We start from the raw sequence: 53,064 nt of genomic DNA on the forward strand, positions 1-53,064 counted from the left end.
TCAAGATGAGATTTCCCATTGCGCAAGCAAGTAAGATCCCTCAAAGACGATGAGGTAGATAGGTTCGAGGTGGAAGCGTGGCGACACGTGCAGCTGACGAATACTAATCGATCGAGGACTTAACCAAATTTGTACGGAATCCTTGCATGTTCCGGTGTCGTGTATCCAGTTTTGAGCGAACAAGCTCAAAAAAACAGTCCAGTGATGATGGCAAAGAGGCCACACCCGTTCCCATCCCGAACACGGCAGTTAAGCTCTTTTGCGCCGATGGTAGTTGGGGGTCTCCCCCTGTGAGAGTAGGACGTCGCTGGTCTGTTTTTTATTTTTTATATCTTAATAATCTTATTGATTCAACAAGTAATCAACCAAATAGTCCAGTGATGATGGCAAAGAGGCCACACCCGTTCCCATCCCGAACACGGCAGTTAAGCTCTTTTGCGCTGATGGTAGTTGGGGGTTTCCCCCTGTGAGAGTAAGACGTCGCTGGGCAGTTGAAAGAAGTCGTTACCGATTCCGGTAGCGGCTTTTTTGTTTGGGAAAAATCTGCAGCATGGCAACACAGGATTTTTTCAGCTTTCAAGTTCGTTTCCGCCTCGCTCTGCTGAACTTGTTATAATGAAGTTAATCAATCAATGTGAGGATGGAAATTTATGACGCAACGACGTCCGATTGTGGATGCATTAATACAATTTCAAAACAGACAGCCCATCTCTTTTCATGTACCTGGGCATAAGCATGGTATTTTGTCAGGATTGCCGAAAGAAATCCAATCGGCACTCCATTATGATTTGACGGAACTGACAGGTCTGGACGATCTTCATTATCCGGAAGAAGCGATTAAAGATGCACAGCTTTTATTGGCGGAGGCTTACGGTGCGAAAGAAAGTTTTCTATTGGTCAATGGTTCGACTGTAGGGAATCTGGCGATGGTTCATGCCGCTTGCAGAGAAGGGGAGACGGTCATTGTTCAGCGGAATTCCCATAAATCGATTTTCCATGCGCTGGAACTTGCACATGTGCGCCCTGTTTACGTTTCACCGCAATGGGATGAGGAATCCATGACAGCCGCGGCTGTATCTCTCAAGGCAATAGAAGAGGCAATAGAGGCATATCCTGAAGCTAAAGCAGTGATACTGACTCATCCCAATTATTATGGCATGGCTTCCCGGGAACTTGCTGACATCATTTCTTTGTGCCATGACAATGAGATGGCGGTTTTGGTGGATGAAGCGCATGGAGCTCATTTCCAGGTAGGGTCTCCGTTTCCTGTGTCGTCTTTGGCTTTGGGTGCGGATGTCGTGGTGCAGTCAGCGCATAAGACCTTGCCAGCGATGACGATGGGATCGTTTCTCCATATCGGCAGTAGTCGCGTGAACGTGGCAAAAATCCGGAAATACTTGCAGATGTTCCAATCGAGCAGTCCGTCTTATCTGATACTTGCTTCTTTGGATGATGCGCGGTCGTATCTTCAAAACTATTCACAGCCTGATGTTCGGATGTTCATGGAAAAGCGGGAACGTTTTCTCAGCAGCCTGCGGATGATTCCTCGTTTGGTTGTGGTGGAATCCGATGATCCGCTGAAAATCATGTTGAGGGTCGACCATCATAGTGGGTATCAGCTTAAGGAGAAGCTGGAGCAAGTAGGGGTTGAAGTTGAATTGGCTGATCTTTTTCAAGTGCTGCTGATCTTGCCTCTATTGAAGCAATGGCATGCGTACCCGTTTGCCGAAATCCGCAGCCGCTTGAAAGAAGCGGTAGCGATGCTTGAAGGGGAAACAAGAAAAGACATGAAGATTCAAATAAAAAAAACGTCAGAGGTGACGGTACCTGAATTGTCTTTTGAAGAAATCGATCTGTCGGATCACGAATGGATTTCTTATACCCAGGTTATTGGACGGATTGCGGCTGGGATGGTGATTCCGTATCCGCCCGGCATTCCGCTTGTGGTGGCTGGTGAGAAGTGGACAATGGCCAAAGTGGAAGAGTTGATGAATTACATTGCCTCAGATGCGCAGATACAAGGGGATCACCGGCTGGAGTCCAAGCAGTTGCCGGTACTTCAGCAGGTGAACAACATAGAATAAGTAATGCGTAATGAGGGTATACTGTAACATCATTAAATGGAACAGAATGTGGGGGATTTTCATGGATCAGGAAAAATACGCAATCATTGATATCGGTTCGAATACCATCCGGCTGGTCATCTATACACGGGATAAAAGCGGGCGTTTTACTGAAAGTGAAAACGTCAAGGCCGTAGCCCGTCTCCGGAATTACTTGAATGAAGATAATGTGCTGGAGCAGGACGGCATCGATATACTCGTCAAGACGTTGAAGAGTTTCCAGGAAGTCACCCGGCACCATCAATTGAAGGATATTCAATGCGTCGCCACAGCTGCTGTACGCCAAGCAGTAAATCAGGATGATATTATGGCAGCGGTAGAGAAAGAGACGGACTTTACCATCCGGATCCTTACCGAATTTGAAGAAGCGAATTATGGATACTTGGCGGTCGTCAATTCGACTCCATTCGCCAGCGGCATCACAGTCGATATCGGTGGGGGTAGTACAGAGCTTACGTATTTCAACGATCGTCAGCTGATTTTCTTCTATAGTTTCCCGTTCGGTGCTTTATCTTTAAAACAGCAGTTTATCGAGGGAGATATACCGACCAAAGGAGAATTGCGTGAGCTGCGGTCATTTTTGAAAGAGCAGTTCAATCAGCTGGAATGGCTGGCCGATAAACGTCTGCCGTTGATCGGCATCGGGGGAAGTGCGCGGAACATGGCCCAGGTTCATCAGGAGCATATCGAATATCCGTTGTCGGGAATCCATCAATACATGATGAGCAGAAATGATGTAGAAGAAATCAATGATTTGTTGAAATCCCTGGATTTTTCGGAGCTTCAACGGCTTGAAGGCTTGTCGAAGGACCGGGCGGATATCATCATTCCTGCTGTGGAAGTGTTTCACTATTTGATGGAATTGATTGATACGAAGGAATTTGCACTCAGCCGAAAAGGCTTGAGAGATGGCTTTTTTTATGAAGAGACGACCAAGGATTTTGATTTAGCGGTATTTCCTAATGTCGTGGAAGAGAGTTTCCATGAACTGGCCATCGACTATGACATCAATTTGACCCACGCGTTTCATGTCACTAACAGCGCAATGCTGATTTCAAAAAAACTAGAAGAGATCGGATTACTGTCCTTGGAAGAGCTGGATACTAAACGCCTGAAACTGAGCAGCGCCCTATATAACTTAGGGAGCTATATCGATTCGGAATCGAGCCACCAGCATACCTTCTATCTATTAGGCAATCGGACGATTGATGGCCTATTGCATAAAGAGCGGATTATTGTCGCGTTGATGGCTTCATTTAAAAACAAGGAAGTGTTCAAACGGAACGTCAATCTTTATGAAGATTGGTTCACTAAAGATGAGCTGTCAAAATTCAGCCTGCTGGGAGCCGTTATTAAGCTGTCGTATAGTTTAAATGCTACGAAGCGTGACATTGTCGAGAATATCGAATTGGAAGAGAAGGATGATAAACTTGTGTTTTCTGTCCAATGCCGTGAAGACTGGGAGCCGGAACAATACCAGGTGGAAAAGCAGAAGAAGCATTTGGAGAAACAGCTGAAGAAAACGATTGATTTTAAGTTTTACAAATAATTTACATTGCGAAGGCTATCTCCTGCTTTTTAAAAAGATGGAGAATGGTACGATAAAGAGAATGGATTATAAGTAAAAGGTGGAGTCGAAATTGGAGACAGTGAAAAAGAAGAACATAGAACTCAGGGATCCCGCATATTACAATAACCGTGAATTGAGTTGGCTTGCTTTTAATGAACGTGTTCTTCAGGAAGCACTTGATAAACGAAATCCTCTGTTGGAGCGGTTTAAGTTTTTGGCGATTTTTAGCTCCAATTTGGACGAATTTTTTATGGTCCGTGTAGCAGGGTTGCAAGATCAAGTGAAAGTCGGGTTTACCAAACCCGAAAACAAAGCTGGGATGACCCCGAAGCAGCAGTTGAATGAAATTGCCATGAAGACCCATCGATTGGTGGATCTGCAGTATGAGACGCTGCAGAAGAATTTGTTGCCGAAGCTCCAAAAGGAAAATGTGGAGTTTGTAAAGATGGCAGACTTGAGTGCGGATCAATTGGATGTTATGGAGCAGCATTTTGAAGACCATATTTTTCCGGTACTGACGCCGATGGCTATCGATGCGTATCGGCCTTTTCCGATGCTGCTGAATAAAAGCATCAATTTAGCAGTGGTGCTGGAAGACCAAGAGGATCAAGTGGAAGAAGGGCAGAAAATTGCGATTGTCCAGGTTCCGTCTGTGCTTGATCGCTTTGTCCGTCTGGAATCGAAAAAAGGCAGCCACAAGCTGATTTTACTGGAAGACGTCATCAGCTTCTTCATTCGCAAGCTTTTCCATGGCTTCAAGGTGATTTCAACATCGGTTTTCCGGATTACCCGCAATGCCGACATGACGATCCATGAAGAAGGCGCGCGTGATTTGCTGAAGGAAATCGAAGAAGAGCTCCGCAAGCGGAAGTGGGGAGCGGCTGTGCGCTTGGAAATCCAGCAGCCCGGGTTTGATCCGACTATTTTGGATTACTTGACTGAAGAGCTGGAGGTTCACAAGAAAGATGTCTATGCGATCGAAGGGTTTTTGGATCTGACGGTCTTTTTCAACTTTTATAAAAAGATGGCGCCGGTTTGGGAGCATTTGGTCTTTGAAGGGAAAGTATCGCAATTGCCGGTCGGTATGGAGACGGGCAAGCAGATTTTTCAGAAAGTCAGCGAACAGGACGTCTTCCTTCATCATCCCTACGAGTCATTTGAGCCGGTTGTCCAGTTCATTTCAGAAGCAGCGGATGATCCTGATGTGCTTGCCATCAAGCAGACCCTCTATCGGGTCAGTGGCGATTCTCCGGTGATTAAAGCATTGAAAAGAGCCGCTGAAAACGGCAAACAAGTAACGGTGCTGGTTGAACTGAAGGCCCGATTCGATGAAGAAAACAATGTCCAATGGGCAAAAGAGCTGGAGAAGGCTGGATGCCATGTTATTTATGGGATGACCCATCTGAAGACGCACAGCAAAATCACTTTGGTGGTGCGGAAAAAAGAGGATAAGATCGAACGTTTTGTGCATTTGGGAACGGGCAATTACAATGACCAGACAGCTAAAATCTATACGGATATGAGCTTATTCACTTCGAAAAGGCAGTTTGGCATTGATGCGACCAACTTTTTCAATTACTTGAGCGGCTATACTGAAAAGCCGAAGTTCCATTACCTGTCGGTGGCACCTTTTACCATCCGTACTGATATCATTGACCTGATTGATACCGAAATCCGTTTTCAGAAAAAGCATGGCAATGGCCGAATCGTTGCAAAGATGAACTCGTTGACGGATAAAATCATTATCATGAAATTATATGAGGCATCGAATGCAGGAGTGAAAGTGGACTTGATTGTCAGAGGCATCTGTTGTCTGCGGCCAGGAATTTCAGAGGTGAGTGAAAACATCCGGGTACGGAGCATCGTTGGCAGTCTGCTGGAGCATAGCCGGGTTTACTTCTTCAACCATAACGGAAAAGGAAAGACTTTCCTGTCATCAGCGGATATGATGACCCGGAATTTGAATAACCGCATTGAAATCCTATTTCCGATTGTTGACGAAGCTATCAAAGAACAGGTTAAGAGCATATTGGAGCTGGGTCTTGCCGATAATGTGAAAGCCAGAGAGCAGGATGCAGATGGCGTTTACCACTACGTGCCACGGAAAAATGACGAGCTGGCAATAGATAGCCAAATGGAATTGTTTCGGCGGGCTTATCAAGTAGCAGAAGACGAGGAATAAGCAGGAGCCGTTCATTTTCACAGGGGGAGGAACGGTTTTTTTACAGGTCACTGTAAAATATGAGCCATTTCGTGTATAGTATAAAGAGTTTGAAACAGTAGAATATGATTAATTTCATGGAATAAGGTGAGCAGTAAAATGAGTTATTTGATCAATCTGGAAGGCGGAGAAGGATCGGGCAAGTCGACGGTTCTGAAGATGCTGGCAGATGCGTTAGAGGAAAAAGGATTTGCTGTTGTCTGCACGAGAGAGCCAGGCGGTATCGATATCGCGGAACAAATCCGCGGCGTGATCTTGAACCGGGAAAACACAGCAATGGATGCCCGAACAGAAGCGTTGTTGTATGCTGCAGCAAGAAGACAGCATTTGGTTGAAAAGATCATTCCGGCACTCGAAGCTGGAAGCATCGTCTTATGCGATCGTTACATCGACTCCAGCTTGGCTTATCAAGGATACGCGCGCGGGCTGGGGATGGAAGAGATTTTCGCCATCAATAAATTCGCCATCGACGATTATATGCCGGACCTGACCCTTTATTTTGATGTTAATCCGAAAGTGGGATTGGCACGGATTGAAAAGGATGCAGATCGGGAAATCAATCGGTTGGATGTGGAATCAATGAAGTTCCACTATAAAGTAAGAGAAGGGTATCTCTTGCTGCTGAGCCAAAACCCAGAACGAATTCGCCTGATCAATGCAGAGAATGAGCTGGATACTGTTTTCGCAGACGCGTTGGAAACAGCCGCACGATTCATAGAAGAACGGCAAGCAGCAGTTGATCCTTCCTAAGGTCAGCTGTTTTTTTTTTAGCCGTTGCTTTTTTGGCATTGAGCTGGAAAGATATGCAGCGTATATCTTTCTTCATGTTATACTTATATAGAAGAAAGATAAAAAGGAGTGAGTGCTGATGAAACTCGTAGTAGCAGTTGTACAGGACCAAGACAGTAACCGATTATCCAACGCGTTAACGAAAAATGATTTCCGGGCTACAAAGCTTGCCAGTACAGGAGGGTTTTTGCGCTCAGGGAACACGACCTTTTTAATCGGTGTAGAAGATGAACTTGTACCGAAGTTATTGGACCTGATTCGTGAAAATTGCCGATCTCGTGAACAGATGGTGGCACCTGTATCACCGATGGGTGGCAATGCTGACTCGTATATTCCCTATCCTGTTGAAGTTGAAGTGGGCGGAGCGACTATTTTTGTCCTGCCGATTGAACAGTTCCATCATTTCTAAACAATAGGAGAGCCCAATGGATTTCCCACGATAAATTATACGGCCGCATATCGGCCAGTACCATAAATAATACCCGTGCTCCAATCGGAACACGGGATTTTTTACAAAGTCTGAAGGTGAAACTTATGCAAAAAACGACGGATGAATTTTTGGAAATGCAGCCAGTGGTGATGAAGCGGCTGCAGGGTGCCTATGCGAAAGACCGGTTGGCACATGCTTACCTGTTTGAAGGCCCTGCAGGCTCGGGGAAAAAGGAAATCACTCATTTCTTCGTCAAGCTGCTGCTATGTGAATCACCCCTAGAAAATGTTCCATGTGAAACATGTCGAAGCTGTCAGCTTTATAATTCCGGCAATCATACAAATGTTTTGTTCATCGAACCGGATGGCCAAAACATTAAAATTGATCAAATCCGTGAATTGATTTTCAAGTTGAATAAAACCGGGCTGAATACAGGCCGTAAAATATACGTGATTGAGCAGGCGGACCGCATGAATAATTCTTCTGCCAATGCTTTGCTGAAGTTTTTGGAAGAGCCGGAGTTTAACGTGACAGCCATCCTGTTGACTGAGCGGCTTAATGCACTGATGAGCACAATCCGTTCCCGCTGCCAATTGGTGTCGTTCCGACCTTTATCACGACCGAAGCTGATGGAGAAGTTGACAGCTGATGGAATGACAGAATCGATGGCTGCAACCGTCAGTATGCTGACACAAAGCGAAGAAGAAGCAATTGCTTTGAGTCAGGATGAACAATTTGCCCAAGCCAGAAAAACAGTGCTGAAACTGGTGGAAGTGGCTGACAGCAATGTTCACGAGGCGCTTTTGATGCTCCAGGCGGAATGGCTGCCATTATTTAAAGAAAAAGAAGATGCCGAAAGAGGTCTGGACATGTTATTATTTGCATATCGGGACATTGCTTCGGTAAAAGCAGGTCTTGAAACTGCACGAACATATCCAGACATGGAAGAAACTTGGAAGCAGATGGCTCTCCGGCGTTCCTTTACGGTATTGTCCAAGCAGTTGCAGGCCGTTTTACAGGCCAAACAACAATTGCCGCGCAATATGAACCGGACGCTGTTGATGGAGCAGTTAATGCTGAATCTGCAGGAGGGGTAGCAATTGTATAATGTGATAGGTGTCCGCTTCAAGAAAGCGGGTAAAATATATTATTTTGATCCAGGTGAATTAGGGATTGAAAAAGACGATTATGTCATTGTGGAAACGGCACGAGGCATAGAATACGGAAAAGTGGTCGTACCGACGAAAACCGTTGGAGAAAACGACGTGGTCTTGCCTTTAAAACAGGTGGTAAGAGTAGCTTCTGACCGCGATCGTCACCAGGTGGAAGAAAACCGTCTGGAAGCAAGCCGTGCTTTTGAACTGGGCACCGGCAAAATTGAAGAGCATCGATTGGACATGAAACTGGTTGATGTTGAATACACTTTCGACCGCAATAAAGTCATTTTTTACTTTACAGCGGAAGGCCGTGTGGATTTCCGGAACTTGGTCAAAGACTTGGCTTCCATTTTCCGTACACGCATTGAACTTCGCCAAATAGGTGTTCGTGATGAAGCTAAAATGCTCGGTGGTATCGGTCCTTGTGGCCGGATGCTCTGTTGTTCGACATTTTTGGGTGATTTTGAGCCGGTTTCGATCAAAATGGCAAAAGATCAAAACCTATCGTTGAATCCTTCGAAAATTTCAGGTTTATGCGGCCGGTTGATGTGCTGCTTAAAATATGAGAATGACGAATACGAAACAGCGAAAAAGGAAATGCCGGATATTGGAACACGCGTAACGACGCCGGACGGTGACGGCCGCGTAGTAGGCATGAATATTTTAGAGCGGGTGTTGAAAGTTCGCTTATCTGAGCAGGAACAGACACTTGAATATACATTAGATGAGATAATGGGCCAAGGAACGAGAGCGTGAGGTGGTTTAGGTGAAGGAAAAGAATTTTTTGGACACGGTCATGGAGTTTGAACAGCAACTCCAATCCATGCAGGAACAATTCAGCGAACTAAAAGCTGTAGTGGCCCGGACAATGGAAGAACACCATGCGCTGCAACTGGAGAATCATCATTTGCGTTCGCGCTTGGATGAATTCCATCAAGCAGTGCCGGAAGTGGCAGCTGTGGATCCGGTGAAATTGAAAAAAGCTGTGATGGATATCGGCGAAGGCTACGATAATTTAGCCCGTCTGTATCATGAAGGCTATCATGTGTGCAATGTACATTTCGGCAGTTCCCGAAAAGGTGACGATTGCCTGTTCTGTTTGTCATTCCTGAATAAGCAGAATTGAAAAGCGGAAGCGGCCGCACTGCTCCGACCGGCGTAAGACGATTTGGCGAAGCGGCGTTTTTGCAGCCGCATAGCCAGAGTGGCTTACGACCCGAGGAGCAGGCCGCTGGAGCTGGACAAGAAAAGCGTAAGCGGCGGCAGTGCTGCCCGCTGGTAAAATGATAAAGAGAAAGGCTTCCGACACTCCGTGTGGCGGCAGCCTTTTGTTATGCTGGGAGTTGAACAGATGTTAGTGGATGACGAAAGACTTGATTATTTATTGGCGGAAGACCTGCGGATCATTCAAAGTCCATCGGTGTTTTCCTTTTCATTGGATGCGGTGCTGTTGGCCCGCTTTGCCTATGTTCCGCTGAAGCGGGGAACAATTGTAGACCTATGCACAGGCAACGGAGCGATTCCGCTGTTTTTAAGTGCCCGTACGGAGTCGCAGATCATTGGGGTAGAGCTGCAGGAACGTCTTGCACATATGGCACGGCGCAGCGTGGAATACAACGGCCTTGAGCAGCAGATCGACATCATCGAAGGCGATGTCAAAAACATGCCGGCACAGCTGGGGTTTGAAAAATACGATGTGGTGACCTGCAACCCACCTTATTTTCCGGCGCATGAGATGAGCGACAAAAACATCAGTGAACACATGGCTATCGCGCGGCACGAGCTGCATCTGACATTGGATGAGGCGGTCTTATCGGCTAGCCAACTATTGAAGCAAGGTGGAAAGGCAGCGTTTGTCCATCGTTCCGGCCGCTTGATCGATTTGATTGCAGCGATGCGCGCCAACCGTCTGGAACCGAAACGGATTCGCCTGGTTTATCCGAAAGCTGGAAAAGAAGCGAATACCTTATTGGTTGAGGGCATCAAAGACGGGAAACCGGATTTGAAGATCCTGCCGCCATTGATTGTCTATGGAGAAGATGGGGAATATACCGAAGAAGTGCGGGAGTTATTATATGGCAGCCAGTGACCATTATTTTTATGTTTTGGAATGCGCTGACGAGTCATATTATGCGGGTTATACCAACGATCTTGAAAAGCGGCTGGCTGCACATAACGCCGGAAAAGGCGCAAAATACACACGCGCTAAAGGGCCGTCCAAGCTCATTCATCATGAATGCTATGATACGAAACCGGCAGCGATGAAAGCGGAATATGCCTTCAAGCAATTAACGAAGGCTCAAAAAATCCGTTATATTGCTGAAGGAAAGGAGAACGGCAAATGAAATCCCAAAAAAGTTTCCAGCATAAGCAAGCCACCTTGTACCTGGTGGCCACGCCCATCGGCAACCTAGAAGATATGACGATTCGCGCGTTGCGTATTTTAAAAGAAGTGGATATTATTGCCGCAGAAGATACACGCAACACGAAAAACCTCTGCAATTATTTTGATATCCAGACCAAATTGGTCAGTTACCATGAACACAATCAGGAAAGTGGGGGCTTTAAGATTTTGTCCTACCTGGAGGAGGGCAAGTCTGTCGCTCTGGTCAGCGACGCCGGCATGCCATGTATTTCCGATCCCGGTGAAGACATCGTTAAACGGGCAGTTGCGGAAAACTTTCCGGTTGTCCCGATTCCTGGGGCTAATGCGGCACTCAGTGCGCTGATCGCTTCTGGAATTTCACCACAGCCGTTCCTATTTTACGGATTCCTGTCCCGCAATAAAAAAGATCGCCTGGCAGAGCTCGAAATTTTGGGGCAGAAAGAAGAAACGCTTATCTTTTACGAAGCGCCCCACCGGCTGAAAGAAAGCTTGAAGAGCATTCAAAAAGCGGTCGGAGATGAGCGGGAAATCACCTTGGCACGGGAAGTGACAAAGAAATTCGAAGAGTTTCTGAGAGGGACGGTTGAAGAAGCTGTGGTCTGGGCCGAAGAAAATGAAATCCGTGGAGAATTTTGTCTGGTGCTGGAAGGCAATGCCAATCCGGAACCCGTCGGAAATGTAAAGTGGTGGGAACAGCTGTCCATCGAAGAACATGTAGATCAGCTCATGGAAACCAAAAACCTGACATCCAAAGAAGCCATCAAAGAAGCCGCAATCGAACGCCAGTTGTCCAAGAGAGAAGTCTATCAGGCTTATCATACTTAGGAAAAGCGGAAGCAGCCGTTAAGCCTCGACAAGCGCTGGAAGCCTTGCCGGTAATGGCGTACTTTGCCATTGCAGGTAAGGCTGAAGCGACTCGAGAGGCTGGCTGCTGAAGCTGGACAATAAGAAAAGCGGAAGCGCCCATGTAGCTCTGCCGGGCATAAGACAGATCGGCGAAGCGGCATGTTTTCAGCCGCACAGCTGAGTTGGCTTATGACCCAAAGAGCTGAGCGCTGAAGCTAGACAATGAAAAAAAGTGGAGACGTCCCAAACGAAAAACTATATCAGTAGACATTAAAAAACCAGGAAGCCTCGGCATCCTGGTTTTTCTACATTACTTCTTTAAGTTGTTTTGGATTTCTTTTACCAGCATTTCTGCGCCTTCAGAGCTCAAGATCAATTTGCCGCCAACCAATTGCATGTTGTCGTCTGATACTTCGCCTGTAACTGCACATGTCATATTCGGTAAATATTTTTTCAAAATAATTTTATCGTCATCCACGTAAATTTCCAATGCGTCTTTTTCTGCGATTCCCAAAGTCCGTCGCAATTCAATTGGAATTACCACACGTCCTAATTCATCCACTTTCCGAACAATACCTGTCGATTTCATAATGATAGTCCTCCTTTTATTTTATCGGGTGTATTCGCCAAAATTCGACATTTACCACTTCCTGTCATAAATCATACCAACTACTGGCAATTTGGTCAATAAAAAACTATCGAAATCATAATGAAATTTTATAACTAGTGATAATTTTCTTTGATTTTGAATAAAGAATGCCATTGGATTGACAAATTTTAAATAAAAGTAAAAAAAATCCATTTTAAATATGCTTAAATAATGTCGAATCGTTATTTTAAATGTCATTGTCGAATTGAAAGATTGTACAAAATAGGGGACTTCGTTAAAATAAGAACTATACAAAAAAACTGGAGGAATTTTTCGTGACTGCTAAAAAAGAAACGTTTTATTTAACCACACCGATTTACTATCCAAGCGGAAAATTCCATATTGGAACGGCTTATACAACAGTTGCTTCTGATGCGATGGTCCGCTATAAGCGTTTGCGTGGATTTGATGTCCGGTTTTTGACTGGAATGGATGAACATGGCCAAAAAATTGAAGAAAAAGCGAAAGAAGCTGGAAAAGCACCACAGGAATTTGTGGATGAGATGGCTTTAGCAGCTAAACAAGTATGGTCAACAATGGATATTACTTACGATGACTTCATTCGCACCACAGAAAAGCGTCATAAAGAAGGTGTGGAACGGATTTTCAAAACCTTCCTCGACAATGGCGATATCTATAAAGGCGAATATGAAGGCTGGTATTGCACGCCTTGTGAATCATTCTTTACGGAAAACCAATTGGATGACGGCAATTGCCCGGATTGCGGACGTCCAGTCCATAAAGTGAAAGAAGAATCGTATTTCTTCAATATGAAAAAATACGCAGGCCGCCTGTTGGAGTATTACGAAAATAATGTAGAGTTTATTGAGCCTGAGTCGCGTAAAAACGAAATGATCAATAATTTCATCAAACCCGGATTAGAGGACCTGTCGGTTTCACGGACTTCTTTTGACTGGGGAATTCCGGTTCCTGGAGATCCGAAGCATGTCATCTATGTATGGGTCGATGCTTTGTCGAATTACATTACTTCACTTGGCTACGGTTCAAATGATGACAGCTTGTTCAATAAATACTGGCCGGCGGATGTCCATGTGGTCGGCAAAGACATTGTCCGTTTCCACACGATCTACTGGCCGATTTTCCTGATGGCTTTGGATCTGCCATTGCCGAAGAAAGTTTTTGCCCACGGCTTCATCATGATGAAAGATGGCAAAATGTCGAAATCAAAAGGCAATGTTGTTTATCCGGAAATGCTGGTTGAGCGATACGGATTGGATGCAACCCGTTATTTCCTGTTACGTGAATTGCCATTTGGATCTGACGGCGTCTTTTCACCAGAATCATTTGTCGAACGCACCAATTTTGATTTGGCCAATGATCTCGGAAACTTATTGAATCGTACAGTCTCAATGATCAATAAATACTTCGACGGCGCAGTTCCGCAAATCAATGGATTGCTGACTGCATTCGACGGTCCGCTTCAGCGGGTAGCTGCCCAAACAGTGGAAGTCTATGAGCAGCATATGGAGAGAATGCAATTCAGCATTGTCTTAAGCGAAGTATGGGCATTGATTTCAAGAACCAATAAATATATCGACGAAACACAGCCATGGGTACTGGCGAAAGATGAAGCTGAGAAAGAGCAATTGGCTTCTGTCATGGCCCATTTGGCGGAAAGTCTTCGTATGACTGCGGTTATGCTGCAACCATTCCTGCCGAACGCTCCAAAACAGATTGTTGAACAACTGGGTCTCTCAGAAGACTTTCTTGCTTGGGATACGTTGCAAGGCTTCGGTAAAATTCCGGCAGGCACTCAAGTAGTGTCCAAAGGGACGCCGATCTTCCCGCGCCTCGAAGTAGAACCGGAAGTAGCATATATCCGTGATCAAATGCGTGGCACTGCAGCTCCGGCTGTAGAAGAGCCTACGGTCGTAGAAGTTCCGGATGTGCCGGAAATTGCGATTGAAGACTTTTCGAAAGTGGATTTGCGTGTAGCGACAGTAACAGAATGTGAAGCAGTGCCGAAAACCTCAAAACTGTTGAAACTGCAGTTGGATATGGGCTACGAAAAGCGCCAGGTGGTATCTGGAATTGCGGAACATTACAAACCGGCGGAACTGGTCGGCAAAAAAGTGGTCGTAGTAGCAAACCTGAAACCCGTGAAATTGCGGGGCGAGCTTTCTCAGGGAATGATTCTGGCCGGCGAAAAAGACGGTTACCTAACATTGGCATCAGTCGCCGAAAAGCTTCCAAACGGCTCAAAAATAAAATAAGACTACTGGAAAAGACCTGTTTTGACCCACTTTAATTAGTGGGTCTTTTTTTATTTCGGTAGGTTTTATGGCCCAATATTACAGAGGAATGAATGGTTTTGACGCCGAATCAACATGTTTTGTTACCCAATTGTAATGTTGCTGTGAAGAATGATACAGGTAGAACCATTAGAATAAAGCTTAATGTGAGGAGAATGATTGATGTTTATCGATACCCATGTACATTTAAATGCAGACCAATATGATGAGGACCTGTCACAAGTCATTGAGCGCGCACGAGAAAACCATGTGGAGAAAATGGTAGTCATCGGCTTCGACCAAAAAACGATCGAACGGGCCATCGAATTGGCTGAAACCTATGAATTCATCTTCGCAGTAGTTGGTTGGCATCCCGTTGATGCCATCGATTGTACTGAAGAAGACTTGAAGTGGATTGAAGAGCTCGCAGCTCATCCGAAGGTAGTTGGAATCGGGGAAACCGGATTGGATTACTACTGGGACAAATCACCAAAAGAGGTACAGCAGGAAGTTTTCCGCAAGCAGATCCGATTGGCTAAAAAAGTAAAGCTGCCAATCATCATCCATAACCGGGAAGCTACAGAAGACGTACTGAAAATCCTCAAGGAAGAAAACGCGAAAGAAATAGGCGGTGTCATGCATTGCTTCAGTGGCAGTGTAGAGACAGCCCGTGAAAGTATAGAAATGAACTTCATGATTTCTCTTGGAGGACCGGTAACATTCAAAAATGCCAAAAAGCCGAAAGAAGTTGCTGAGTTGATTTCGCTTGATCACCTGATGATCGAAACGGATGCCCCATACTTAGCCCCACATCCTTATCGTGGGAAACGAAATGAACCATCCTATGTTCCATTGGTTGCGGAAGAGATTGCGCGGCTGAAAGGAATTTCGGTGGAAGAAGTAGCAGAAGCGACCACGCGAAACGCTGAAAAGTTTTACAAGCTTTCTCAAATAAAGGGAAATTAAGAAATTCGTATTGATTGACAGTTCAAACATGAGACCATATAATCACTCAGGTGAAGAAGGAGGAGATATTTTTGTCAAATGAAGCAAATAATACCAAATCATCAAAATTATTCAAAGGTAAATCATTGGCGGTCACAATCGCAACCGTATTGTTGTTCGCGGCGGTTTTAACTTTTGCTATATATGAAGGTACAAAAAACACAGTATCTGTAACAGCTAATGGGGAGCAGGAAGAAGTAAGAACGCATGCAGAAACGGTCGGGGCGTTTTTGGAGGAACAGGAAATCGAAGCAGGGGAGCATGATTTTCTGAGCCATTCCAAAGAAACGGTGATCGATAAAGACCTGGCTCTTGAATGGGATGCAGCAGAACAATATAACGTAACAGTTGACGGAGAAGCAACTTCTGCCTGGACAACTGAAAATACAGTAGCAGAGATTTTAGCTAAAGCGAATATCGAGCTTACAAAATATGATAAAGTATCACCTGCGCTAGAGGAACAAGTGGACGAAGAGACAACGATTTCAGTTGAGAAAGCCTACGAAGTTACGATCCAGGATGGTCTTAAAGAAAAGAAAGTATGGTCTACTTCAACTACGGTCGCTGACTTTTTAAAACAGCACAAAGTTTCTGTGGGCAAACTTGACAGAGTGGAAAGCGAAATGGACGAATTGGTCCTTCCAAATTCAAAAGTTAAAGTGGTCCGCGTTGAAAAGGTCACCGATGTAGTTGAGGATTCTGTGAAATACGCAGTAGAGACAAAAAAAGACAATTCCTTGCTTAAAGGCAATGAAAAAGTCGTTCAAAAAGGTGCAAATGGCGTAGTCAAGAAAACCTACGAAGTCATCAAAGAAAATGGCAAAGAAGTAAAACGAGATCTTAAAAATGAAAAAGTCGTAAAAGAACCAACAAAACAAGTAACGGCAGTCGGCACGAAAACAGTTGTAGCAAGTGTTTCACGTGGAGCTCAAGCGAAAGCTGCACCCGTAGCTGCTCAGGAAGAAAAGAAGGCAGCACCGCAAAAGGAAAAAGCGGTAGTCAAAACAGCTTCAGCTGAAACAGCGGCAACACCAGCTAAAGCCAAAGCGGCACCTGCAAAAGCAGCGCCAGCAGAAGCAGAACCGACTGGCGGCAAAGAATTCTATGTGTCAGCAACAGCTTATACAGCAAGCTGCACAGGCTGTTCAGGAATTACTGCGACAGGCATCAATTTGCATGCCAATCCAGGCCTTAAAGTAATTGCGGTAGACCCTAGTGTTATTCCGTTAGGTTCTAAAGTATGGGTTGAAGGATACGGTAATGCGATTGCTGGCGATACTGGCGGAGCAATCAAAGGAAACAAAATTGATTTGTTTATGGCCAATAAATCCGATGCTTTGTCATTCGGACGCAAACAAGTAAAAGTTAGAATCCTTAACTAGTTCTAGCGTAAGTTCTATTGAAGGCTTTCCCGGGATATTTCCTGGGAAAGCTTTTTACATGTGTACCCATAAGCGTGTAGAATAAACAAGAAGCTTGAAAAGAGGAACCGATATATGAAGATAAATGAAATTATCGTGGTTGAAGGAAAAGACGATACAGTAGCGATTAAACGTGCAGTCAACGCGGATACGATAGAAACGAACGGTTCAGCCATTACAGCAGAGACGCTTCAGCGGATCGCTCATGCACAACAGAAGCGGGGCATCATTGTTTTTACGGATCCCGATTATCCTGGGCGGCGTATCCGTGCTATTATTGAAGAACATGTGCCTCAGGCTAAACATGCATTTTTACCCAAAGAAAAAACCATTGCAAAAAACGGCAAAGGGTTAGGCATTGAACATGCCCGTGACGAAGATATCCGTGAAGCCTTGCAGGCGGTCTACACGCCGCTGCAGGAAGAGCGCCTGATAGAGATCACAATGGAAGATTTGATCGACGCAGGGCTCGTTGCCCATCCAAAAGCCAAACAGCGTCGAATACAAATCGGCAACGATCTGCAGATCGGCTATACCAATGGCAAGCAGCTTCAAAAGCGGCTTCATATGTTCGGTATATCCAAAGACCAGTTCATCAAAGCGGTACAAGCGTTAATTCAGGAGGAAAAACAATGACCAAAGATATTGCCACGCCTATTCGGACGCAACAGATTATGGCGAAATACAATTTAAAAGTGAAAAAGAGCCTCGGACAGAACTTTTTGATAGATCCCAATATTTTACGTAAAATTGTCGGCCAAGCAAAATTGACTAAAAAATCTGCGGCCATTGAAATCGGACCAGGAATCGGTGCGTTGACAGAACATCTGGCAAGAGAAGCGGGAAAAGTACTGGCTTTTGAAATCGACCAGCGCCTATTGCCGGTGCTTGATGACACGCTTTCTCCATACGATAATATTTCCATTGTCCATGCTGATATTCTGAAAACCGATGTCCAGGCAGCCATCGACAATGAATTGGCTGATTACGACGATATCGTGGTTGTAGCGAATCTGCCCTATTATGTCACAACGCCCATTATTTTGAAGCTTTTGTTGGAAAAACTGCCGATTCGCGGCATGGTCGTTATGCTGCAAAAAGAGGTAGCTGAACGCATTACAGCTAAACCTGGTACAAAAGCTTATGGATCACTATCTATTGCCATCCAGTACTATACACAGGCTGAAATGGCATTGACTGTTCCTAAATCGGTCTTCCTGCCACAGCCGAATGTCGATTCCGCTGTTATTCTCATGACCAAACGGGAAGTTCCTGAAGTGGAAGTGATTGATGAAGACTTCTTCTTTAGCGTTACGAGAGGGTCGTTTGTTCAGCGGAGAAAAACTATTTTGAACAACCTTCAAGTTGCGATGCCTTTAGGAAAAGAGAAAAAAGAGCTGATTTTGAAAGCTCTGGCAGAAGCTGAAATCGATCCAACGCGGCGTGGAGAGACTTTGTCGATCAAAGAATTTGGTCTGTTGGCTGATAAATTATACGCTTATTTCCAGTAAAACCGGCATTCTGTTACAATTTCGGCACAACTTATTTCGACCTAAAGATATTTCGGATAAATAAATATTGACAGCAGCTAATAGTCGCTGATAAAATTATAAATTTGCTTGACTATTCCATCATATTATGGTAGAATTTTGTCTATAGTGAGGTGTAGACAAAATGCCCAAAACTTTGGCGGATATTAAAAAGTCGTTAGACCTACATTTAGGAAAACGATTGCTTTTGAAGGCAAACGGAGGTCGCAAGAAAACGGTTGAACGTGCCGGAATCCTGCGCGAAACGTATCACTCCGTGTTCGTGATTGAGCTAGATCAAGAAGAGCATGCATTTGAACGCGTGTCTTACAGCTACGCAGACATCTTAACTGAAGCAGTAGAAATTACTGTGTACGAAGGAACTGAAGATGCACTTGTTGTGAAATAATTGAATTATATTTATATGTTACTTCAAAACTTGCTCCTGCTTATTCAAGCGGAAGGCGAGTTTTTTTGTTTCTGCCGGCACATTCCTTTCCATTGTCCCGCGGTATGTTAAAATAGTCTTCATCAGAATATAAAAGGAGGCAGTGGGATGCTCTACGTAAAAGCGCCTGCCAAGATTAATTTAACATTAGATGTTTTACATAAACGTCCAGATAACTACCATGAAATAGAAATGATTATGACAACGGTGGATTTATCGGACCGTATTGGGCTGATGGGGACAGCTAAAGGCATACATATCCAGTCTGCTGACCGCTTCGTGCCGAGTGATTCCCGCAACCTTGCCTATCAGGCGGCGCAATTGATCAAAGACACTTTCAATATCAAGACCGGAGTCATCATCTCGCTTGACAAAAAAATTCCGGTTGCTGCCGGCTTGGCTGGAGGCAGCAGTGATGCAGCGGCGACATTAAAAGGACTGAACAAACTTTGGCAACTAAACCTGTCACTTGATGAACTAGCTGAGCTGGGCGCTAAAATTGGTTCCGATGTTTCTTTTTGCGTTTATGGCGGAACAGCATTAGCGAAAGGACGTGGAGAAATCATCCAGGAATTGCCCACTCCGCCAAATTGCTGGGTCATTCTAGCGAAGCCGACTTTAGGAGTTTCTACAGCTGATGTCTACGGGGCATTCGATGTTCAGACAGCCCAACATCCGAATACGGAAGAAATGATCCAAGCGCTCAACGATGGCGACTATGAAGCCATGTGTGCCAATTTGGGCAACGCTCTCGAAAGCGTGACGCTGAAATTGTATCCGGAAGTGGAACAGATTAAAGAACAGATGAAGAAATTTGGAGCAGATGCTGTGTTGATGAGCGGCAGCGGACCGACAGTTTTTGGATTGGTGCATCAGGAAGCACGTATTCCGCGGATCTATAACGGCTTGCGTGGTTTTTGTTCAGAAGTTTATGCTGTAAGGTTGATCGGCGAACGGGAGCCACTTGCTTAAATACGGACATTTATGGTAAGTTTTCTATAAATCATTCGTGTTTAGGAGAGGGTAGTTTTGAAGTGGAAGCGCAGTGAACGGCTTGTCGATATGACGCATTTTTTATTGGAACATCCGCATAAATTGATTCCGCTGACTTATTTTTCGGATCTGTACCAATCAGCTAAGTCATCCATCAGTGAAGACTTAGGGATTGTCAAAGAAACGTTCGAAGAAAAAGGAATTGGTTTGCTGATGACAGTTCCAGGAGCTGCGGGTGGCGTTAAATACATACCCAAGCTTCAATCTCATGAAATAAAAGCCATCATGGCAGACTTGATGGAAGAGTTAAGCCATTCTGACCGGCTGTTGCCGGGAGGTTATTTGTACATGACCGATGTGCTTGGCAATCCGGAAATGATGAATCGTGTCGGTAAAGTATTTGCTACGGCATTTGCCAAGGAAAAAATTGATGTGATCATGACGGTAGCAACAAAAGGCATCCCGATTGCCCATGCCATCGCCCGTCATTTAAATGTGCCGGTGGTCATCGTTCGCAGAGACAGTAAAGTTACAGAAGGTTCTACAGTCAGCATCAATTATGTATCTGGATCTTCACGCCGCATCCAGACGATGGTATTGTCGAAACGCAGCATGAAGAGCGGACAACGCGTGCTCATCACCGATGACTTCATGAAAGTCGGCGGGACGATGAATGGCATGAAGAACCTGCTGGAAGAATTCGAATGTACATTGGCAGGGGTCGCGGTACTGGTAGAAGCTGAACATTCAGATGAACGGCTTGTCGAGAAATACCTGTCCCTCGTCAAATTGCATGAAGTCAGCGAGAAAGAACGCACGATTGCATTAGAAGAAGGAAACTACTTTGAAAATGGAGGAGTTTAATATGAATTACGTAGCAACAGACAAAGCGGCAGCAGCGATCGGCCCTTATTCACAAGGCGTGGTGTCAGGAGGAATCCTCTACAGTTCAGGTCAAATTCCATTGACAGCTTCGGGAGAATTGGTTGAAGGGACCATTGCCGAACAGACGCATCAAGTATTTTCGAATCTGAAAGCGGTGCTGGCAGAGGCCGGTTCTTCTCTTGGAGAAGTCATCAAGACAACAGTCTTCATTAAAGATATGAACGATTTCGCAGAATTGAACGAGATTTACGCTGCTTATTTCGGCGACCATAAACCGGCGCGTTCGACCGTTGAAGTGGCACGTTTGCCAAAAGACGTAAAAGTGGAAATCGAAGTCATTGCAAAAGTGAACAAGTAAACCTATATAAGGTGAATTAAAGAAGCAGGTAGACTCATTAAATTGAGTTTGCCTGCTTCTTTTTACGGAAGAGAAGAATCCCGGATAGAGAGCAAAGAAGGACATTTTTTTCAAAGTAGATAGTTATTTCAGTTTATTAAGCAAATTTTCAAATTAGTTTTGTAATTTATGAAGGAGATTAGTCCTTTATAGCGAATACCCATAATTAGGGTTTAAAAATAGCAGCTGAGAGAAGGGGGGATGAGAGAATGGAAGTAACAGATGTGAGACTACGACGTGTACAAACCGATGGCCGAATGAGAGCGATCGCTTCCATCACGCTGGATAACGAATTCGTCATCCATGACATTAGAGTAATTGATGGGAACGAAGGATTGTTTGTTGCAATGCCAAGTAAAAGAACACCCGATGGAGAGTTTCGGGACATTGCACATCCAATCAATTCAAGTGCGCGAACAAAGCTTCAAGAAGCTGTCTTAACTGCATATGAGCAAAGTGAAAGCGAATCGGTCTTGGAAAATGCCGGCGTTTAATGGAGCTGAATCGAGGGGCCTTGTATAGTAAATGGGCTCTTTTTTTATTTGACTCTTTTTGTCATGTTATTGTCATGCCTTGAAACCTTGAAAAATCAAGGTTTTTCCGCTATAGTCAATAAGGAAAAGCTAAATTTTCAGTTGATATAGCCAGGATAAAACTGGGTTTATCAACTGATAGAATAAATAAATGAATAGATAGGATCGGTAAAAGGAATCTTATCAGATCAGGAGCGGAGGGGTAAGGAATGGCGAATACATATGCAGTAATTTTAGCAGCCGGTCAGGGCACCCGTATGAAGTCGAAATTGTATAAAGTGCTTCATCCAGTCTGCGGCATGCCGATGGTTGAGCATGTAACAGGCAATGTCGAGCAGCTCGGTGTTGAAAAAATCGTCACTGTCGTCGGCCATGGTGCTGAAAAAGTTCAGCAGCAACTAGGTGACAAAAGTGAATATGCGCTGCAGGCGGAACAACTTGGGACCGCTCATGCAGTTCAACAGACAGCCTCATTGATTGAAGGTCTGGCAGGAACAACTTTAGTCGTTTGTGGAGACACTCCATTGATCCGACCGGAAACGATGCAGGCATTACTCGATCAGCATGCTGAAACACAGGCAAAGGCGACCATCCTGACAGCGATAGCTGATAATCCGACAGGCTACGGACGGATTCTTCGCAACAGCGCTGGCATCGTCGAGAAGATCGTCGAGCAAAAAGACGCTTCCCCAGAAGAGCAGCAAGTGAAAGAAATCAATACAGGCACTTATTGCTTTGACAATGAAGCCTTGTTTGAAGCGTTAAAACTGGTTTCCAACGATAATGTCCAAGGTGAATATTATTTGCCTGACGTCATCGAGATCCTCCAAAAACAAGGTGAAATCGTTGCTGCTTATGCTACAGACAGCTTTGATGAGACATTGGGTGTAAATGACCGTGTTGCATTGAGTCAGGCTGAAGGCATCATGCGCAAACGGATTGCTGAAAAACATATGAGAGCCGGTGTTTCGATCATCGATCCGGCTACTGCCTATATCAGTGCACAAGCTGAAATAGGAGCGGATACGATTATCCATCCGAATGTCACGATTGAAGGCCATACAAAAATCGGAGAAGACTGCGTCATTTCTTCAAACAGTCAAATCGTCAACAGCGTAATCGGCGACCGTACGGCAATCCGCAGCTCGGAAATCCATGACAGCAGCATTGGCACAGATACTGCTGTTGGGCCATTTGCACACATCCGTCCACAAACCGTTTTGGGCAATGATGTGAAAATCGGCAACTTTGTCGAAGTGAAAAAATCAGAAGTCGGAAACGACAGTAAAGTTTCTCATTTAAGCTATATTGGCGATGCCCATGTCGGGACAGGCGTCAATATCGGCTGTGGCACCATTACAGTAAATTACGATGGCAAAAATAAATTCCAGACCATCATTGAAGACGATACGTTTATCGGCTGCAACTCAAATCTGATTGCGCCGGTCACTGTAGGAAAAGGTTCTTATGTGGCTGCTGGTTCTACCATTTCAAAAGATGTACCCGTGGATTCATTGGCGATTGCTCGCGCGCGCCAAGAAAATAAAGAAGGCTATGCAAACAAATTGAACGGTAAAAAATAGGAGGGTTCACACCTAATGGGCTATCAAAATGCAAACTCGAAATTGAAAATCTTTTCATTGAATTCGAACCAGGAGCTGGCTGAAGAAATTTCGAAACACGCAGGCATTCCACTTGGAAAAAGTTCAGTTACACATTTCAGCGATGGGGAAATCCAGATTAATATAGAAGAAAGTATTCGCGGTTATGATGTATTTATCGTGCAATCAACTTCTCAGCCAGTCAACGAGAACTTGATGGAGCTATTGATCATGATTGATGCCGTTAAACGTGCTTCTGCCCGGACCGTCAATGTCGTAATTCCATATTATGGTTATGCACGACAAGACCGTAAAGCACGTTCACGTGAGCCGATTACAGCGAAATTAGTAGCGAACTTACTGGAAACTGCAGGAGCTACACGCGTGATCGTTCTTGATCTGCATGCTCCTCAAATCCAAGGATTCTTTGATATTTTGATTGACCATTTGGTGGCTGTACCATTGCTTTCTGATTACTTCCTGAATGAAAGCGGCGTTGACCTTGAAAATGTCATTATTGTTTCACCGGATCACGGTGGAGTGACACGTGCACGTAAAATGGCAGACCGCTTGAAAGCACCGATTGCAATCATCGATAAACGCCGTCCGCGTCCGAATGTCTCGGAAGTCATGAACATTGTCGGAAATGTAGAAGGCAAAACAGCCATTATCATCGATGACATCATTGACACAGCAGGAACGATCTCGATCGCTGCGAGTGCTTTAATCGAAAGCGGTGCGAAAGAAGTTTATGCCTGCTGTACACACCCGGTGCTATCCGGTCCTGCTGTACAACGCATCAATGATTCGGTTATCAAGGAATTGATCATCACCAATTCGATTGCATTGCCTGAAGAAAAGAAATCTCCTAAGATCAAACAGCTGTCTGTAGCACGTTTATTGGCCGAAACAATTGTTCGTGTTCATGAGCAAAAGTCCGTCAGCACGCTCTTTGATTGATCGGCACTAATAACTTTCCATGCTCTAGGTTTCATTAATATAAGAAATGGGTATATACTAGTCATGTACCTATCGTGAATTATGTACTTTTTAATATAACTGGAGGCTGAAAGTAATGACTGTAAAAATGACCGCACAAAAAAGAGAAAGCAGCAACAAGAATTCTGCGTTGACTGAAATTCGTTCGAAAGGCAATGTACCAGGCGTAGTTTACGGTTTTAAAACTGAAACGACACCGGTAACTGTATCTGAAATTGATTTGATTAAAACTTTGCGTGAATCTGGACGTAACGGCGTAATCAGCCTTGAAATCGATGGCACAACTACAAACGTTGTATTGAGCGATTATCAAATGGACGCTTTAAAAGGCAGCTTCAAGCATGTTGACTTTTTAGCGATCAATATGTCAGATGAGCTAGAAGTGGCAGTAACTGTTCACTTGACAGGCGAATCAGTAGGCGAAAAAGAAGGCGGCTTTATCACACAGCCTAACCGTGAAGTAAATGTTCGCGTTAAACCTTCTGATATTCCGGATGCTTTGGAAGTAGATACTACTGAACTTGCAATCGGTGAAACCATCACAGTCGGCGATATCCGCGGAACTGTATCTTACGAAATCTTGGACGAAGACGACTTTATCCTTGTTTCGGCAACAGCTCCTCGTACACAAGAAGAATTGGACGAGCTTGAAACTGTATCTGACGAAGATGCAGAACCAGAAGTGGTTGGCAGCGACGATTCTGAAGAAGAAAACAAAGAAGCGTAAATACGAACAGGAAATAAGGGGCTGTCGAGAGACAGTCCCTATTTTTTTGTTTCAAGATCACTTATGGTAAAATAGAAGGCAGTGAAAAAGCAAAGGAAGATGGGTATGAAACTGATTATCGGCTTGGGGAATCCAGGTAAAGCATATGAAGACACGCGCCACAATATCGGCTTTAAAGTGGTGGATTATTTGGCGGGCCAATGGAACGCCCCGTTGACGCAGTCCAAATTTAAAGGCATGTATTCCATTAGCCATCGTCCCGAAGGCAAAGTGATGCTGTTAAAGCCGCTGACCTATATGAATTTGTCGGGCGAGAGTGCCAGTGCGCTGATGGACTATTATGGCATCGACCTGAAAGATATCATTGTAATTTACGATGACCTTGATTTGCCGGCGGGCCAATTGCGGTTGCGCCAAAAAGGCAGTGCAGGCGGCCATAACGGCATCAAGTCACTGATTCAGCATCTGGGAACCCAGGAATTCAACCGTTTGCGCATTGGCATCAGCCGTCCACCGGCAGGTATGAAGGTACCGGATTATGTGCTGCAGCGATTCTCGAAAGAAGAGCGTCCGGAAGTGGAAGACGCCATCAAAAAAAGCGCGGCAGCCTGTGAAAGCTGGCTTTCCAAACCGTATCTCGAAGTAATGAATCAATTTAATGGAGCATAACCGCTTTGACGCATACGGCGTTCAGAGCTTTTTTCTGTTTCCTATACGTTTTTGAAAGGAGGAAGTTGGATGAACCATATTTTAAAGACCTTCTCGGAGGACACCCATACACAGAACTTTATCGCCGATTTAAAGAAAGGCCAAGACCATCAGCTGATTTCCGGCTTGTCTGGGAGTGCGCGGCCAATTTTCTACCAGACAATCTGGTCCGAAGCGGATACTCCTCTATTGATCGTCACGCCAAACTTGCTGCATGCCCAGCGTGTCTACGATGATTTGGTGCGTCTGGTCGGCGAAGAACATGTTCACCTTTACCCAGCGGAAGAGTTGATCGCTGCCGAGGTCTCTTTTTCTGGCCCTGAACTGCGCGCTCACCGCATCGATACGCTCGATCATATGAAGAGTGTCGGAAAAGGGATTTACATCACGCCGGTAGCGGGGATGCGGAAGTTATTGCCGACAAAAGAGCAATGGGACTATGCCACCTTGCGTATTGCCGAAGGCGAAGAACTTGATACAGCGGAATGGCTGTTGAAATTGGTGGCGATGGGCTATTCCCGGACGCCGATGGTGACCACTCCAGGCGAGTTTGCGCTTCGTGGAGGAATCTTGGATATTTACCCACTGAATTTGGAACATCCGGTACGCATCGAATTGTTTGATACGGAAGTGGACTCTTTGCGTCTGTTTTCAGCGGAAGACCAGCGTTCGCTTGAGAAAGTCAAATCGCTGTGTATCCTTCCTGCGAGTGAGTTGGTGCTGTCGAAAGACCAGCGCGTCGGTCTGGCAGGGAAGTTGGAAGCCAAACTCGCAGCCAGTTTGAAGAAGATAAAAACTGACGATACGAAAGCTTTGATGCTTCAGCATATTCAGCATGACATCGATTTATTGAAACAAGGCGAAACACCGGAACAGCTATCGAAATACGCGTCGCTGGTTGAGACTCAAACAGCGTCTCTAGGCGATTATTTCCCGGGAAATGGATTGGTCTTTTTTGATGAATTGGGGCGGATCCAGGAAATGACGGATACGCTGGAGCGCGAAGAAGGCGACTGGATCGTCTCGCTTCTGGAAGAAGGGAAGTTTCTTCATGATGTTCCGTTAACGTATACTTTCCGTGAAATGATGACGAAACTTCAGCAAAAGGTAACTTTCCTGTCTTTATTCGTCCGGACATTCCCAATGGTTTCGGTCAAAAAGTCCATCGCTTTCTCATGTAAGCCGATGCAATCCTTTCACGGGCAAATGCATCTGTTGAAAGCGGAGATGGAACGCTGGACCCTAGGGAAGTTCCAGATCTTCATCGTGGCACAAGGCGATGACCGTATGGAAAAAGTGCGGGCTGTTCTTGCGGATTATGACATGGAAGCGGAAATCGCCTCACCTTCGACAGAAATCCAAGGCGGCAAAATCTATTTGGTCGATGGCGAGCTGTCGACAGGATTTGAAATGCCGCTTCAGCGTTTGACCGTCATTACGGATTCGGAATTGTTCAAGCAGCAGCCGAAGAAGAAGACGCGTGCCCAAAAACTGACGAATGCAGAGCGCATCAAAAGCTACTCCGAAATCAAACCGGGCGATTATATCGTGCACATCCATCACGGCATCGGCCGTTTTGTAGGGATTGAAACCCTGGAAAGCGGAGGGGTCCATAAAGACTATCTCCATATTGTCTATAAAGCAGATGATAAATTATTCGTGCCGGTCGATAAAATCGACTTGATCCAAAAATACATTGCATCTGAAGAAAAAGAACCGAAACTGCACAAGATGGGCGGCGCGGAATGGAAGAAAACCCGCACGAAAGTCTCTGCAGCCGTACAGGATATTGCAGATGACCTGATCAAACTCTATGCAGAACGGGAAGCGTTGAGAGGCTTTGCTTTCTCTGAAGAGCAGGACATGCAGCGCCAATTCGAGGCGGAGTTCCCGTATGAAGAAACCGTCGACCAGCTGCGCTCAATCAATGAAGTGAAGAGGGACATGGAAAACGAACGGCCGATGGACCGCCTGATCTGTGGCGATGTCGGATACGGAAAAACAGAAGTGGCGATCCGTGCTGCGTTCAAAGCGGTATTGGACGGCAAGCAAGTGGCGTTCCTCGTACCGACGACGATATTGGCCCAGCAGCATTTTGAAACGATGAGCGAACGCTTCAAGGATTACCCGATTACGGTCGGCTTGATGAGCCGTTTCCGCTCCAAGAAGCAGCAGACCGAAACCGTCAAAGGCCTGAAGAATGGGTCGGTTGATGTAGTTGTCGGCACGCATCGGATTTTATCGAAAGATATGCAGTATAAAGATCTTGGGTTATTGATCATTGATGAAGAACAGCGTTTTGGTGTGACCCATAAGGAAAAGATCAAACAAATGAAGACCAACGTGGATGTGTTGACGCTAACGGCGACGCCGATTCCGCGGACGCTTCATATGTCGATGATCGGTGTGCGTGATCTGTCCGTCATCGAAACGCCGCCGGCCAACCGTTTCCCGGTGCAAAGTTATGTGATGGAACATAACGGCGCGCTCGTGCGTGAAGCCATCGAACGCGAAATGGCGCGCGGCGGACAAGTGTTTTATTTGTATAACCGCGTAGATGATATGACGCGGAAAGTAGAGGAAATCCAACAATTAGTACCGGAAGCACGTGTTGGCTATGCCCATGGACAAATGAGTGAAACTGAACTGGAATCGGTCATTTTAGGTTTCCTTGACGGCGATTACGATGTCTTGGTGACAACGACCATCATCGAAACCGGTATTGATATTCCAAACGTTAACACCTTAATCGTTTACAATGCCGATCGCATGGGCTTGTCGCAGCTCTATCAATTGCGCGGACGCGTCGGGCGTTCGAGCCGAGTGGCTTACGCGTATTTCATGTATCAGCGCGACAAAGTGCTGACGGACGTTGCAGAAAAACGCCTGATGGCCATCAAAGAATTCACCGAGCTCGGATCCGGCTTCAAAATCGCCATGCGCGATTTGACGATCCGCGGCGCAGGCAATCTGCTTGGTTCGCAGCAGCATGGCTTCATTGATTCTGTCGGCTTTGATCTGTATTCACAGATGCTGCAAGAAGCAATCGACGAACGCCAATCCGGAGTCAAAAAAGAAGTGGTGCCGGAAATCGAGATTTCACTCGATCTAGACGCCTATATTCCGGATTCCTATATCGGCGACGGCTATCAGAAAATCCAAATGTACAAACGCGTCAAAGGCATCGACACGGAAGAGGAAATGATTGAGCTGCAGGATGAATTGATCGATCGCTTCGGCGATATGCCGAATGAAACCGACCGCTTGCTGCGCATTGCGCGAATGAAAGTATGGGCACGCCAGGTAGGTGTGGAAGCGATCAAGCAACACGGCAAAGTCGTCACCGTCAAATTGAGCGAAAAAGGCACAGCCGGCATCAATGGCGGAAAAGTAGTGGAGGACTCTGCTGCATACGGCCGCGCAGTCGGATTCAGCATGTCCGGCCAGCAGCTGGTCATGTCCATCGATGAAAATAAAACCAAGAAACTGCATCCGTTCGATGTGTTGGAAGGCATGATGAAACTCTTGCCGGAATCGCTTCGTGAAGCAAAACCGGTGAGTTAGGTTGGATTAGTTACTATAAGTAAGAGATGAGTGGGTCCGGTGAACAATGAAGGCACAATGAAATCATTTATGAAAGGCGCAGTGCTGCTGACGATCGCTGGATTCATCGTTAAGCTATTGAGTGCAGTCTACCGGGTGCCTTTCCAGAACCTTGTCGGAGACCAGGGCTTCTATATATACCAGCAGGTTTATCCGTTTGTCGCGATTTTCGGCATTTGGACTTCCTATGGGTTTGCCGTAGCGGTCTCCAAATTGCTGGCGGATACGGGCAGACAAGCGCATGGAGCGATTCTTCGCATCGCGTTCATCTACGTGGCGGCTATTTCCATTGCGGTATTCGTGCTGTTATTTTTTGGTGCAGAGCTGCTGGCCGGCTGGATGGGCGATCAGCAATTGGATCGATTGCTGCAAGTCGGCGCTTTTTCGGTCCTGCTGATGGCACCGCTCGCTGTGCTGAAAGGCTATTTCCAGTCGCGCAATAACATGGCGCCGGTTGCCTATGCCCAAGTGATGGAGCAGGGGCTGCGCGTATCGGTCATTTTGGTCGGGACATGGATCGTCGTCTCGAGCGGTTTTTCATTGTACGCCGCTGGACAGATGGCGATGTTTGGTGCAGTTGCCGGTGGAGTGGGTGCGGTGTTTCTGCTGCTGACCCATTTCCGCAAGCATTCAGACTTCCATAAACAGCCTTCACCACTGCAGACCTGGCCTATCATCAAAGAAATGACTGCTGTCAGTTTGAGTGTCAGCATGAGTTCGTTGATCCTGCTGCTGTTCCAGCTGGTGGATTCGTTTACGGTATTCCGTCTGCTGGAAGAAAGCGGGCTCTCGCGTATTGCAGCCATGGAACAGAAAGGCATCTACGACCGGGGCCAGCCATTAGTGCAATTCGGAATTTTGATCGCCACTTCACTGACTTTGGCAATCGTTCCGTTGGTGGCGCGGACTTCGAAAAACCACAGCGGCAGGCCACCTGAGATGTATGCCAAGTTGGCTTTCCGTGTATCGTTCCTGTTTGCCTTCGCTGCTGCAGTTGGTCTGACCTTCGTCATGCCCTATGTTAACGAAACCTTGTTCCAAACGCGCGAACAATCCGGCGCTTTGATCATCTTCAGCTGGCAGATCGTTTGGATGTCGCTGCTGTTGATCATGACCGCGATGCTGCATGGTCTCGGTAAAGTGAGGGTTCCGGCTTTATTGCTGGCATTGGGCTTGGTGGTAAAAGTCGTCAGCAATTGGTTGTTGCTGCCCGAATGGGGGGTGACTGGAGCGGCGCTGGCCGGAAATATCGGCCTCGCGGTGATTGTCATCGGGTTGGTGTTCTATTTCAAAAAAGTCTGGCCGCTGCAGTTTGCACCGCTTTCCTATTACATCTGGCTGTTCGGCGCAGCTTTGGCTATGTCGGCAGTTGTACTGAGCTGGTCAATTGTGGCTGATGGCTACCTGTTTGACGGTCTATCCAGCCGTTTGGGTGCTGCCTTGACAACGGCTACGGCGATTCCGCTTGGTGCGCTGGTATTCATGGCGCTTATCGGAAAGAGCCGCATCATCACGGAAAAGGAATGGTATATCATTCCGTTCGGCCGCAAGCTGGCAGGACTGCAATTGGCAATAAATTCAAAGAAAAAAGGTGAAAAGCGATGAACACCATTCACATAATCGGCCTTGGTGCCGGAGATTTAGATCAGTTGCCGCTGGGTGTCTATAAAAAGCTCAAGGCTGCAGATAATTTATATGTACGGACCGAAGATCATCCGGTACTGACGGAGCTGGTGCAGGAAGGCGTAACGTTTAAAAGCTTTGATTCGGTTTATGAAAAGCACGATGCCTTCAGCCCGGTCTATGAGGAAATTGCGGAAACCCTGATCGATTTATCGAAGCAGGCATCCGTGATTTATGCTGTTCCGGGGCATCCTTTGGTGGCCGAGCAGACCGTGCAAAACTTGATCGCTGCTGAAAAGCAGGGGCTTTGCCGATTAGCCATTGAAGGTGGACATAGCTTTCTCGATTCACTGTTCGGTGCGCTTCGCATCGATCCGATTGAAGGCTTTCAATTGATGGACGGCACGGAAATGACCAGCGATCAAGTGAATATGACGCAGCATCTGCTGATTGCACAAGTTTATGACAGCTTCAGTGCCTCTGAAGTCAAATTGACGCTGATGGAAAAATATCCGGACGATTACCCGGTGACCATTGTGACGGCTGCCGGGTCTGCAGACGAAGTGCTGCGCACCGTGCCGCTCCATGAGTTGGACCGCTCGGCAGAAGTCAATAACCTGACGACTGTCTATGTGCCGCCGGCAGCGGAACAAACGCAGCGTTTAAAAGAATGGCAGACATTCCGCAGCATCATCGCGAAGCTGAGAAGTCCTGAAGGCTGCCCGTGGGACCGCGAGCAGACACATGAGTCGCTGAGCCCATATCTGATCGAGGAAGCGCATGAGTTGCTTCAGGCGATTCATGAAGGCGACGACGAGGCGATTGCGGACGAATTGGGCGATGTATTGTTGCAGGTGTTCCTGCATGCCCAAATCGGACAGGATAACGGCTACTTCCAGTTAGAGGATGTGCTGGAATCCATCAGCGCCAAAATGATCCGCCGCCATCCGCATGTATTCGGAGATGTATCAGCGGAGGATTCCGATCAGGTCGTCGCCAACTGGCAGGAAATCAAAGCGCAGGAGAAGCCTGCTGCTGCGTCTTTATTGGAAGGCCAAGACCGTTTCAGCTCTTCGCTTACCACATCGTTCAATTACCAGAAGAAGGCGGCGAAAGTCGGATTCAGCTGGCCGGATGCTGCAGGTGCGTGGGATAAATTCCATGAAGAATTGCAGGAGTTCCAGCAGGAAGTGGCGAAAGGTTCCAAAGCCCGCCAGTTGGATGAACTCGGAGATCTATTGTTTACCCTGGTGAATCTTGCGCGGTTCTTCGAGCTATCTCCGGAAGAAGCGATGATGCAGGCAAACCGCAAATTCCAAAGACGTTTCAGCTACGTGGAACAGCAGGTGAAAGAAGGAACCGGAAACTTCAGTGATTACACGCTGGAGCAGCTGGATGACTTCTGGAACCAAGCCAAACGATTGGCAAGAAAGGAAGACTGACTATGCGACTCGATAAATTTCTGAAAGTATCCCGCCTGATCAAGCGCCGTACATTGGCGAAGCAAGTGGCTGACCAAGGCCGCATCACCGTAAACGGCAATAAAGCGAAAGCGAGCTCAGTCATTAAAGAAAACGATGAGCTACAAATCCGTTTCGGGCAAAAAGTCGTTACCGTCCGTATCGATGGGCTGAAGGAAGTCGCGAAAAAAGAAGAAGCGGCCAATATGTACACCATCTTGAAAGAAGAAAAATTAGACAAGGTCGAACCTGAATTCATTGACGACGAAGCCTGATTGGCCAAACAAGTAAAAAACAAAAACGCCTTCGGAATCCATAGATTCCGAAGGCGTTTTTCAGGCTGTCGAGAAACTTATAACAAGCCGTGGTTTTCCGAAGCTTACCGCTCGCTTTCCCGCAGGAGTCGAGCGGACGCTTCTCCAAACCACTTCATGAACTCTTTCTTCTTTGAATGTAGCGGAAGGCGGCGAAGGGCAAAGATGTGCTCCTGCATCGCTACGCTAGCTTCGTCGCAAACGAGCCAGGCAAAGCCCGACTCGCTTCCTACGGGAGCAGCACGAGCTGGAGCCACTGGACTGAGCAGCGCGAGGGAAGCGGCAGAAGCCGTGCCCGTGGAACGCGTCCGCCTAGAGCGAAATGTAGTATGAAGATTTTTTCATTGTTGTCTATTTGTCGCCCATCAGTGCAACGAGTACCGCTTTTTGTGCGTGCAGACGGTTTTCAGCTTCCTGGAAAATCACCGAATGTGGACCTTCCAAAATAGCAGTCGTCACTTCCTCTTCGCGGTGGGCAGGCAGGCAGTGCATGAAGATATAATCTTCATTGGCATGCTTGACGAGCTCTTCGTTCACTTGGAAGCCTTGGAAATGCTGCAGGCGTTCAATGGTTTCCTGTTCTTGCCCCATGCTTGCCCAGACATCCGTATAGATGACGTCACTTCCGGCAACTGCTTGTTCCGGGCTTTCGGTGATCTCGATGTTCGATCCGGTATATTGTGCGATGTCTTTTGCAAGTGCCACCATTTCCGCGGTAGGTGCATAAGCGGCAGGAGAGGCGACACTGATGTCCATGCCGACTTTAGCGGCACCGATCATCAAGGAGTTGGCCATATTGTTGCCGTCTCCGATATACGCCATTTTCTTGCCTTTCAATGTCCCGAAATGCTCGAGGATGGTCATCAGATCTGCCAGCACCTGGCACGGATGATAATCATCGGTCAATCCGTTGATGACCGGAATGGAACTGAAGTCTGCCAGTTCCTGAACGACGGATTGATGGAATGTGCGGATCATCAGGCCGTCCAAGTAACCTGACAACACGCGCGCGGTATCGGGAATGGTTTCTCCTCGACCGATTTGTGTATCCTGGGAGCTCAAGAACATGGCGTTGCCGCCAAGCTGAAGCATTCCCGCTTCGAATGAAACACGTGTGCGGGTAGATGACTTTTCGAAAATCATGCCCAATACTTTACCTTTTAAAAGCGGCAGGTATTTATTTTCAGGCTTTTTCAGTTCTATTGCCAAATTCAGCAAATCCATAATTTCATCTGTGCTGTAATCTTTCAGGGACAGAAAGTCCTCTTGGATAATCGATGGGGCAAACGGGATCGCCATTGTCATTTTGCAAGCACTCCTTTCGATAATGCGGTAATGGTTGAATAAGTTCCGTTGAAAGCAGCTGCTGTTTCAGGGCGTGTCCAGACATGGAGACGGTGAATGGCAGCTTGCTTCGCGTTGGTGCTTTCCGGGTCAGGAGCAAAGTCGATATAGGCTTTTTTATCATCTGTTTTCAGCCATTCCTCGAATGGAATAATGGACTCGGTGACAATGTTGAAACCGCATGCGTCCCATGAAGCGCTGTCCACTTGGCTGATTGAACTTTCCGCGACAAACAAGGTGCCGCCGGTAGCCAGGTCAGCCAATTGGACAGAAGCGCCGCTGAGAGCTTTCGCCAATGCGGCAGCAAGATCAGGACTAGAGCCGATCACTTCGCCTGTCGACATCATTTCAGGAGACAGGACAGGGGACAGTCCAGGCAACTTAATATGGGAGAAAACCGGTGCTTTAACTGTATATTCCGGCTGTCCATTATAAGTTTCTTCAATGTTAAGTTCTTCAAAAGGCACTCCCAGCAATAAAGCCGTGGCGTGCTGCACAAGCGGCACATCGGTCACTTTCGAGCTGATTGGTGCTGTTCGCGATGCCCGCGGATTGATTTCCATGACGAATAATTGATCGCCTTCATACACGAATTGAATATTGAACAAGCCAGTATAATCCATGTTTCTGGCGATGTGTTTCGCAGTTTTTGAAAGTTCCTGCAAAGCCTGTTCCGATAATGAAACGGGCGGCGTAATGGAGATGCTGTCGCCGGAGTGGACGCCGGTTCCTTCAACATGCTCGAAAATGGCGGAGACCCAGACATGTTCGCCGTCGGTCAGAATATCGGCCTCTACTTCTTTGCCGGTGACAAAATGGTCGACCAGTACAGGGAACGCCATTGTCGTCTGCTGCAGCCAGTCGCTGAGCTCCGCTTCGTTATGCAGCACAATCATGCCGCGTCCGCCGATAACATAAGATGGCCGCAAGAGCACCGGGAAGCCGAGTGAACGGGCTGCCGGAATAACAGCGGATGGTTCACTCGCTGTTTTTCCGGGAATGGTCGGCAAGCCGATCGATTCCAGGAAAGCATAAAAGCGGTCGCGGTCTTCCATTTGATCCAACAGATCCACTGTCGACCCAAGAACCGTGATGCCCGCTTCTTGAAGCGCAGCTGCAACATTCAGCGAAGTTTGTCCGCCGAACTGGAGAATGACTTGGTTGATGCCTTCAAAATCCAGGACATTCAGAATGTCTTCCGGTGTCATTGGCTCGAAATACAGCGCATCTGCAACTTCGTAATCGGTGCTGACAGTCTCAGGGTTGTTGTTGATCATGATGGCTTCATAACCGAGTTTCTGTGCGGCCATGACACTGTGTACACAGCAATAATCGAACTCGATGCCCTGGCCGATCCGGATTGGACCGGATCCCACAACCGCCACTTTTTTCTTATGGTGAGAACGGCTGACATCGGAAGAACCTTGCCACGTAGAATAAAAATAATTGGTATCCGAGCGGAATTCAGCCGCGCATGTATCGATCATGCGATAAGCAGGCGTTACTTGCCAGATGCGGCGCTGTCCCCAAATTTCAGGGCAGGTGACATTCCAAAGATCAGCCAATTGCTGATCGCTGAAGCCAAGCGTCTTGGCCTGCAGCAGGCGGGAGCGGGTCATATTGTTCCAGTCCAGTTGCTGCAGTTCTTTCCATTCGGCAACGATGTTGGCCATTGCTGATAAGAAATAAGGAGTGATGCCCGTAATATTGTGAAGAAATTCAATTGACTTGCCGCGTACCAGCAGTTCAAACAGAACAAACAACCGGCGGTCATCGGCTTCAATCGCCAATTGGCATAAATCTTCTGTAGAAAAACCAGCAAGTGCCTTGAGACGGAAACCGTCAATCGGCAGTTCAAGTGAGCGGATCGCTTTTTGCAGCGCGGCTTCCATGCGGCGTTCAATCGCCATGACTTCACCGGTCGCTTTCATCTGTGTGCCGAGTTTGCGCTCTGCCTGTGGGAATTGATCGAATGGCCAGCGCGGAATTTTAACAGCCACATAATCCAACGCCGGTTCAAAGCTGGCAAACGTAGTGCCGGTGACGGGATTTTTCAATTCAGCCAATTTATAGCCGATCGCTAACTTAGCGGCAATCTTGGCAATTGGGTAACCTGTCGCTTTTGAAGCAAGCGCCGAAGAACGGCTGACGCGCGGATTGACTTCAATCAAATAATAAGCCGAAGTTTCCGGATGCAAGGCGAACTGCACATTGCAGGCGCCGATAATGCCAAGTGCTTCGATGATATGGATCGAAGAGCTGCGCAGCATATGGAAATCTTTATCATTTAAAGTTTGGCTTGGCGCGACGACAATCGAGTCGCCGGTATGTACGCCGACAGGGTCTAAGTTTTCCATATTGCAGATGGTGATGCAGGTTCCATCTGCATCGCGCATAACTTCGTACTCAATTTCCTTGTAGCCGGCAATGCTGATTTCAACAAGGCATTGCTTGATGGGGCTGGCGCTCAATCCTTGCTTCACCAGCTTAATGTAGGTTTTTTCATCTTCGGCAATCCCGCCGCCAAAGCCGCCAAGCGTATAGGCAGGGCGCACGATGAGGGGATAACCCGCTGAAGCGGCAAACTCCAAAGCTCCTTCGATCGAGTAAATGATGTCGCTGTCCGGGACCGGTTCGCTCAACTCATTCATCAGGGCGCGGAACTGCTCGCGGTCTTCCGCTTGTTTGATGGCTTTCATATCCGTGCCGAGCAATGTGACACCGTATTTCGTCAAAATGCCGGCATCGGATAAAGCCATGGCCAGGTTCAGTCCGGTTTGTCCGCCGACTGTCGCCAACAAGCCATCTGGGCGTTCTTTTTCGATGATGGCCGTAGCGCTTTCCAAGGTTAGGGGTTCAAAATACACTTGATCGGAAACGGATTTATCGGTCATGATGGTCGCTGGATTATTGTTGATCAGAATGACATGGATGCCTTCTTCTTTTAAAGCCAAGCATGCCTGTGTTCCCGAATAATCGAATTCTGCTGCCTGGCCGATGACAATGGCTCCTGACCCGATGACCAGTACTTTTTTTATTTGCTCTTGCTTAGGCATGTATTTTCACTCTCTCTTTTTGCTGTGTCATGGCCAGAAACTGTTGGAACAGTTCAAGGTGGTCAGCCGGACCTGGTGCTGCTTCCGGATGGAACTGGACTGTGGTCAGTGGCAGGGTATCGTGGATCAAGCCTTCAATACTGCCATCATTGACGTTTTCGTAGAGCACGGAAAACGGTGTATCCTTCAGGCTGGCGCTCTCGACCACATAACTATGGTTCTGGGAGCTCATGCTGACCCGTTTTGTCTGCAGGTTCATCACGGGATGGTTAGCTCCGCGGTGGCCATATGCAAGCTTGGTCGTTTTTGCGCCAAATGCCGAAGCCAATACCTGGTGGCCGAGACAGATGCCGAAGCTCGGATAGCGTTCAGCCCAATCCCGGTATGTAGGAAACAAATGTTGTAGAGCTGCCGGATCTCCGGGGCCGTTTGAAAAAAGAAGGCCATCCAATCCCAGTGAATCCAGTTTTTCTGTCGGTGTTGCATAAGGGACGATGCTGACTTTGCAATCCAATTCGAGCAATTCTTTTAAAATGGAGGATTTATGATGGAAATCGATCAAGCCGATATGAGTAGAGCCAGATCCAAGAGTCTGAATTTCTTCAGCACTGGTTGTGGCTGGAAAGAAATAGGTCTGTACGGGTTCCCAGGCTAATTCCGGGAGAGAGGTGTGGACCAGCTGCGATTGCATTGTTCCGGATTCGCGGACGTTCTGAATGATTGAACGTGTATCTGCGCCACTTAAGATGGGGATGCTGTGTTTGTCTGCAAACTCCGCAAGTGAAATGGCATCTTTGCCGAGCGGCCCTTCATACAATCCCGCCACAATGATGCCGGCAGTCTGGATCTGATCGGATTGTGCATAAAGGGACTGGATTCCGTATTGGCCGATAAGCGGGTAAGAGAATACGATAATCTGCCCTTTATAAGAGGGGTCCGTCAAAACTTCTTCATAGCCGGTCATGCCCGTGAAAAAGACGATTTCTCCTTGAATGGCGGAAGCTTTACCGTGCCACTGGCCTTTGAATGCTTTTCCATTTGATAAAGTCAATAAACCTGTCATTTTCTTCACTCCAATTTTATTCATTAATTTTGTATATATATAAGCTCTTTCTTGCAATTAATTCTAAAAAACGACGGTAACATTCGATAAAAGATAATGATTAGTATTATAAGACTGTATAAAAATTAAGTCAACAGTATTTTTATTAATAAAAGGTAAAGTGTTCTACTCCCTGTTTAAAGGAATGGAGTGAAAATAGGGAAAATTATTCAAAAAGCTTATAATATCAAGGGTTTTCATGTATAATAATGACAAAGTTAGTATGGAAGGGGAGCGGGTCATGAGTTTGAAGAGAGATCCAAAGGCGGAAACGCGAGAAGTCACCTCGATTCGCAATGACTATGTCCGTTCGGTCGAAATGGAAGGGGCGCGCAAAAAAGCGCATCGCATCCGGTTATTCAGAAGGCTGACAGTATTCGGGGTGCTGGTTCTGATGGCCACCATTTGGGTAGGTTCGACCATTTATGCACAAACACAGACAATTTCTGAAAAAGAAGAGCTCCGTGAAGAGGCGTTGCTAAAGCTTGAAGAAGTTGAAAAGCAGCAAAGCCAGCTGGAAGAGCAGATCCTGTTATTGAACGATGAAGAATACTTAGCTAAATTAGCGCGCAAAGATTACTTTCTTTCAGACGAAGGAGAAATTATTTTTACGACACCACATGATGAAAAAAAAGATGAAGAAAAACCATCAGAAGAAGAGTAGTCGGTTGACACTCTTTTTTTGATGGTTATAATAAAAAGTGGGACAAGTCCCGCAAAATGACAGCATGGCCCTGAATTTTGGAGTCATCTTAATTTTTAAGGAGGAGCATTTTTTTTATGTCGATTGAAGTAGGCAGCAAGTTAGAAGGTAAAGTCACAGGTATTACAAACTTTGGAGCATTTGTTCAGCTTCCAACTGGTGCAACAGGCCTCGTGCATATAAGTGAAGTCGCCGACAACTACGTTAAAGATATCAATGATCATCTTAAAGTTGGCGAAATGGTAGAAGTTAAAGTTATGAATGTAGAAGCAGACGGTAAAATCGGCCTTTCCATTCGTAAAGCGAAACCACAACCACCCGGCGGCACAGAACGACCACAACGACCACGCCCAAGCAGCAATCGTTCATTTGATCGCGCTCCAAAAGAGAACTTTGAAACGAAAATGGCGAAGTTCTTAAAAGACAGCGAAGAAAACATGACGACCTTAAAACGCGCTACTGAATCGAAGCGCGGCGGCAGAGGAGCAAAAAGAGGCTAACTTGCTAGCTGTTTTAATAGTATAGGGAAATGCTTCAACACAGCTGGAAATCTATATTGAAACGCTTCTCACATGGGAAGCGTTTTTTTTATCACATTTGGCCGGTTTGGCCAAGCATGTCCATTCAGACAAAAAAAGCAGCGCCCAATGAAGGACGCTGCTTTTAAGTCGAGCTTTTCAGTTGAAGAATAATGGCGGCAGAGGGGATCGAACCCCCGACCTCACGGGTATGAACCGTACGCTCTAGCCAGCTGAGCTACGCCGCCTTGTTTAAACGAACATTTAATAGCATACTATTGAAAGGTACGTCTGTCAATTGCTAATTGAAAATAATTTTTATCCTGTCCTTCTAAGTGTATTAAGAAAGAAGGCATAGGCAAGTGGGGTGGAAAAATGAAGAGCTTTCAGGAGCTGATGATGAGGCATATCCGTAAGCAGGAATTGCTCCAGGCAGGAGACCGGGTATTGGTTGGCTGTTCGGGAGGCATCGATTCCATGGTATTGCTCCATTTCTTGAATTCGTTAAAAGATGAACTGGGCATTTCAGTTGCGGCAGTCCATGTAGATCACATGCTGCGTGGCGAAGAGTCGCGGCAGGATCGACTGTTTATGGAAATGACAGCTGGTGAGTGGGGAGTGGAATGTTTTAGCCGGGCGATTCCGATTCCTGAAATCTGGCAGGAAAAGGGAGGCAACAAGCAGCAGCTTTGCCGCACGGAACGGTATGCTTATTTTCTCGAAATAATGGAAAAGACAGGCGCAGCTAAATTTGCCACAGCCCATCACGCGGATGATCAACTTGAGACTATCCTTATGTCAGGGTTGAGAGGCAGTCTTCAAGACGGTTCATTCGGCATATCCGCTCGCCGGCCATTCGGTACCGGCTTACTGATACGGCCCCAATTGGCAGTGGATAAGGAGCAGATTACAGCATATGCAGAGGTGCATGAGATTCCTCACCGGGAAGATTCCAGTAATGCAGAGCCCGCCTACACACGAAATCGGATCCGCCAACGCGTTCTGCCGCTTCTTAAAGAAGAGAGCAGCAATGTCTCCCAAAACTTCGTTGAACTGGCGGAAGATATGCAACAGGATCAACAGTTTCTGCAGGAGCTTGCCGAGAAAAAATTACAGCAGTTGATCCAAACGACAGAAGAGGGAATTGTTTTGTCTGCCAAAAGTTTCAGACTTGAGGCGCATGCTTTACAAAAAAGAATGGTTCTACTACTATTAAACTATCTATATGATCCCAAGCAAATTCCCGTAACAAGGCAGCTGGTCGAACAAATGCAAGAAATGATGCAAAGTTCATCGGGTACTGTTTTTTTACATTTGCCGCAAAATTATGTAGCGACCCGCCAATATGACACGGTTTTTCTCAATCGCCAACCACTGGAACAACAGACTGCGCCAGAGGCTATCAGCGTTACTGCTGACTGGACGCCGGTTTATCGGGGTTGCCGTTACAGGGCGATGCCTTTTGAAAAAGTGGGGGAAAATGACAATTCTATAGTTTGGCATTTCCATGCCCCGGAAGATTCCCAGCTCTTTTTAAGGAGCAGAAAACCGGGTGACCGGATTCAGCTTGACGGAATGGATCGCCCGAAGAAATTGGCGCGCTTGATGATTGATGAAAAGATTCCTGTGCCTATGAGAGAAAGTTGGCCTGTCATCACCACTGACAAAAACGAACTTTTATTAGTGCCAGGCTTACGCCCATCCGCCAAGGTCAGCAGACAAAAACGCGACGGAGACAATTGGGTACTAATTGAACAATATGTATAGCGTGTAAAAGAAGGATTACTAGGAGGTCCACCATGTTACAGAACGATATTAAAGAAGTGTTGATCAGTGAAGAACAATTGCAAGAAAAAGCTCGCGAATTAGGAGCAGTATTGACAGAGGATTACAAAGGCAAATACCCTCTGGCTATCGGTGTATTAAAAGGCGCGATGCCTTTTATGGGGGATTTGATGAAACGCATTGACGGCTTTGTCGAAATGGATTTCATGGATGTCTCAAGCTACGGCAATGCCACCGTTTCTTCTGGCGAAGTGAAGATCGTCAAAGATTTGAACGCCAGTGTTGAAGGGCGCGATCTCCTGATCATCGAAGACATTATTGACAGTGGAATGACGCTTAGCTATCTAGTGGACCTTTTCAAATACCGGAAAGCAAAATCGATCAAGATTGTTACGTTGCTGGACAAGCCGACGGGACGGAAAGTCGACTTGAAAGCTGATTATGTTGGTTTTATCGTGCCGGATGCATTTGTAGTAGGCTACGGTTTGGATTACGCAGAAAAATACCGGAATTTGCCGTATATCGGCATTCTGAAGCCTTCGGTTTACAGTGGAGAAGAAGAATAGTCAAGGTTCGTTCACAGTCTTTGGATTTAACAGCGGGAATAAGGTCTTTTCGTTGTATGCTTAAATGTTCCTATGGTAGTATTTAGTATAGTTTTAGGGAAACTTTATGAGGAGGCGCGGGATGAATCGGATATTTCGATACACCATATTTTATTTACTGATTTTCCTAGTTATTATCGGGATTCTGGGAACCTTCAACAATAGCAACCAGCCGACTGAAAATATAGGATATAACGAGTTTTTGGCAGCGTTGGAAAATGGACAGATTGAAGAAGTCACCATCCAGCCAGAGGCAATGGTTTATGAAGTTACAGGCATCATGGAAGGCTATGAAGAAGGCCAGTCTTTTGTAACGAACATTCCGCTTGAAAATGAAGCATTGACGACTCAAATCGATGAAGTCGCCAGCTCACAGGATGTACAGGTTGAATTCTTGAAAGCTCCACAAACAAGTGGCTGGGTTTCATTTTTCACTGGCATCATTCCATTCATCATCATCTTCATCCTTTTCTTCTTCTTACTTAACCAATCACAAGGCGGCGGAGGCGGCCGTGTGATGAACTTCGGTAAAAGTAAAGCGAAGCTGTATGATGACCAGAAACAAAAAGTCCGCTTTGGCGATGTAGCTGGAGCAGATGAAGAGAAGCAGGAACTTGTAGAAGTTGTTGATTTCCTGAAAGATCCGCGCAGATTCGCAGATATCGGCGCCCGCATTCCAAAAGGGATTTTGCTTGTCGGACCTCCGGGTACCGGTAAAACCCTCTTGGCTCGTGCTGTTGCCGGAGAAGCTGGCGTTCCTTTCTTCTCGATCAGTGGTTCTGATTTTGTTGAGATGTTCGTTGGTGTCGGGGCTTCCCGAGTTCGTGATTTGTTCGAAAACGCTAAGAAAAATGCACCTTGTATCATTTTCATCGATGAAATTGACGCAGTCGGCCGCCAGCGTGGCGCCGGCCTCGGCGGTGGACACGATGAGCGTGAACAGACATTGAACCAACTATTGGTAGAGATGGATGGTTTCGGTGCAAACGAAGGCGTCATCATTATTGCAGCAACGAACCGTCCGGATATTCTGGATCCGGCTTTGCTTCGTCCAGGACGTTTTGACCGTCAGATTACTGTAGGTCGTCCGGATGTTAAAGGCCGTGAAGAAGTCCTTAAAGTTCATGCCCGCAATAAACCGCTTGATGAAAATGTCGACTTGAAAGCGATCGCTCAACGTACACCTGGATTCTCAGGCGCCGATTTAGAGAACTTATTGAACGAAGCGGCACTTGTTGCAGCCCGTCGTAGTAAACTCAAAATCGACATGTCCGATCTGGACGAAGCATCAGACCGCGTTATCGCTGGTCCCGCTAAGAAAAATCGCGTCATTTCGAAAAAAGAACGCAATATCGTGGCATTCCACGAATCAGGACATACCGTCATCGGCTTGATATTGGACGATGCAGATATTGTCCATAAAGTAACCATCGTTCCTCGCGGCCAAGCTGGCGGATATGCCGTCATGCTTCCGAGAGAAGATCGCTACTTTATGACGAAACCGGAATTGCTTGATAAGATTGCCGGATTACTCGGTGGTCGTGTAGCTGAAGATCTTTCATTCGGTGAAGTATCGACCGGCGCCCATAACGATTTCCAACGTGCAACGGCTATTGCCCGCAGCATGGTAACGGAATACGGGATGAGTGACAAGATTGGACCTGTCCAATTCGGTACGGCACAAGGTGGAAATGTTTTCCTAGGCCGCGACTTTAACTCAGAACAAAACTATTCCGATGCAATTGCCTTTGAAATCGATCAGGAAGTTCAACGCATCATCAAAGAGCAGTATATTCGCACGAAAGAGATTCTGACTGAAAACCAGAACCTTCTAAAATTGATTGCAAATACGTTGCTTGAAGTTGAAACGTTGGATGCTGCCCAGATTCTTCACTTGAAAGAACATGGAACGCTGCCTGAACGTTCATATGAATCATTGAACGGTGATTTCGGAGATGAAGACGCAGTGGATTTGAAAAAAGACAGTGATGTTCCGGATGCAGTAGGAGCAGCAACGGATCCTTCAACGGGAGACCTGCCATCAGAAGAAGGCGAAGCGACTCCAGTTGGAGAGCCGATTGAAGAAAAGCGCAAATAAGCACAATGAATAATGAGCTGGTTGCCCATTCCCTTTGAAAGGGATGGGCAACCAGCTTTTTGCTTTTCCGGAATTATGGTATGATGTGTTGGAAATTCGTCAATAAGTGAGGGCAAATCATGATCTTAGTATTGGATGCTGGAAATACGAATATTGTTCTGGGCGTCTATAGCCAGGAACAGTTAATACATCATTGGCGCATGGAGACTTTGCGCCACAAAACAGAAGATGAGTACGGGATGCAGATTAAAGCATTTCTGAACGATGCGGACCTAAGCTTCTCGTCGATTGACGGCATCATCATGTCTTCGGTGGTACCGCCGATCATGTCTGCACTGGAACGGATGTGCCAGAAGTATTTTCAATTAAAGCCGATGATTGTCGGACCTGGCGTCAAAACCGGGCTCAACATCAAATATGATAATCCCCGAGAAGTGGGTGCCGACCGGATTGTCAATGCGGTCGCAGCGATTCACGAATACGGTGCTCCTTTGATCATTGTGGACTTTGGCACTGCCAATACTTTCTGTTATATTAATGAAAAGCAGCAATACATGGGGGGAGCTATTGCTCCAGGGATCAATATTTCAACAGAAGCACTCTATGCCCGTGCCTCCAAATTGCCGCGGATTGAAATCACTACACCGGATCAAGTGGTCGGGAGAAATACCATTTCCGCCATGCAGGCTGGAATTGTCTATGGGTATGTCGGCCAGGCGGAAGGCATCGTAGCCCGCATGAAAAAGCAGAGCAAGGAAAAGCCGACAGTCATTGCGACCGGTGGCATGGCTTCTTTGATTGCCGGTGAATCGACAGCCATCGATTATGTAGATCCTTTTTTAACATTAAAAGGACTGTATTTAATTTACAAACGCAACCAAGCGTAAAGAAAGGAACGATACATGTGTCAGATTATTTAGTACGCGGCCTTGGATTTAATGGAAGTGTCCGTGCATTTGCAGTAGACAGCACGAAAACAGTAGGAGAAGCGCAGCGCCGTCATATGATGTGGCCAACCGCTTCGGCAGCATTAGGACGTGCCATGACAGGCGGAGTTATGCTTGGGGCTATGCTGAAAGGCGACGATAAAGTAACGATTAAATTTGAAGGCGGCGGACCCATCGGTGCTTTACTGGTGGACAGCAACGCAAAAGGCGGCGTCCGTGGCTATGTTTCCAATCCGCAAACCCATTTTGATCTGAATGAAAAAGGAAAATTGGATGTCAGCCGCGCAGTCGGCACGAATGGCATGATGTCGGTTGTCAAAGACCTTGGCATGCGCGACAATTTTACGGGCCAGACACCGATTGTTTCAGGTGAAATCGCTGAAGATTTCACTTATTATTTTGCGGTATCCGAACAGGTGCCTTCTTCAGTCGGATTGGGTGTGTTGGTAGATACCGACAATTCAATTTTGGCGGCGGGCGGCTTTATTGTTCAATTGATGCCGAATACAGATGATGAGACGATCACGGAAATTGAAGAGCATCTTTCTACTATCGAACCTGTCTCTAAAATGATTCAGCGCGGACTGTCGCCTGAAGAAATCCTTGAAGTGGTACTTGGAGAAGGGAACGTCCAGATTCTTGATAAAATGCCGGTACATTTCGACTGCAACTGTTCCAAAGACCGTTTTGCGACAGCTATTTTAGGGCTTGGAGAAAAAGAAATTCAGGACATGATCGATGAAGATGGGATGGCAGAAGCACAATGTCATTTTTGTCTAGAAACGTATCAGTATTCTAAAGAGGAACTCGAGTCGTTTATCAATGAGCTCCAGTCATAATAATCGGCGCCCTGTGCCACCGGCAGGTACAGGCAAGCCGAAAAGACATTTGAAGACCAAACCGGTGCTGCTGGTCATCGGCATTTTACTGCTGGCGAACTTCCTCTGGTTTATTGCCTGGCTGATTCCAAATGACGTAGGCAACACGGAAAAAGTCGCTTCTGTCAGCGGGGATGACATCACGCGGGAAGAGTGGTTGGCTGCCATGGAAGAACAGCATGGCCGCGAAGCGCTGCTCGAATTGGTCAATGAAAAAGTAATGGCGACAGCAGCGAAGGATTATGGAATCGAAGTAAGCGATAAAGAGATTGATTTGGAGTTGGCGATGCTGCGTTCTTCTCAAGACAGTACAGAGGCTGCATTATACACAGCGGATGAAACACGCCAACGCGAAAAGATAAAAGCCCAGTTGATTCTGGAAAAAGTGCTGACGAAAGATATTGTCATCGAAGAAAGTGAAATTAAAGAGTTCTACGATGACAATCAATCATTATATGATGTGAAAGATTCGTACCGGACACGCATGATTGTCTTGAACTCGGCAGCAGAAGCGGAAGAAACAATTTCAGAGCTGGAAAAAGGCTCTTCATTCGAAGCGACTGCACGTGAACGTTCCATCGACAGTGCGACAGGCAACCTGGGTGGGGACATCGGTTATATTTCCAATGGCGAACCGGGTGTTGACCCCGCTATCGCCAAAACGGTCGCAAAAGTGGAAGTCGGTGAATGGTCATCTCCATTGGCACTGGAAAACGGCAGGACCGCCATTATTTCTGTCACAGAAAAAGTGGGTGGCCAGACATTTTCTTTTGAAGATGTAGCGGGCCACATCAACCGTGAGCTGGCGCTTGAACAATTGCCGCAATCGGTCACTCCAGAAGCTTTCTGGCAGGAATTCGATGCGGAATGGTTTTACGGGGAATAGATTTTTACTGGACGTTTCATCATGAAACGTCTATTTTTTATGAATTCATACAATTTGACAAACTGTCTGTTTTATTGATACCATTAGCTTTATTAAAGTCGACAAATTTACTAGGGATTAGGAGTGTTGAAGAATGGCGCGTGTAGGAAATTCGATTACTGAATTGATTGGACAAACACCAATTGTGAAATTAAACCGGTTAACAGGACCAGAGGATGCAGAAGTCTATTTGAAATTGGAATACTTCAACCCTGGCAGCAGTGTCAAAGATCGTATTGCACTGGCCATGATCGAGGCGGCTGAAAAGTCCGGAGATTTAAAAGAAGGCGATACCATCATCGAACCGACAAGCGGGAATACCGGAATCGGACTGGCGATGATCGCAGCAGCCAAAGGCTATAAGTCTGTTTTGGTTATGCCGGAAACGATGAGTATGGAACGCCGCAACTTATTGCGTGCTTACGGAGCGGAATTGATTTTGACTCCAGGGGCAGACGGAATGAACGGCCCGAACGGCGCCATCAAGACCGCAGAGAAAAAAGCGGCTGAAAACGGCTGGTTTATGCCGCAGCAGTTCAATAACGAAGCAAACCCTGAAGTGCATCGGTTGACGACAGGTCCAGAGATCGTTGAAACAATGGGCGACCAATTGGATGCCTTTATTTCGGGAATCGGCACAGGCGGAACGATTACAGGTGCTGGCCAAGTATTGAAAGAGAAGTATCCTGATATTCAAATCATTGCAGTGGAACCTACTGATTCAGCGGTTCTATCAGGCGGTAAGCCGGGACCCCATAAAATCCAGGGAATTGGAGCAGGATTTGTGCCTGCTGTGCTGAACACGGAGATTTATAACGAGATTATTCAAGTCACAAATGACCAATCGTATGAAACAGCACGCCAGGCAGCACGCGAAGAAGGGATTCTTGGCGGCGTATCTTCAGGAGCCGCGATCTACGCTGCTCTGCAGGTTGCTAAACGTTTAGGTAAAGGCAAAAAAGTCTTGGCGATTATCCCATCCAACGGTGAACGCTACCTAAGTACACCGCTTTATCAATTTGATGAGTCCAACTAAACAGCAACAGCAAAAAGGAGCGTGCCCTCTGGCCGCTCTTTTCTTGTGGAAAAAAACAGCTCAAGTAAGGTAAGATGAAAGCGCGCTTTCATTTCCCAGGAAATAGATAGCTAGTTAAAGTTTGGACGGTGACGCTGAATGAAAATCAATTTTAATGAGAAGACGCTCGTCATGGGCATATTGAATGTCACGCCGGATTCTTTTTCGGATGGAGGCAAATACAGCAGCTTGGAGCAGGCACTTACCCATGCTCAGCAGATGATTGCGGATGGTGTGGATATTATCGACGTGGGAGGTGAGTCTACACGTCCGGGCTATGTACAGATCACAGACGATGAAGAAATAGAGAGAATCGTTCCTGTCATCAAAGCGCTGAAGCAACAGTTTGATGTTTTAATTTCCGTTGATACTTACAAGTCACGGGTAGCTGATGCAGCTATAGCTGCTGGTGCCCACATCATCAATGATATTTGGGGAGCTAAATACGATCCGGTGATTGCGGAAGTAGCCGCTAAGTGGAATGTGCCGATTATCCTCATGCATAACCGTCACGATACGTCATATTCAGATTTCCAGGAAGACGTCATGCGGGATCTGGGAGAAAGCATTCAAATTGCATTAGATGCCGGTGTGCAAAAAGAAAATATCTGGCTCGACCCAGGTGTGGGATTCGTTAAATCCGTATCGCAAAATCTCGAAGCGATACAAATGATCGGGCAGTTGGTGGAATTAGGTTATCCAGTTCTTCTGGGTACCTCAAGAAAATCGTTCATTGGAAAAATTTTAGATGTTTCTGTCGACGAACGGCTGGAAGGTTCGTTGGCAACCGTTTGCTATGGCATCAATCAGGGATGCCACATTGTGCGTGTCCATGATGTAACGGAAACAGTGCGTGCGGTCCGGATGATGGATGCACTAACTGGCAAGCATCCATACAAGGAGGAGAAATAATGGATTTTATTCACGTGAATGATATGGAGTTCTATGGCTACCACGGGGTATTCCCTGAAGAGACGAAACTTGGCCAACGATTTCGCCTGACGGTTTCACTGGCTGTAGATTTACAGAAGGCGGGAGAGACTGATGCCTTGGAGCATACTGTGCATTATGGAGAAGTCTATGAAGCCTGCCGGTCGATCGTCGAAGGTGAGCCGAAAAAATTGGTGGAGGCTGTAGCAGAAAACGTGGCTGCCCGTATTCTTTCTGATTTTTCATTGGTTCAAGGCATCCGTGTTCAGCTAATCAAACCGGATCCGCCGATTCCCGGCCATTATAAATCAGTGGCGATCGAACTGACCCGAGGTAACTTCGCATGAACCAAAGTTATTTGTCGCTTGGTTCCAATATGGGAAATCGCTTTGAAATGCTGAAGCAGGCCGTATCGCTATTAGCGAATCACGCGGCCGTCAAGGTAATCCACATCTCTTCGCTTTATGAAACAGATCCAGTGGGGTATACGGATCAGGAGCCTTTCCTGAATATGGTCGTTGAGCTTGAAACGGAATTAGAAGCATTGGCATTACTGGATATCTGCCAAGAAATCGAAGAGAGTTTACAGCGCAAGCGGCTTGTCAGGTGGGGGCCGAGGACGATAGATCTCGATATTTTATTGTATAACCAAGATAAGTTTGAAACAGAAAGGCTTACTGTTCCGCATCCGAGAATGCATGAGCGAGCGTTTGTCCTTATTCCGTTGCTGGAAGTGAATCCGGGGTTTGAAGTTGCAGATACTTTTGAAGCTGAGGGCGTTCGTTTATGGAAATCCTATAACAGTATAGAAGAGTTTCTACAAGATACACATTGTTAAGTACAGGTTGCCGCAAATTTGTGGCAGCTTTTTTATGTGGTATGGTAAGAAATTGTGTACAATAGAGAAATACATGAATGAGATTGGTTTATATAGATAAAGGAGTGTAGGACATGTCAGAAGAATTAAACGATCAACTATTGGTGAGACGCCAAAAAATGCAGAATTTCCGTGATCATGGAATGGATCCATTTGGCGGCCGCTTTGAACGTACTCATCTATCGCAGGAAATCATCGAGCAGTACGGAGGGCTTTCTAAAGAAGAGCTTGAAGAAACCCCGCACGAAGTAATCATCGCTGGACGGGTGATGACCAAACGTGGAAAAGGGAAAGCGGGCTTTGCCCACATTCAAGATCTTAAAGGCCAGATTCAAATCTACGTCCGCAAAGATGCAATCGGTGAAGAAGCTTATGAATTTTACAATACGGTCGACTTAGGAGATATTCTGGGTATTAAAGGGACTGTCTTTAAAACAAACGTAGGTGAACTATCGATTAAAGCGAAAGAAGTGGAGTTTCTTACGAAAGCACTGCGTCCGCTGCCTGAAAAGTTCCACGGTTTAAAAGATATAGAACAGCGTTACCGCCAGCGGTACTTAGATCTGCTGACAAGTGATGTTAGCAAAGAGACTTTCATACTGAGAAGCCGCATCATTCAATCGATGCGTCGATATTTGGATAACGCTGGATTTTTAGAAGTCGAAACGCCAATGCTTCATTCTATTGCAGGGGGAGCGGCTGCAAAACCGTTTGTTACCCACCATAACGCTTTGGATATGGAATTGTATATTCGTATCGCAATTGAACTTCACTTGAAGCGTCTAATTGTAGGTGGACTCGAGAAGGTTTATGAAATCGGCCGTGTTTTCCGCAACGAAGGAATATCTACACGTCACAATCCTGAATTCACTATGCTTGAACTGTATGAAGCTTATGCAGATTACAACGATATCATGGCACTTACTGAAAACCTGGTGGCACATGTTGCGCAAGAAGTCCTTGGAACAACGACTGTTCAGTATGAAGAAGATAAAATTGATCTAGCTGTAGGTTGGAAACGACTACATATGGTTGACGCCGTAAAGGAATATACAGGTGTTGATTTCTGGAAGCGCATGACAAAAGAAGAAGCCCAGGATTTGGCGAAAGAACACAATATTGATGTAAAACCTACTATGGAAGTAGGGCATATTTTAAATGAGTTCTTTGAGCAGAGAGTGGAAGAGCAATTAGTTCAACCAACGTTCATTTATGGACACCCAGTTGAAATTTCTCCTTTAGCAAAGAAAAACCCTGAAGATGAGCGGTTCACAGATCGATTTGAGTTGTTCATTGTTCGCCGTGAGCATGCTAATGCGTTTACAGAGTTAAACGACCCAATTGATCAGCGTCAGCGTTTTGAAGCCCAGTTGGTTGAAAAGGCTGAAGGAAATGACGAAGCCCATGAAATGGATGAAGACTTTATAGAAGCGTTAGAATACGGATTACCGCCAACAGGTGGATTAGGAATCGGTATTGACCGTTTAATTATGTTGTTAACGAATTCTTCCTCTATTCGAGATGTTTTATTGTTCCCGCAAATGCGGCCAAAAGAATAACGAGTCTTCAGAAAACGCCGGTTTAAAGGCTCTTGATCTTTAAACCGGCATTTTTTAAAAAAGTACTTGTATCTATTTTGATATGGTGCTATACTATTTCTTGTCGCGTTTTTCATAATAAAAGATGCGGAGAATAATAAGGTGAAAAAAGTTATTGACTTCGGTGATAGAAGCTGGTAATATTGAAAAGTCGCCAATGAGTGCGACAAACAACTTGAACCTTGAAAACTGAACAGCAAAACGTCAACAAACATGCAACGGCCGCGCAAAACGGCCCGCGCACTTTACTGATCAGCGTTATGCAGATCACAAGCGAACCGTGCGTCTTCGGACGGCGGTACGCCAGCAAGTATTTGAGCAATCAACTACTCTATAATGGAGAGTTTGATCCTGGCTCAGGACGAACGCTGGCGGCGTGCCTAATACATGCAAGTCGAGCGGAACCGGTGGAGCTTGCTCCATTCGGTTCAGCGGCGGACGGGTGAGTAACACGTGGGCAACCTGCCCTGCAGATCGGGATAACTCCGGGAAACCGGTGCTAATACCGAATAGTTTGCGGCCTCTCCTGAGGCTGCACGGAAAGACGGTTTCGGCTGTCACTGCAGGATGGGCCCGCGGCGCATTAGCTAGTTGGTGGGGTAATGGCCCACCAAGGCGACGATGCGTAGCCGACCTGAGAGGGTGATCGGCCACACTGGGACTGAGACACGGCCCAGACTCCTACGGGAGGCAGCAGTAGGGAATCTTCCGCAATGGACGAAAGTCTGACGGAGCAACGCCGCGTGAGTGACGAAGGTTTTCGGATCGTAAAACTCTGTTGTGAGGGAAGAACACGTGCCAATTAACTACTGGCACTTTGACGGTACCTCACCAGAAAGCCACGGCTAACTACGTGCCAGCAGCCGCGGTAATACGTAGGTGGCAAGCGTTGTCCGGAATTATTGGGCGTAAAGCGCGCGCAGGCGGTCCTTTAAGTCTGATGTGAAAGCCCACGGCTCAACCGTGGAGGGTCATTGGAAACTGGAGGACTTGAGTGCAGAAGAGGAAAGTGGAATTCCATGTGTAGCGGTGAAATGCGTAGAGATGTGGAGGAACACCAGTGGCGAAGGCGACTTTCTGGTCTGTAACTGACGCTGAGGCGCGAAAGCGTGGGGAGCAAACAGGATTAGATACCCTGGTAGTCCACGCCGTAAACGATGAGTGCTAAGTGTTAGGGGGTTTCCGCCCCTTAGTGCTGCAGCTAACGCATTAAGCACTCCGCCTGGGGAGTACGGCCGCAAGGCTGAAACTCAAAGGAATTGACGGGGGCCCGCACAAGCGGTGGAGCATGTGGTTTAATTCGAAGCAACGCGAAGAACCTTACCAGGTCTTGACATCCCGCTGCCCGGTGTAGAGATACGCCTTTCCCTTCGGGGACAGCGGTGACAGGTGGTGCATGGTTGTCGTCAGCTCGTGTCGTGAGATGTTGGGTTAAGTCCCGCAACGAGCGCAACCCTTGATCTTAGTTGCCAGCATTCAGTTGGGCACTCTAAGGTGACTGCCGGTGACAAACCGGAGGAAGGTGGGGATGACGTCAAATCATCATGCCCCTTATGACCTGGGCTACACACGTGCTACAATGGACGGTACAAAGGGCTGCCAACCCGCGAGGGGGAGCCAATCCCAGAAAACCGTTCTCAGTTCGGATTGCAGGCTGCAACTCGCCTGCATGAAGCCGGAATCGCTAGTAATCGTGGATCAGCATGCCACGGTGAATACGTTCCCGGGCCTTGTACACACCGCCCGTCACACCACGAGAGTTTGTAACACCCGAAGTCGGTGAGGTAACCCTTGTGGAGCCAGCCGCCGAAGGTGGGACGGATGATTGGGGTGAAGTCGTAACAAGGTAGCCGTATCGGAAGGTGCGGCTGGATCACCTCCTTTCTAAGGATGAATTCGGAACCGGGTTTCCCGGGGTTGACGTTTTGCGTTCAGTTTTGAAGGTTCACCTTCA

46 protein-coding genes, 1 tRNA gene and 4 rRNA genes are annotated in these 53,064 nt (G+C 46.5%); 46 read left to right on the forward strand and 5 right to left on the reverse strand.

The window, feature by feature from the left end:
- The 14 genes from ACRC6Q_RS18610 to rsmI all read left to right on the forward strand — a co-directional run.
- Positions 1 to 127: ribosomal RNA gene (locus ACRC6Q_RS18610) — 23S ribosomal RNA — on the forward strand; the annotation flags it as partial.
- 70 nt (positions 128 to 197) lie between these two features.
- Positions 198 to 313, forward strand: a 5S ribosomal RNA gene (gene rrf, locus ACRC6Q_RS18615).
- Positions 314 to 373: 60 nt separating this feature from the next.
- A 5S ribosomal RNA gene (gene rrf / locus ACRC6Q_RS18620) occupies positions 374 to 489 on the forward strand.
- Between the two features lie 161 nt (positions 490 to 650).
- The gene (locus tag ACRC6Q_RS18625) at positions 651 to 2,084 is read left to right on the forward strand and encodes an aminotransferase class I/II-fold pyridoxal phosphate-dependent enzyme (protein ID WP_431467200.1); all 1,434 of its coding nucleotides are present in this window, start codon (positions 651 to 653) and stop codon (positions 2,082 to 2,084) included.
- Between the two features lie 61 nt (positions 2,085 to 2,145).
- Positions 2,146 to 3,672, forward strand: a complete 1,527-nt coding sequence (gene ppx, locus ACRC6Q_RS18630) for an exopolyphosphatase (RefSeq protein ID WP_223643306.1) — start codon at positions 2,146 to 2,148, stop codon at positions 3,670 to 3,672.
- 91 nt (positions 3,673 to 3,763) lie between these two features.
- The gene (locus ACRC6Q_RS18635) at positions 3,764 to 5,875 is read left to right on the forward strand and encodes an RNA degradosome polyphosphate kinase (protein ID WP_223643304.1); all 2,112 of its coding nucleotides are present in this window, start codon (positions 3,764 to 3,766) and stop codon (positions 5,873 to 5,875) included.
- A 138-nt stretch (positions 5,876 to 6,013) separates the two neighbouring features.
- Entirely contained in the window at positions 6,014 to 6,664 is a 651-nt protein-coding gene (tmk, locus tag ACRC6Q_RS18640; RefSeq protein ID WP_431467201.1) for a dTMP kinase, read from the forward strand.
- Between the two features lie 118 nt (positions 6,665 to 6,782).
- On the forward strand, positions 6,783 to 7,112 hold the full coding sequence (locus tag ACRC6Q_RS18645; RefSeq protein WP_146559492.1) for a cyclic-di-AMP receptor: 330 nt from the start codon (positions 6,783 to 6,785) through the stop codon (positions 7,110 to 7,112).
- Between the two features lie 125 nt (positions 7,113 to 7,237).
- The gene (gene holB / locus ACRC6Q_RS18650; protein ID WP_223643300.1) at positions 7,238 to 8,230 is read left to right on the forward strand and encodes a DNA polymerase III subunit delta'; all 993 of its coding nucleotides are present in this window, start codon (positions 7,238 to 7,240) and stop codon (positions 8,228 to 8,230) included.
- Between the two features lie 3 nt (positions 8,231 to 8,233).
- Positions 8,234 to 9,046, forward strand: coding sequence for a PSP1 domain-containing protein (locus tag ACRC6Q_RS18655; RefSeq protein WP_223643298.1), 813 nt, complete (start codon positions 8,234 to 8,236; stop codon positions 9,044 to 9,046).
- A 10-nt stretch (positions 9,047 to 9,056) separates the two neighbouring features.
- A complete protein-coding gene (gene yabA, locus ACRC6Q_RS18660) occupies positions 9,057 to 9,416 on the forward strand; it encodes a DNA replication initiation control protein YabA (protein ID WP_223643296.1) in 360 nt (119 codons plus the stop codon).
- Positions 9,417 to 9,641: 225 nt separating this feature from the next.
- Positions 9,642 to 10,379, forward strand: a complete 738-nt coding sequence (locus tag ACRC6Q_RS18665; RefSeq protein ID WP_223643294.1) for a tRNA1(Val) (adenine(37)-N6)-methyltransferase — start codon at positions 9,642 to 9,644, stop codon at positions 10,377 to 10,379.
- On the forward strand, positions 10,366 to 10,635 hold the full coding sequence (locus ACRC6Q_RS18670; RefSeq protein ID WP_223643292.1) for a GIY-YIG nuclease family protein: 270 nt from the start codon (positions 10,366 to 10,368) through the stop codon (positions 10,633 to 10,635). Before ACRC6Q_RS18665 ends, ACRC6Q_RS18670 begins: the two co-directional genes overlap by 14 nt.
- Positions 10,632 to 11,501: a 16S rRNA (cytidine(1402)-2'-O)-methyltransferase gene (rsmI, locus tag ACRC6Q_RS18675; RefSeq protein WP_431467202.1), complete on the forward strand. Its 870-nt coding sequence runs from the start codon at positions 10,632 to 10,634 to the stop codon at positions 11,499 to 11,501. The genes ACRC6Q_RS18670 and rsmI overlap by 4 nt, the downstream gene beginning before the upstream one ends.
- A gap of 331 nt (positions 11,502 to 11,832) precedes the next feature.
- Here the strand turns inward: rsmI and ACRC6Q_RS18680 are convergent, their stop codons facing one another.
- Complete coding sequence (locus ACRC6Q_RS18680) at positions 11,833 to 12,111, reverse strand: AbrB/MazE/SpoVT family DNA-binding domain-containing protein (RefSeq protein ID WP_142830607.1); 279 nt, start codon at positions 12,109 to 12,111, stop codon at positions 11,833 to 11,835.
- A 335-nt stretch (positions 12,112 to 12,446) separates the two neighbouring features.
- Here ACRC6Q_RS18680 and metG point away from each other — a divergent pair, with 335 nt between their 5' ends.
- From metG to ACRC6Q_RS18770, 18 genes are all read left to right on the forward strand, one after another.
- Complete coding sequence (gene metG, locus ACRC6Q_RS18685; protein WP_223643288.1) at positions 12,447 to 14,405, forward strand: methionine--tRNA ligase; 1,959 nt, start codon at positions 12,447 to 12,449, stop codon at positions 14,403 to 14,405.
- Positions 14,406 to 14,606: 201 nt separating this feature from the next.
- Complete coding sequence (locus ACRC6Q_RS18690; protein ID WP_431467203.1) at positions 14,607 to 15,389, forward strand: TatD family hydrolase; 783 nt, start codon at positions 14,607 to 14,609, stop codon at positions 15,387 to 15,389.
- 71 nt (positions 15,390 to 15,460) lie between these two features.
- Positions 15,461 to 16,810 carry a ubiquitin-like domain-containing protein gene (locus ACRC6Q_RS18695; RefSeq protein ID WP_431467204.1) on the forward strand — a complete coding sequence of 450 codons (1,350 nt, stop codon included), beginning with the start codon at positions 15,461 to 15,463 and terminating at the stop codon, positions 16,808 to 16,810.
- Positions 16,811 to 16,924: 114 nt separating this feature from the next.
- On the forward strand, positions 16,925 to 17,485 hold the full coding sequence (gene rnmV / locus ACRC6Q_RS18700; RefSeq protein ID WP_223643282.1) for a ribonuclease M5: 561 nt from the start codon (positions 16,925 to 16,927) through the stop codon (positions 17,483 to 17,485).
- Positions 17,482 to 18,360 (forward strand): 16S rRNA (adenine(1518)-N(6)/adenine(1519)-N(6))-dimethyltransferase RsmA, encoded by an 879-nt coding sequence (gene rsmA / locus ACRC6Q_RS18705; protein WP_223643279.1) that lies wholly within the window; start codon positions 17,482 to 17,484, stop codon positions 18,358 to 18,360. The genes rnmV and rsmA overlap by 4 nt, the downstream gene beginning before the upstream one ends.
- A gap of 163 nt (positions 18,361 to 18,523) precedes the next feature.
- The gene (veg, locus tag ACRC6Q_RS18710) at positions 18,524 to 18,787 is read left to right on the forward strand and encodes a biofilm formation stimulator Veg (protein WP_006830753.1); all 264 of its coding nucleotides are present in this window, start codon (positions 18,524 to 18,526) and stop codon (positions 18,785 to 18,787) included.
- A gap of 147 nt (positions 18,788 to 18,934) precedes the next feature.
- Positions 18,935 to 19,798 (forward strand): 4-(cytidine 5'-diphospho)-2-C-methyl-D-erythritol kinase, encoded by an 864-nt coding sequence (ispE, locus tag ACRC6Q_RS18715; protein WP_223643277.1) that lies wholly within the window; start codon positions 18,935 to 18,937, stop codon positions 19,796 to 19,798.
- A gap of 57 nt (positions 19,799 to 19,855) precedes the next feature.
- Positions 19,856 to 20,683: a pur operon repressor gene (gene purR / locus ACRC6Q_RS18720; RefSeq protein ID WP_223643275.1), complete on the forward strand. Its 828-nt coding sequence runs from the start codon at positions 19,856 to 19,858 to the stop codon at positions 20,681 to 20,683.
- Between the two features lies 1 nt (position 20,684).
- Positions 20,685 to 21,062, forward strand: coding sequence for a RidA family protein (locus ACRC6Q_RS18725; protein WP_223643273.1), 378 nt, complete (start codon positions 20,685 to 20,687; stop codon positions 21,060 to 21,062).
- 248 nt (positions 21,063 to 21,310) lie between these two features.
- Entirely contained in the window at positions 21,311 to 21,595 is a 285-nt protein-coding gene (gene spoVG / locus ACRC6Q_RS18730; protein WP_223643271.1) for a septation regulator SpoVG, read from the forward strand.
- 248 nt (positions 21,596 to 21,843) lie between these two features.
- Entirely contained in the window at positions 21,844 to 23,217 is a 1,374-nt protein-coding gene (gene glmU / locus ACRC6Q_RS18735) for a bifunctional UDP-N-acetylglucosamine diphosphorylase/glucosamine-1-phosphate N-acetyltransferase GlmU (RefSeq protein WP_223643268.1), read from the forward strand.
- A 15-nt stretch (positions 23,218 to 23,232) separates the two neighbouring features.
- Positions 23,233 to 24,195, forward strand: a complete 963-nt coding sequence (locus ACRC6Q_RS18740) for a ribose-phosphate diphosphokinase (RefSeq protein WP_223643266.1) — start codon at positions 23,233 to 23,235, stop codon at positions 24,193 to 24,195.
- A gap of 115 nt (positions 24,196 to 24,310) precedes the next feature.
- Positions 24,311 to 24,961 (forward strand): 50S ribosomal protein L25/general stress protein Ctc, encoded by a 651-nt coding sequence (locus ACRC6Q_RS18745; protein ID WP_223643264.1) that lies wholly within the window; start codon positions 24,311 to 24,313, stop codon positions 24,959 to 24,961.
- Positions 24,962 to 25,066: 105 nt separating this feature from the next.
- Positions 25,067 to 25,630 (forward strand): aminoacyl-tRNA hydrolase, encoded by a 564-nt coding sequence (pth, locus tag ACRC6Q_RS18750; protein ID WP_431467205.1) that lies wholly within the window; start codon positions 25,067 to 25,069, stop codon positions 25,628 to 25,630.
- A 69-nt stretch (positions 25,631 to 25,699) separates the two neighbouring features.
- On the forward strand, positions 25,700 to 29,233 hold the full coding sequence (gene mfd / locus ACRC6Q_RS18755; protein ID WP_223643260.1) for a transcription-repair coupling factor: 3,534 nt from the start codon (positions 25,700 to 25,702) through the stop codon (positions 29,231 to 29,233).
- 39 nt (positions 29,234 to 29,272) lie between these two features.
- The gene (locus ACRC6Q_RS18760; protein ID WP_223643258.1) at positions 29,273 to 30,877 is read left to right on the forward strand and encodes a putative polysaccharide biosynthesis protein; all 1,605 of its coding nucleotides are present in this window, start codon (positions 29,273 to 29,275) and stop codon (positions 30,875 to 30,877) included.
- Entirely contained in the window at positions 30,874 to 32,337 is a 1,464-nt protein-coding gene (mazG, locus tag ACRC6Q_RS18765; protein ID WP_431467206.1) for a nucleoside triphosphate pyrophosphohydrolase, read from the forward strand. The genes ACRC6Q_RS18760 and mazG overlap by 4 nt, the downstream gene beginning before the upstream one ends.
- A gap of 2 nt (positions 32,338 to 32,339) precedes the next feature.
- Positions 32,340 to 32,630 carry an RNA-binding S4 domain-containing protein gene (locus ACRC6Q_RS18770; protein WP_223643254.1) on the forward strand — a complete coding sequence of 97 codons (291 nt, stop codon included), beginning with the start codon at positions 32,340 to 32,342 and terminating at the stop codon, positions 32,628 to 32,630.
- 390 nt (positions 32,631 to 33,020) lie between these two features.
- On the opposite strand, the gene argF is transcribed toward ACRC6Q_RS18770, so the two are convergent.
- Genes argF through ACRC6Q_RS18785 form a run of 3 tightly spaced genes read right to left on the reverse strand, consistent with a single transcriptional unit; the run spans position 33,021 to position 38,132 of the window.
- The gene (gene argF / locus ACRC6Q_RS18775) at positions 33,021 to 33,974 is read right to left on the reverse strand and encodes an ornithine carbamoyltransferase (RefSeq protein ID WP_431467207.1); all 954 of its coding nucleotides are present in this window, start codon (positions 33,972 to 33,974) and stop codon (positions 33,021 to 33,023) included.
- Positions 33,971 to 37,069: a carbamoyl phosphate synthase large subunit gene (locus ACRC6Q_RS18780; RefSeq protein WP_431467208.1), complete on the reverse strand. Its 3,099-nt coding sequence runs from the start codon at positions 37,067 to 37,069 to the stop codon at positions 33,971 to 33,973. Before ACRC6Q_RS18780 ends, argF begins: the two co-directional genes overlap by 4 nt.
- Positions 37,062 to 38,132 carry a carbamoyl phosphate synthase small subunit gene (locus ACRC6Q_RS18785; protein WP_431467209.1) on the reverse strand — a complete coding sequence of 357 codons (1,071 nt, stop codon included), beginning with the start codon at positions 38,130 to 38,132 and terminating at the stop codon, positions 37,062 to 37,064. The genes ACRC6Q_RS18780 and ACRC6Q_RS18785 overlap by 8 nt, the downstream gene beginning before the upstream one ends.
- A 280-nt stretch (positions 38,133 to 38,412) precedes the next feature.
- Between ACRC6Q_RS18785 and ACRC6Q_RS18790 the strand changes: the two genes are divergently transcribed.
- Both ACRC6Q_RS18790 and ACRC6Q_RS18795 read left to right on the forward strand, forming a co-directional pair.
- A complete protein-coding gene (locus ACRC6Q_RS18790; RefSeq protein WP_223643246.1) occupies positions 38,413 to 38,835 on the forward strand; it encodes an FtsB family cell division protein in 423 nt (140 codons plus the stop codon).
- 116 nt (positions 38,836 to 38,951) lie between these two features.
- Positions 38,952 to 39,374 (forward strand): S1 domain-containing RNA-binding protein, encoded by a 423-nt coding sequence (locus ACRC6Q_RS18795; protein WP_223643244.1) that lies wholly within the window; start codon positions 38,952 to 38,954, stop codon positions 39,372 to 39,374.
- A 192-nt stretch (positions 39,375 to 39,566) separates the two neighbouring features.
- Here the strand turns inward: ACRC6Q_RS18795 and ACRC6Q_RS18800 are convergent.
- Positions 39,567 to 39,640 (reverse strand) — tRNA-Met (locus ACRC6Q_RS18800).
- A gap of 127 nt (positions 39,641 to 39,767) precedes the next feature.
- On the opposite strand from ACRC6Q_RS18800, the gene tilS reads away from it, so the two are divergent.
- The 12 genes from tilS to ACRC6Q_RS18860 all read left to right on the forward strand — a co-directional run bounded on the left by tilS (position 39,768) and on the right by ACRC6Q_RS18860 (position 52,994).
- Positions 39,768 to 41,159, forward strand: coding sequence for a tRNA lysidine(34) synthetase TilS (gene tilS, locus ACRC6Q_RS18805; protein ID WP_431467210.1), 1,392 nt, complete (start codon positions 39,768 to 39,770; stop codon positions 41,157 to 41,159).
- A gap of 32 nt (positions 41,160 to 41,191) precedes the next feature.
- Positions 41,192 to 41,743 carry a hypoxanthine phosphoribosyltransferase gene (hpt, locus tag ACRC6Q_RS18810; protein WP_223643240.1) on the forward strand — a complete coding sequence of 184 codons (552 nt, stop codon included), beginning with the start codon at positions 41,192 to 41,194 and terminating at the stop codon, positions 41,741 to 41,743.
- 121 nt (positions 41,744 to 41,864) lie between these two features.
- A complete protein-coding gene (ftsH, locus tag ACRC6Q_RS18815; protein ID WP_223643238.1) occupies positions 41,865 to 43,880 on the forward strand; it encodes an ATP-dependent zinc metalloprotease FtsH in 2,016 nt (671 codons plus the stop codon).
- 119 nt (positions 43,881 to 43,999) lie between these two features.
- On the forward strand, positions 44,000 to 44,767 hold the full coding sequence (locus ACRC6Q_RS18820; protein WP_223643236.1) for a type III pantothenate kinase: 768 nt from the start codon (positions 44,000 to 44,002) through the stop codon (positions 44,765 to 44,767).
- Positions 44,768 to 44,784: 17 nt separating this feature from the next.
- Positions 44,785 to 45,666 carry an Hsp33 family molecular chaperone HslO gene (gene hslO, locus ACRC6Q_RS18825; protein ID WP_223643234.1) on the forward strand — a complete coding sequence of 294 codons (882 nt, stop codon included), beginning with the start codon at positions 44,785 to 44,787 and terminating at the stop codon, positions 45,664 to 45,666.
- Entirely contained in the window at positions 45,650 to 46,591 is a 942-nt protein-coding gene (locus tag ACRC6Q_RS18830; protein WP_223643232.1) for a peptidyl-prolyl cis-trans isomerase, read from the forward strand. Before hslO ends, ACRC6Q_RS18830 begins: the two co-directional genes overlap by 17 nt.
- 133 nt (positions 46,592 to 46,724) lie before the next feature.
- Positions 46,725 to 47,666, forward strand: a complete 942-nt coding sequence (gene cysK / locus ACRC6Q_RS18835) for a cysteine synthase A (RefSeq protein WP_223643230.1) — start codon at positions 46,725 to 46,727, stop codon at positions 47,664 to 47,666.
- Positions 47,667 to 47,804: 138 nt separating this feature from the next.
- Positions 47,805 to 48,617: a dihydropteroate synthase gene (gene folP, locus ACRC6Q_RS18840; protein WP_431467211.1), complete on the forward strand. Its 813-nt coding sequence runs from the start codon at positions 47,805 to 47,807 to the stop codon at positions 48,615 to 48,617.
- The gene (gene folB, locus ACRC6Q_RS18845; RefSeq protein ID WP_223643226.1) at positions 48,617 to 48,982 is read left to right on the forward strand and encodes a dihydroneopterin aldolase; all 366 of its coding nucleotides are present in this window, start codon (positions 48,617 to 48,619) and stop codon (positions 48,980 to 48,982) included. Before folP ends, folB begins: the two co-directional genes overlap by 1 nt.
- Positions 48,979 to 49,473 carry a 2-amino-4-hydroxy-6-hydroxymethyldihydropteridine diphosphokinase gene (gene folK / locus ACRC6Q_RS18850; RefSeq protein WP_223643224.1) on the forward strand — a complete coding sequence of 165 codons (495 nt, stop codon included), beginning with the start codon at positions 48,979 to 48,981 and terminating at the stop codon, positions 49,471 to 49,473. The genes folB and folK overlap by 4 nt, the downstream gene beginning before the upstream one ends.
- A gap of 113 nt (positions 49,474 to 49,586) precedes the next feature.
- Positions 49,587 to 51,071, forward strand: a complete 1,485-nt coding sequence (gene lysS, locus ACRC6Q_RS18855) for a lysine--tRNA ligase (protein ID WP_431467212.1) — start codon at positions 49,587 to 49,589, stop codon at positions 51,069 to 51,071.
- A 372-nt stretch (positions 51,072 to 51,443) separates the two neighbouring features.
- Positions 51,444 to 52,994 (forward strand): 16S ribosomal RNA (locus ACRC6Q_RS18860).
- Positions 52,995 to 53,064 lie beyond the last annotated feature (70 nt).

Origin of the sequence: Planococcus sp. SE5232, assembly GCF_050686535.1 — a bacterium.
In the GTDB taxonomy this organism is placed as follows: domain Bacteria; phylum Bacillota; class Bacilli; order Bacillales_A; family Planococcaceae; genus Planococcus.

Coding starts and splice junctions, on each gene's coding strand:
- ACRC6Q_RS18795 (WP_223643244.1), top strand. CDS start 38,952: ATGTCGATTGAAGTAGGCAGCAAGTTAGAAGGTAAAGTCACAGGTATT.
- ACRC6Q_RS18690 (WP_431467203.1), top strand. CDS start 14,607: ATGTTTATCGATACCCATGTACATTTAAATGCAGACCAATATGATGAG.
- ftsH (WP_223643238.1), top strand. CDS start 41,865: ATGAATCGGATATTTCGATACACCATATTTTATTTACTGATTTTCCTA.
- ACRC6Q_RS18665 (WP_223643294.1), top strand. CDS start 9,642: ATGTTAGTGGATGACGAAAGACTTGATTATTTATTGGCGGAAGACCTG.
- rsmI (WP_431467202.1), top strand. CDS start 10,632: ATGAAATCCCAAAAAAGTTTCCAGCATAAGCAAGCCACCTTGTACCTG.
- ACRC6Q_RS18670 (WP_223643292.1), top strand. CDS start 10,366: ATGGCAGCCAGTGACCATTATTTTTATGTTTTGGAATGCGCTGACGAG.
- spoVG (WP_223643271.1), top strand. CDS start 21,311: ATGGAAGTAACAGATGTGAGACTACGACGTGTACAAACCGATGGCCGA.
- ACRC6Q_RS18790 (WP_223643246.1), top strand. CDS start 38,413: ATGAGTTTGAAGAGAGATCCAAAGGCGGAAACGCGAGAAGTCACCTCG.
- lysS (WP_431467212.1), top strand. CDS start 49,587: ATGTCAGAAGAATTAAACGATCAACTATTGGTGAGACGCCAAAAAATG.
- ACRC6Q_RS18780 (WP_431467208.1), bottom strand. CDS start 37,069: ATGCCTAAGCAAGAGCAAATAAAAAAAGTACTGGTCATCGGGTCAGGA.
- mfd (WP_223643260.1), top strand. CDS start 25,700: ATGAACCATATTTTAAAGACCTTCTCGGAGGACACCCATACACAGAAC.
- ACRC6Q_RS18830 (WP_223643232.1), top strand. CDS start 45,650: ATGAGCTCCAGTCATAATAATCGGCGCCCTGTGCCACCGGCAGGTACA.
- hpt (WP_223643240.1), top strand. CDS start 41,192: ATGTTACAGAACGATATTAAAGAAGTGTTGATCAGTGAAGAACAATTG.
- rnmV (WP_223643282.1), top strand. CDS start 16,925: ATGAAGATAAATGAAATTATCGTGGTTGAAGGAAAAGACGATACAGTA.
- ispE (WP_223643277.1), top strand. CDS start 18,935: ATGCTCTACGTAAAAGCGCCTGCCAAGATTAATTTAACATTAGATGTT.
- mazG (WP_431467206.1), top strand. CDS start 30,874: ATGAACACCATTCACATAATCGGCCTTGGTGCCGGAGATTTAGATCAG.
- tilS (WP_431467210.1), top strand. CDS start 39,768: ATGAAGAGCTTTCAGGAGCTGATGATGAGGCATATCCGTAAGCAGGAA.
- ACRC6Q_RS18745 (WP_223643264.1), top strand. CDS start 24,311: ATGACTGTAAAAATGACCGCACAAAAAAGAGAAAGCAGCAACAAGAAT.
- folP (WP_431467211.1), top strand. CDS start 47,805: ATGAAAATCAATTTTAATGAGAAGACGCTCGTCATGGGCATATTGAAT.
- ppx (WP_223643306.1), top strand. CDS start 2,146: ATGGATCAGGAAAAATACGCAATCATTGATATCGGTTCGAATACCATC.
- ACRC6Q_RS18680 (WP_142830607.1), bottom strand. CDS start 12,111: ATGAAATCGACAGGTATTGTTCGGAAAGTGGATGAATTAGGACGTGTG.
- folK (WP_223643224.1), top strand. CDS start 48,979: ATGAACCAAAGTTATTTGTCGCTTGGTTCCAATATGGGAAATCGCTTT.
- folB (WP_223643226.1), top strand. CDS start 48,617: ATGGATTTTATTCACGTGAATGATATGGAGTTCTATGGCTACCACGGG.
- glmU (WP_223643268.1), top strand. CDS start 21,844: ATGGCGAATACATATGCAGTAATTTTAGCAGCCGGTCAGGGCACCCGT.
- ACRC6Q_RS18820 (WP_223643236.1), top strand. CDS start 44,000: ATGATCTTAGTATTGGATGCTGGAAATACGAATATTGTTCTGGGCGTC.
- ACRC6Q_RS18770 (WP_223643254.1), top strand. CDS start 32,340: ATGCGACTCGATAAATTTCTGAAAGTATCCCGCCTGATCAAGCGCCGT.
- holB (WP_223643300.1), top strand. CDS start 7,238: ATGCAAAAAACGACGGATGAATTTTTGGAAATGCAGCCAGTGGTGATG.
- veg (WP_006830753.1), top strand. CDS start 18,524: ATGCCCAAAACTTTGGCGGATATTAAAAAGTCGTTAGACCTACATTTA.
- ACRC6Q_RS18740 (WP_223643266.1), top strand. CDS start 23,233: ATGGGCTATCAAAATGCAAACTCGAAATTGAAAATCTTTTCATTGAAT.
- pth (WP_431467205.1), top strand. CDS start 25,067: ATGAAACTGATTATCGGCTTGGGGAATCCAGGTAAAGCATATGAAGAC.
- tmk (WP_431467201.1), top strand. CDS start 6,014: ATGAGTTATTTGATCAATCTGGAAGGCGGAGAAGGATCGGGCAAGTCG.
- ACRC6Q_RS18645 (WP_146559492.1), top strand. CDS start 6,783: ATGAAACTCGTAGTAGCAGTTGTACAGGACCAAGACAGTAACCGATTA.
- ACRC6Q_RS18625 (WP_431467200.1), top strand. CDS start 651: ATGACGCAACGACGTCCGATTGTGGATGCATTAATACAATTTCAAAAC.
- argF (WP_431467207.1), bottom strand. CDS start 33,974: ATGACAATGGCGATCCCGTTTGCCCCATCGATTATCCAAGAGGACTTT.
- cysK (WP_223643230.1), top strand. CDS start 46,725: ATGGCGCGTGTAGGAAATTCGATTACTGAATTGATTGGACAAACACCA.
- ACRC6Q_RS18785 (WP_431467209.1), bottom strand. CDS start 38,132: ATGACAGGTTTATTGACTTTATCAAATGGAAAAGCATTCAAAGGCCAG.
- ACRC6Q_RS18725 (WP_223643273.1), top strand. CDS start 20,685: ATGAATTACGTAGCAACAGACAAAGCGGCAGCAGCGATCGGCCCTTAT.
- rsmA (WP_223643279.1), top strand. CDS start 17,482: ATGACCAAAGATATTGCCACGCCTATTCGGACGCAACAGATTATGGCG.